The 50787-nt window shown below is 41.5% G+C and carries 32 protein-coding genes (1 of these 32 running past the window's edge); 6 read left to right on the top strand and 26 right to left on the bottom strand.

What is annotated here, in order from left to right; translation table 11 throughout:
* Positions 1 to 61: 61 nt before the first annotated feature.
* Both G603_RS0106280 and G603_RS0106275 read left to right on the top strand, forming a co-directional pair.
* The gene (locus G603_RS0106280; RefSeq protein ID WP_051207548.1) at positions 62 to 763 is read left to right on the top strand and encodes a helix-turn-helix domain-containing protein; all 702 of its coding nucleotides are present in this window, start codon (positions 62 to 64) and stop codon (positions 761 to 763) included.
* Positions 760 to 1725 carry an IS3 family transposase gene (locus G603_RS0106275; RefSeq protein ID WP_026669667.1) on the top strand — a complete coding sequence of 322 codons (966 nt, stop codon included), beginning with the start codon at positions 760 to 762 and terminating at the stop codon, positions 1723 to 1725. The genes G603_RS0106280 and G603_RS0106275 overlap by 4 nt, the downstream gene beginning before the upstream one ends.
* Before the next feature lie 299 nt (positions 1726 to 2024).
* Here the strand turns inward: G603_RS0106275 and G603_RS0106270 are convergent, their stop codons facing one another.
* From G603_RS0106270 to G603_RS0106255, 4 genes are all read right to left on the bottom strand, one after another.
* The gene (locus G603_RS0106270) at positions 2025 to 3236 is read right to left on the bottom strand and encodes a glycosyltransferase 87 family protein (protein WP_026669666.1); all 1212 of its coding nucleotides are present in this window, start codon (positions 3234 to 3236) and stop codon (positions 2025 to 2027) included.
* 18 nt (positions 3237 to 3254) lie between these two features.
* Entirely contained in the window at positions 3255 to 4820 is a 1566-nt protein-coding gene (locus G603_RS0106265; RefSeq protein WP_026669665.1) for a DUF6056 family protein, read from the bottom strand.
* Between the two features lie 8 nt (positions 4821 to 4828).
* Positions 4829 to 5935, bottom strand: coding sequence for a DegT/DnrJ/EryC1/StrS family aminotransferase (locus tag G603_RS0106260; RefSeq protein ID WP_026669664.1), 1107 nt, complete (start codon positions 5933 to 5935; stop codon positions 4829 to 4831).
* Positions 5936 to 6012: 77 nt separating this feature from the next.
* Entirely contained in the window at positions 6013 to 7068 is a 1056-nt protein-coding gene (locus G603_RS0106255; RefSeq protein WP_026524613.1) for an NAD-dependent epimerase/dehydratase family protein, read from the bottom strand.
* A gap of 142 nt (positions 7069 to 7210) precedes the next feature.
* Between G603_RS0106255 and G603_RS0106250 the strand changes: the two genes are divergently transcribed.
* Together G603_RS0106250 and G603_RS0106245 are read left to right on the top strand one after the other, a co-directional pair.
* Complete coding sequence (locus G603_RS0106250) at positions 7211 to 8746, top strand: lipopolysaccharide biosynthesis protein (protein WP_026669663.1); 1536 nt, start codon at positions 7211 to 7213, stop codon at positions 8744 to 8746.
* A 72-nt stretch (positions 8747 to 8818) separates the two neighbouring features.
* Entirely contained in the window at positions 8819 to 9994 is a 1176-nt protein-coding gene (locus G603_RS0106245) for a glycoside hydrolase family 88 protein (RefSeq protein ID WP_026669662.1), read from the top strand.
* 7 nt (positions 9995 to 10001) lie between these two features.
* Here the strand turns inward: G603_RS0106245 and G603_RS0106240 are convergent, their stop codons facing one another.
* The 9 genes from G603_RS0106240 to G603_RS0106195 all read right to left on the bottom strand — a co-directional run bounded on the left by G603_RS0106240 (position 10002) and on the right by G603_RS0106195 (position 25606).
* Entirely contained in the window at positions 10002 to 10868 is an 867-nt protein-coding gene (locus G603_RS0106240; protein ID WP_026524616.1) for a YitT family protein, read from the bottom strand.
* Between the two features lie 145 nt (positions 10869 to 11013).
* Positions 11014 to 12303, bottom strand: a complete 1290-nt coding sequence (locus G603_RS0106235; protein WP_026669661.1) for a leucine-rich repeat domain-containing protein — start codon at positions 12301 to 12303, stop codon at positions 11014 to 11016.
* 625 nt (positions 12304 to 12928) lie between these two features.
* On the bottom strand, positions 12929 to 13819 hold the full coding sequence (locus G603_RS0106225; RefSeq protein WP_026669659.1) for a LysR family transcriptional regulator: 891 nt from the start codon (positions 13817 to 13819) through the stop codon (positions 12929 to 12931).
* Positions 13820 to 14240: 421 nt separating this feature from the next.
* Complete coding sequence (locus G603_RS0106220) at positions 14241 to 19964, bottom strand: cellulase family glycosylhydrolase (protein ID WP_026669658.1); 5724 nt, start codon at positions 19962 to 19964, stop codon at positions 14241 to 14243.
* The gene (locus tag G603_RS0106215; RefSeq protein ID WP_026669657.1) at positions 19951 to 21144 is read right to left on the bottom strand and encodes a glycoside hydrolase family 130 protein; all 1194 of its coding nucleotides are present in this window, start codon (positions 21142 to 21144) and stop codon (positions 19951 to 19953) included. The genes G603_RS0106220 and G603_RS0106215 overlap by 14 nt, the downstream gene beginning before the upstream one ends.
* Entirely contained in the window at positions 21145 to 22332 is a 1188-nt protein-coding gene (locus G603_RS0106210; protein WP_304412466.1) for an AGE family epimerase/isomerase, read from the bottom strand.
* 17 nt (positions 22333 to 22349) lie between these two features.
* Entirely contained in the window at positions 22350 to 23183 is an 834-nt protein-coding gene (locus G603_RS0106205) for a carbohydrate ABC transporter permease (protein ID WP_026669655.1), read from the bottom strand.
* Positions 23180 to 24079, bottom strand: coding sequence for a carbohydrate ABC transporter permease (locus G603_RS19475; RefSeq protein WP_051207546.1), 900 nt, complete (start codon positions 24077 to 24079; stop codon positions 23180 to 23182). Before G603_RS19475 ends, G603_RS0106205 begins: the two co-directional genes overlap by 4 nt.
* A gap of 33 nt (positions 24080 to 24112) precedes the next feature.
* Positions 24113 to 25606: an ABC transporter substrate-binding protein gene (locus tag G603_RS0106195; protein ID WP_026669654.1), complete on the bottom strand. Its 1494-nt coding sequence runs from the start codon at positions 25604 to 25606 to the stop codon at positions 24113 to 24115.
* A gap of 269 nt (positions 25607 to 25875) precedes the next feature.
* Here G603_RS0106195 and G603_RS21380 point away from each other — a divergent pair, with 269 nt between their 5' ends.
* Positions 25876 to 26784, top strand: coding sequence for an AraC family transcriptional regulator (locus tag G603_RS21380; protein WP_026669653.1), 909 nt, complete (start codon positions 25876 to 25878; stop codon positions 26782 to 26784).
* Between the two features lie 4 nt (positions 26785 to 26788).
* Here G603_RS21380 and G603_RS0106185 read toward each other — a convergent pair whose 3' ends face one another.
* From G603_RS0106185 to G603_RS0106145, 9 genes are all read right to left on the bottom strand, one after another.
* The gene (locus G603_RS0106185; RefSeq protein WP_026669652.1) at positions 26789 to 27811 is read right to left on the bottom strand and encodes a LacI family DNA-binding transcriptional regulator; all 1023 of its coding nucleotides are present in this window, start codon (positions 27809 to 27811) and stop codon (positions 26789 to 26791) included.
* A 200-nt stretch (positions 27812 to 28011) separates the two neighbouring features.
* Positions 28012 to 28269, bottom strand: a complete 258-nt coding sequence (locus G603_RS0106180; protein ID WP_026669651.1) for an HPr family phosphocarrier protein — start codon at positions 28267 to 28269, stop codon at positions 28012 to 28014.
* A 75-nt stretch (positions 28270 to 28344) separates the two neighbouring features.
* Complete coding sequence (locus G603_RS0106175; protein ID WP_026669650.1) at positions 28345 to 29607, bottom strand: zinc-binding dehydrogenase; 1263 nt, start codon at positions 29605 to 29607, stop codon at positions 28345 to 28347.
* Positions 29608 to 29632: 25 nt separating this feature from the next.
* Positions 29633 to 30052: a PTS sugar transporter subunit IIA gene (locus G603_RS0106170; protein WP_026524628.1), complete on the bottom strand. Its 420-nt coding sequence runs from the start codon at positions 30050 to 30052 to the stop codon at positions 29633 to 29635.
* A gap of 14 nt (positions 30053 to 30066) precedes the next feature.
* Positions 30067 to 32103 (bottom strand): BglG family transcription antiterminator, encoded by a 2037-nt coding sequence (locus tag G603_RS0106165; RefSeq protein ID WP_026669649.1) that lies wholly within the window; start codon positions 32101 to 32103, stop codon positions 30067 to 30069.
* An 18-nt stretch (positions 32104 to 32121) separates the two neighbouring features.
* Positions 32122 to 33525: a PTS mannitol transporter subunit IICB gene (locus tag G603_RS0106160; RefSeq protein WP_026524630.1), complete on the bottom strand. Its 1404-nt coding sequence runs from the start codon at positions 33523 to 33525 to the stop codon at positions 32122 to 32124.
* A gap of 268 nt (positions 33526 to 33793) precedes the next feature.
* Positions 33794 to 35332 (bottom strand): flotillin family protein, encoded by a 1539-nt coding sequence (locus G603_RS19465; RefSeq protein WP_051197910.1) that lies wholly within the window; start codon positions 35330 to 35332, stop codon positions 33794 to 33796.
* A 109-nt stretch (positions 35333 to 35441) separates the two neighbouring features.
* Positions 35442 to 37619 carry a hypothetical protein gene (locus G603_RS0106150; protein WP_026669648.1) on the bottom strand — a complete coding sequence of 726 codons (2178 nt, stop codon included), beginning with the start codon at positions 37617 to 37619 and terminating at the stop codon, positions 35442 to 35444.
* A 19-nt stretch (positions 37620 to 37638) separates the two neighbouring features.
* Complete coding sequence (locus tag G603_RS0106145) at positions 37639 to 40614, bottom strand: Ig-like domain-containing protein (protein ID WP_026669647.1); 2976 nt, start codon at positions 40612 to 40614, stop codon at positions 37639 to 37641.
* Between the two features lie 169 nt (positions 40615 to 40783).
* On the opposite strand from G603_RS0106145, the gene G603_RS21375 reads away from it, so the two are divergent.
* Positions 40784 to 43768 carry a sulfatase-like hydrolase/transferase gene (locus tag G603_RS21375; RefSeq protein ID WP_051207544.1) on the top strand — a complete coding sequence of 995 codons (2985 nt, stop codon included), beginning with the start codon at positions 40784 to 40786 and terminating at the stop codon, positions 43766 to 43768.
* Positions 43769 to 43818: 50 nt separating this feature from the next.
* On the opposite strand, the gene G603_RS0106135 is transcribed toward G603_RS21375, so the two are convergent.
* The 4 genes in view from G603_RS0106135 to G603_RS0106120 are tightly spaced (at most 45 nt apart) and all read right to left on the bottom strand, a layout consistent with a single transcriptional unit that may run on beyond the window.
* Positions 43819 to 46587, bottom strand: a complete 2769-nt coding sequence (locus G603_RS0106135) for a YfhO family protein (protein ID WP_026669646.1) — start codon at positions 46585 to 46587, stop codon at positions 43819 to 43821.
* 45 nt (positions 46588 to 46632) lie between these two features.
* The gene (locus G603_RS0106130) at positions 46633 to 47940 is read right to left on the bottom strand and encodes a polysaccharide pyruvyl transferase family protein (RefSeq protein WP_026669645.1); all 1308 of its coding nucleotides are present in this window, start codon (positions 47938 to 47940) and stop codon (positions 46633 to 46635) included.
* Positions 47937 to 49145, bottom strand: coding sequence for a Coenzyme F420 hydrogenase/dehydrogenase, beta subunit C-terminal domain (locus tag G603_RS19455; protein ID WP_051197912.1), 1209 nt, complete (start codon positions 49143 to 49145; stop codon positions 47937 to 47939). Before G603_RS19455 ends, G603_RS0106130 begins: the two co-directional genes overlap by 4 nt.
* 24 nt (positions 49146 to 49169) lie before the next feature.
* Positions 49170 to 50787, bottom strand: the final stretch of a protein-coding gene (locus tag G603_RS0106120) for a right-handed parallel beta-helix repeat-containing protein (RefSeq protein WP_026669644.1). The gene runs 1637 nt beyond the window's last position; the window shows 1618 of its 3255 coding nt (coding positions 1638-3255); the start codon falls outside the window, past its right edge; its stop codon occupies positions 49170 to 49172.

The following is a 50787-nucleotide window of genomic DNA, read 5'->3' as shown; positions in this document are numbered from 1 at the left end:
TGATATGATACCTCCAAAGTAGATAGGTTAAATAACCAAAGTCTACTTTGGAGGTATTTTTGTGTTTTCTTATAAATATAGTGCAGCGCAAAAAATCAGAGCTTGTGAAGATTATCTGTCGGGAAAGTATAACTCTTATGATGTATGTGAGCGTAATGGAATTCATTATAATAAAGAAACACGTTCAGATTCAGCACTGAGACAATGGGTTGCGAAGTATAAACTTAGAGGAGCGAGTGCTTTTTCGGATGATCATTCGACGGCGAAATCGTATTCTTCAATTACTAAAATAAATGCAGTTGAGGATTATTTATCAGGAAAAGGATCAATAACAGACATAACTGCTAAATATGATATCTCAAGCACGACGGTTTTAAGACGGTGGATAAAAAAGTATAATGCCAATAGAGAGCTTAAGGATTATGATCCTAAGCGGGAGGTCTATATGGCAGAAGCTAGAAGAAAAACCACTATTGAAGAACGTAAGGAAATCGTTAAGTACTGCATTGATCATGATCGCGATTATAAAGGTACAGCAGCCACCTATGATGTTTCCTATACACAGGTGTACAGCTGGGTGAGGAAGTTTGATGCTAACGGAGAAGACGCCCTCATTGATAAGCGTGGACATCACAAAACAGATGATGAAGTTAATGAACTTGAACGCTTACGCAGAGAAAACCTGCGACTTAAACGACAGCTTCAGGAAAGGGATATGACTGTTGAACTGTTAAAAAAAGTGAGAGAATTGGAAGGGATGTGAGGCTCGGTAAGGTTAGGTTTGAGTGCAAATATATAGCAATACAGTCTTTCTACAATGAAAAGCACTGGAGTATAAACTGGATGTGTAAAACACTGGGTGTATCACACGCAGCTTATTACAAATGGCTTAATCGGGAGATCCCCGAAGAAGAACTAGAGGACCATAAGATTGCTGAACTCATAAGAGAGTATGACGATCGCTTTGGCCATATCCTTGGATACAGACGTATGACACTGTACATAAATCATTTCAATGGTACTGAATACAAGGTCAAACGCATACACAGGATCATGAAGGCTCTTGGGATCCATGCCATTATACGTCAAAAGAGAAAACAGTATACGTATGCTACACCGGAAACAGTTGCAGCAAACAAGCTTAACAGAGATTTCCATGCTGACAAACCTAACGAGAAGTGGGCTACTGACGTTACAGAATTCAAGATTCCAGAGGTCAATAAAAAACTATATCTAAGCGCTATTCTGGACCTCTATGATCGTGTTCCGGTATCATATGTAATCAGTACAAGAAACAATAATGCATTAGTTTTCAAAACATTTGATAAGGCAATAGAGGCATATCCGGATGCCACACCTCTGTTCCATTCAGATCGTGGATTTCAATACACCAGCAAAGTATTCCAAATGAAGCTTCAGAACCAAGGAATGGATCAGTCAATGTCCAGGGTTGGACATTGCATTGATAATGGTCCTACAGAGGGATTCTGGGGAATAATCAAGACAGAAATGTATGCAATGTATGACATAAACGACGAAACATCGCTCAGAGATGCAATAGAAAAATATCTCCACTTCTACACATATGAACGTCCACAGGAAAGATTTAAAGGAAAGGCTCCGGCAGAAGTACGTCAGGAAGCTCTGCTCACAGACACTCCAGAGGATTATCCTATTGCGGAGAACAAGCGCATCCAGAAGTACAAGGCAAAGTGGGCAGCATAATCATCTATCAAAAACGAAGCCAGAGTCTGGCGACTCTGCCCTTGAATAAAGTGCGCTAAAGCGCACAAATATCCTTGATCTGCTTGACTACAGAATAACTGTCAGGAAATATCAGTCAACCCCAACGCCGCTCCGCGGTGCGCTTGGCGCAGGGTTGACAGTTATTTCCTGGCAGTTATAGTAGTCAACAAGCAGACCAAGGATAAATATGATGGATACAACCATCGACAAAGTAAAAAGGTGATCACTGTTTATGTGACCACCTTTTCGTTTGATGTTATTTTGTTTGTTTTGCCTGTCTACTTGACAGACCCCAGATCATTCTTAGTGCGACAGCCCCTATTTTTTGCAAATGCTTTAAATACGTAGAATACAAAATAGCCATAGGCAGCAATCTCTGCCAGAGATATGGGTATCATTGAAATACTGTACTGTCCAAAGAGCACTATCACATATACAAGAAGCGAGCAGATATTCATTACAAGAACTATGGGCCAAAGCTCACGCTTTACGAAGGCACACACAGCTGTCATAAGAAGAACTATGGCATAGTCATATCTCTCATGCATTCCAGGAAGGAACATGGTGCAGGTCCATGCCATCAAAAGTCCGAACATGATGGCATTTTCTTTTTGCTGTAAAAAATCCCTCTTACGATAGGCATATATTACAAGTCCAAGAAGAATTCCCGCTGTAAGCGCTATGGCAGGAAGCTTTAAATACTCATCCAGATTATCCAGCCCAAAGTTGTAGATATTTGGATAGTATGAAACCATGCCGTAGCCTTCTGTTGTGGTCTCCTGAGTCTGTGACATGTAGGCAAAATAGGTGTCCCTTATGCCCTTTTTACAAAGAACTGAGGGAAGACCCATAATCAGATACATAACAGGAATCCATGCAAATTCAAGGATACTAAAGCCCTTCTTTACCAGATAGATCATAAAAAAGAAGGGTACAAATAAAATCGCCTGAAGCTTGAAGCCAAAGGATATGGCAAAAAAGATAAATGCAGCTCTGTACTGATCCTTTAAAAGGTAATATATGGCGATTACGATAAATACCACGTAAATTGCATCGCACTGCTTCCAAAGGGCTCCGTTAAACATAACAAAGGGCAGTAAAAGCGAAAGCGCTGCGGCAAAATTAGCTTTTGTTTCAGCTTCCTCCTGCAAAACTCCTCGCTCGCCCAAAAGAAAGATTACGATTTTCCTGATATGAACTGCGCTTACAATCTCTGCAATAAAGGAAAAGATAGCTAACGGAATGTACGGCTCACAGGGTAAAAGCGAGCAGATAGCGTACATGATATTATAGGGCACATAGTAGTCCCCTATGTTTTTGCCAAGTCCTGTGAGAATGCCATATTCTCTGTAGGCATTAACCCAGGGAAGATAATAGCAATTATAATCCGGGGAAAGCGTAACCTCCGGAATCATGATAAGCCTTGCCACTACTGCTATCAGAAGCATTACGGCAAGAGCTACCCTTTCTAAAGTTCTATTTTTGTTCAAAAGGTATGAACCTCCACGTCAGTTTTTCTTATCAAGAACCACAGAATCTTTGTGATAATACTCAGCTACTGCATTATTAAGCCAGTCAGAAGCATCATCCGTTATATCAGAAAAATAAAGAAGCTCCGGTTTTACGGAATAGGGCTTAAGTTTAACATCTTTAACGGAATCATCCTTAAGAACCTTAAGTCTTTCCTTAAATTCTGCCTTATAGGTTCCTGCTTTCCCTGTTGCCAGATCATAAACAGCGGAAGTTCCTGTGTAAACATGGGGATCAGCCTTAATAGCAAAGCATGAACCAACCACAAAGATAAGAGTAACAAATACATACACGCCCTGGAAATCCTTGAACGAAGATACTTTTACATGAACTCTCACCCATCCGCAAAGATATCCAACCAGCAGTATCAGCAAAAGCATGCCCTGCATATAGTAGATTCCCTGAATTCTGCCTGCGATGATATTGCCTGTGGCATAAAGAGGTGGCGTGATATTGGCAGAAGCAAGAAGAATAGCAAAAGCGCCAAAAAGTACAGGATGCTCAAACTTATAGAACTTCCTGATCTTACCGGCAGCCTTCCACAAAAAAGGCACAAGGAGTGCTAACATAAACATAACAGGGAATGTAAGCCACTCTCCAAACATCCTTTCAAGAGTGTAGTAGATGGATATAAGAACCGTTTTAACAGGACCAAAGAAGGTTTCCTTGGATCTGACTGAATTACCGGGAGCAACCACTGAGCAGATAAATCCTACGATCATGAATATCGAAGGCATAACAAGCTTTCTCACAGAAGAAAGCTTCAGACAGATAGCTGTCAGCTTATAGCGGCTCATATTGAACTTCCTGTCAGCATCAGCCCCGTCAAATACGCTGTAATAGACAGCTATAAATAAAATACAAGCAGATATTATTGCCATGCTGAGGGCTGTCATATAATTTGCGCCTCCAAGCAAAAAGCCAAGAAGCGAAATCAGAAGCTTTGCATAAAGCTTTGTATCGACATCCGTTGCAAGCTTTATCATAAGCCCAAGCCACAGAAGGGACAGTGAAAACATAAACATATAGTTTATAGCTCCGCTATACCAGAAAAAACTCTCGCAGCGGGCATTTACAGGCAGCGTATGGAGAAGGATCGCATAGGTGATACTTGTTATGCATCCTGTTATATCATTGCCAAGACGAAGAGTCTTTGTAAGGAGCTGCCTCATGAAAAACCAGAAACCAAAGGAAAACATAATCAGAATACCGAAGGTTCCAAGGAAATAAAGACTCTCATGAAAAACACTGGGTGCAAGTGCTGTAAGAGCATCTGAAAAGAAATAACCGGTCCAGTTCATGTAGTACCAATATCCCATGTATATGCCCTTAAAAATAGCCGCAAAAACGCTGCCCGACTCCAGGAAAGCCTCATGAACCTCAAAGGCCATACTAAAATCGTCAGCAGCAGGGACATTGAAAAGAGCAATCAAAAAGACAGGGATAACAGCTATTATGTTACCGACAAACAGTGCTATCCTCAGCTTTCTGATGCCTTCCTTCATTTTGAACTTATCATTTTCGATCGAAATTATTTCCCCCATTAAGATTCTTACTCCGCTCTGAATGAATTCAAACGATCAATCACATAATCCATCTCTTCATCCGTCATTCCTGCATAGATAGGAAGTGACAGAACCTCATCGGCGCAGCTCTCGGTTATAGGGAAGTCTCCCCTCTTAAATCCAAGATACTCGTAGGCCTGTGAAAGATGAGGCGGTATCGGATAATGAATAATCGTTGTTATGTTATTATCGGCAAGATAAGCCATAAGCTCATCTCTGTACTGAGGTACTCTTATTACATACTGATGCCATACGCTGGTGGCACCATCTGCAACCTCAGGCTTAATGAAAAGAGGATTGGTAATACCTTCTGCGTAGCGCTTAGCTATCTGGGTACGCTCCTCTGTAATCTCCTGAATATACTTAAGCCTTACTCTTAAAAGTCCTGCCTGCATCTCATCAAGTCTTGAGTTGGCACCCACAACCATGTTATGGTATCTCTTCTCGCTTCCGTAGTTGCGATAGATCTTCATAAGTCTTGCAAGCTCGGGATCATCTGTGGTAATAGCTCCGGCATCACCAAAAGCTCCCATATTCTTGGAAGGATAGAAAGAAAAACATCCGATATCACCAAAGCTGCCTGTCATTTTCCCATTAAAGCATGCTCCGTGGGACTGGGCACAGTCCTCAACAAGTCTGAGATTGTACTTTTTGCAAAGCTCTGTAACCTTGTCCATGCGGGCTGCCTGTCCATAAAGATGAACAACCAGGATTGCCTTTGTCTTATCAGTTATCTTCTCTTCTATTTTATCAACATCTATCTGATAATGCTCATCAGGCTCAACAAAAACCGGTGTGGCATCGTTTATGGTTATACCCATAACACTTGCTATATATGTATTACCCTGAACGATTACCTCATCGCCCTTACCAATTCCAAGAACCCTGAAGGCGAGCCAAAGGGCATCAAGTCCGCTGGCAAGTCCTACGCTGTACTTTGTTCCAACATAAGAAGCAAATTCTTCCTCAAAGCTCTCAACCTCTTTTCCGAGGATGTACCAGCCTGAGCGGAGAACGTCAAGGGCCTTCTGTTCATATTCTTCCTGATGGCGCATGAAACCTCTGTCCATGCGACTCTGCATTATTTTATCCATTGATAACACCTTTAATCTTTACATATAGTGAACTATAGCAGTTCTAAATTGTCCCTATACGGGATAGCTACGCCTTCTTAAGCGTCTCTTCTTTTTACGTATCCTGCATACCAGTCTACGAAGTTGTGAATACCTTCCTTAAGAGGTGTGTCAGGCTTAAAGTCGAAGTCATTCATAAGATCCTCAACATCTGCGAAGGTAGCCTCTACGTCACCTGCCTGCATGGGAAGAAGCTCTCTGTGTGCCTCGAAATCGAAATCCTTGGGAAGAAGATCATGGGCAACAAGCTCCTTCTGAAGAAGATCAACAAAGTCCATAAGATTCTCAGGGCTGTGGTTACCGATATTGTAAACCTTATAGCGATTACCCTTCTCATCTTCATCAGGCTTGTGCTGCATTACATTAACAACACCCGTTACTATATCATCAACATAGGTAAAGTCTCTCTTGCAGTTACCATAGTTAAAGATCTGAATCTTATCGCCTCTAAGAAGCTTATCAGCAAAGAGGAAAAGAGCCATATCAGGTCTTCCCATAGGTCCGTATACTGTGAAGAATCTAAGACCTGTTGTAGCCATTCCATAGAGGTTACTGTAGGAATAAGCAAAAAGCTCGTTAGACTTCTTGGTTGCAGCATAAAGTGAAAGCGGGTGATCAACCTGGTCCTTGGTGCTGAAAGGAAGCTTGGTGTTTCCGCCATATACGGATGAGCTTGAAGCATATACGAGGTGCTCTACCTTGGGCTCTGAATGTCTGCAAGCCTCAAGAATATTGAAAAATCCGATAACGTTAGCTTCGATATAAGCATCGGGGTGCTCGATTGAGTATCTTACACCTGCCTGAGCAGCCAGATTTACTACAACTGCTGGCTTATACTTTGCAAATACCTCATCAACTGCAGCCTTATCAGCAATATCACCCTTAACAAAAGTGAAATCCGGATATTTTGAGAGCTTCTCAAGACGTTCCTCCTTTAGGCGAACGTCGTAGTAATCATTTACGTTATCGTAGCCAATAACCTTTATATCCTTAAACTCCTCAAGAAGTCTTGTGGACAGATGTGAGCCAATGAATCCGGCAGCACCTGTAACAAGTACTGTCTTACCTTCTAAAGAAACGTTTCTTTCTTTCATAATATTAATACTCCTTTGTAGATATGGTATAATCCGTTGTATTATGGTGTAAGAGATTGCTCTTTTTCATAATACAAGTAGTAATCACAGTAACGCAATTCTCCAAACATTATAGTTAAAACTCTTGCGGAGGTCAATTTTCATGGGCAGAGTAAAGCTCGCCGCTAAAAATATAACATTCGGATACATCGGTCAGCTTGCAACAGCCCTGATGTCCTTCATATTAAGATCAATTTTCATATACAAGCTGTCCAAGGATCTCCTTGGTGTTAACGCTCTGTACAGCAACATTCTGTCACTTTTGTCAATGGCAGAGCTTGGTATAGGCACGGCACTTAATTTTTCTCTATATGTCCCCGTTGCCAGAAAAGATACCGAAAAGATCAAGTCCTACATGCAGATGTACAGGAAGGCCTACCACACAATCGCAATTGTTGTGGCTGTTATAGGACTTATCCTTACTCCTTTTTTGAAATATCTTGTAAAGAACCCGGGAAATATCACTCCCAGAGATCTTACCTTTTACTATCTGATTTTCCTTTTTAATACTGTAGGCACATATTTTGTTTCATATAAATACAGTCTGGTAAATGCCGAGCAAAAAAACTACATTCAGACCAACATAAACACTCTGACAAAGATAATCACTGTATTTTTCCAGATAATCGTGCTTCTGGTAATTCCGAACTTTTATATTTATCTGTTAACAGATGCTGCAATCCAGCTTGTACAAAAGCTCTTTGTCAGCAGATACCTTGATAAGCTTTATCCTTACCTTAGAGATAAGGACATTACACCACTGACCAAAGAAGAGCACGACGAAGTCTGGTCCAAGACAAAGGCTCTTGTCCTTCATAAGGTCGGAGATGTGGCAAGACTTCAGACTGACACCCTTATAATTTCCGCCTTCATCGAGGTTGGAATAGCAGGCGTTGTTGATAACTATACGCTTGTTACCGGTACCATTGCGAACTTTGTAAACATCATATTCAACTCGGTTATATCCAGCTTTGGCAACCTTATCGCTACTGAATCCAAGGAAAAGCAATATAAGCTGTTTAAAGTATATCGCTTTTTTGCATCATGGGTATACGGTTTTTCAGCTGCAGGATTTTTCATTCTTTTGCAGCCTCTGATCTATCTGTGGATTGTAAGGCGCCATGGTCCCTCCTGGATGCTCCCCACACTGGCTGTTTACCTGTTCATCACCGACTACTATTTCAAGGGCGACAGAATCGTTTTATCCAACTACAAGACCGCTGCCGGAGTATTCGAACAGGATAAGTATCTGGCACTTATTCAGGGCTTTGTGAACCTTGTGATATCAATCGTTCTTGTTCAAAAGATCGGTCTTGCAGGTATCTATGTAGGAACTGTAGTGTCAGGACTTATAGCAAATATCACAAAGCCTGTCATTATCTATAAGGTTTGCTTTGATAAGAGCTCATCCTCATACTTTTTGGACAGTGCCAAATACATACTTACGGAGGCTGCCATCATTGTGGCCTGCTTCTTCATAAGTAAAGCCGTACTTGTGAATATCACTATCTTTACATTTGTGATAATGGGCATAATAGTTACCGTTATTTTTAATGGTGTGTTCTGGATCATGTTCCATAATACAGACGAATATAATTATCTGCTTGGAATAATCAAAAGTAAGTTATCAAGGAAGTGATTCCTGTTAGACGTTATTATTTCTTGAAACGTTTGTTATTTATACAATATCTATTAATTTAATGGAGATCTTATGACGATCAAAGAACTTGAATCATTTATATCTGTAGCAAGAGAGGATCTTGCAAATATCCATAAGAGGAGTCTCAAGGATTCCATGAAGGACGTTGCCAAAAAGGCCCTTGGTCGCCCCTCTGCCACAAAGGACATGATATTCTGGCCGGCAGGAGTTCTGCTGTTTGGTCTTACGGAAGCCATATCTCCGGTTATCTCTGAATCTCTCAAGACAGAAATAACAACCGACATCAATTCATTTATTAAAAAATGGCAGGATGAAGGTTCCGAAAAGGTATCCTTTGTGGATGACTCTGTTTTTGGTGCTGGTCTTCTTGGAATGTATAAAATAACAGATGATGAGAAGCTTAAGCAAAGCGCTTCAAAGATTTATGATTTTCTGAATAACAGTCCCAAGAACAGGACAGGAAGTATCATCTATAATCCCAAGGCGGGAAATGACTATATCTTCGCAGATGGCGCAGGGCAAAGTGCCATGTTTCTCTCACGCTACGGCGCTGAAATTGATGATAAAGCCTTTGAGCTTGCAGCCACGCAGCTGATAAACTACTACGACCATGGAATGGACTTCAGGTCAGGTCTTCCCTATCACGCCTTTACTATGTCAACAGCTAAAAAGCTGGGACTCCTTGGCTGGGGAAGAGCTATGGGGTGGCTTATTATGGGATACGCGGAATTTTTGACCAGCATATATAAAACATCAGATATTCATAATGATGCAGCAGGTCAAGTCATTCTTCCGGCAGGAATAGATTCGAAAACGCTTGATATTATTAAAGAACAGTTCATTAATCTCGTTAGGACCACGCTCAGCTACCAGCGCCTTGATGGCGGTTTTTCCTGGCAGCTTCAGTCTATAGAAGGAGAACCCGATACCTCAGCTACTGCTATGATTGGATATGCATTAGCCAAGACTCTTGAGTGCGGACTTTTTAGAGAAGAAAGCTTAGAGGCTATTTCTGATATTATAGGCGACTCAGATATAAATGAAGATAAAATAACAAAAGCTCTATTACGAATGCAGGACTTTTTACTCCTTCATACAGATAAGGGTTCTGTCCAAAAGTCCCTTTCTGGCTGTGAGGACATAGGAGTTCACAGACAAGTCTATGGTCATTACCCCTGGGGACAGGGAGCCGCTCTTGCCATGCTGACTCATACAATACAGTTGTAATTTTGCATTATTCCTCGAAAATCCTCTCAGGCATGGACTTTGATCTGTACTGCATATCACTGACCTTATATACAGTTATGAATGCCTGAGGGTCTATTTTATTTATAAAAGTCATAAGTTTCTGAAATTCACTTTTATCTACAATAGTTATAATCTCATTGTGCTCCTGCATGCGGTAAGCACCAATAACCTTGTAAATGCTTGCACCGCTGTGCAGCTCATTAAGTATGTAGTTTCGTATCTCTTTTTCAAAAGGAGAAACGATACAGACTCTTCTTTTAAGTTTCTGGTCAAATATGAAATGATCAAGGATCATGCCATTAAAATATGTTCCAAGAATACTAAGTATAAGTGTCTTTGTGTCATAAACAAGGATTGAGGATACAGCAACGCACAGTCCTGCTGCAGACATCGCCTTTCCAAGGTCAATTTTCAGATATTTGTTAAGAATTTTTGCCACAATATCCAGACCACCTGAAGATGCATTCCTGTTAAACAAGATCGCGATGCCTATACTTACAGTAAATATGTAGCAAAGAACGTCAAGTGTCGCATCTCCTGTAAAAGAAACAAAATCCGGAAAACACCTTTCAAATATTCCAATAACCACCGGCAGCAAAATTGATGTATATACTGTCTTATAACCAAACTCCGCCCCGCAGGTGATAAAACCGATTATCAGCAGAAATACGTTCATTATCATGGTTATCGTTGAAACCTGTAAAGGTATAAAATTTGTCAATACAATTGCTAATCCGGATATACTACTGACCGATGCATGACTTGGCATTAGAAAAAAGAAAACAGCAGCCCCAACAATCGTCGTGGCAATCGTCAAAATGGATATTTCTTTAATCAGTGCAAACTTTTTCATAACTATAAACCCTTTCCCACATATTCATTCCAATTCTGTCCACACATTAGAGTAATACCCCACACGCAAAAAAGCTACAGGCTACTCAAAATTAAGTAACCTGTAGCTCATTTTCTCTAGCGTTATCGCTATTATTTTAAATTATTTAGCTAACCGACCATGTCTTAACATAACCAATCTTCTTGTTCTTGAATACCTTTATTGTAGGTGCTTTAGCTTTCTTTGCTTCAGATTTGGTCATCTTCATTTTAACCTTTGCCTTTTTATTTATCTTACCAAAGGCATTCTTACCAATCTTGCTGGCCTTGGTGAGCTTTGAAGACTTAACTTTGATATTCTTAAGACCGGACTGATAGTATGCTTTTTTGCCAATCTTCTTTACTTTCTTTCCAATTGTAAGCTTTGTCAACTTTTTGCAGCCTTCGTTGGCAGACTCACCGATTTCCTCAACGTTATCAGGAACGTCGCACTTTGTAAGAGCTACGCAGCCCTTAAATGCTTTGGCGCCAATCTTCTTAACGTTCTTTCCGATCTTTATTTCTTTAACATTCTTAAGATCTTCGCAGGCACTCTTACCGATTTGCTCAACGTTATCACCAATAATGATCTTGGCAATATCGTCCTTCTTCTCGAAATTCTTGAATGCACCATCGCCAATTGCTGTTACCTTGTACTCATTGCCGTCCTTAAGGATAACAGAAGCTTTAATTTCTTCTGTGCCTGATGCATTCTCAGCGGGCTTCTCGTATGTTACAGAACGCTTTCCTTCATCTGTTCCTGTTACCTTGTAGGTTGCGGAATCCTTAGATGTTGCGTCTTTTCCTGTAACAGTATCGCCAACCTTAATATCAGTGCCTGTGTTCTCGCCCGTATTTGAGCTTGCCCCACTTGTAGGGTCAATTGCATCATCATCGGATTCTATAGTCATGCCATCTGCTGACAGCTTTCCACCTTTTATTTCTATCAATCCTGCTGTGATGGCATCAGAAACTGATTTACCAGTCATTTCACCGCCATTAAAATCTCCAACATTAAGTTTTGCACCTTTTGTCATTTGAATTATCAATTTAGGAGTTGTTGCTTCCACCATATATGATTCAAAGGTACAATTCCCATTTACTATTAGTGTCTGATTTTCTTTTAGTATTTTAAAATAGCTAGTCACTAAATTATTAATTGTCAAATTTGATCCGGAATAGCTGATAAAATCTGATGGATTACCATCACTTTCGAACCAACAGTCCATAACCATGTCTGATGTAGTAGGAGCAGCTCCCTCAACTTCTTTTACAGTTCCATCAGTATATGCACACACTCTACAATTTGTTACCGCCAAAACCTTCTGCGGCATAAATCCGATACACATCGTCAATGCTAAGGCAAAAGCCAGCATAAAAGATAAAAACCTATTACTACTCTTTTTGTTTACCCTCATAAAAATACCTCCATCATAGTATTTGTGCCATAAATTCATTATGAATCCACCACTTTCGGCAACACATCTACTACAATTGTCCGCCCCTGCAAGGGCTTTTTCAATAAGTGCCGGTGTTATTTTATTCTCTTTTAAGATTGTTTACCCGGTATTTATTTATGGAAAGTATGGCAGATTTTATCACACTGCTGTTTTCCCGCGTTATACATCTAATTTTCAGAAATGGCATAAACTATCTATTCCTAATTCTTTTCGAGCAGAGAAAATACTGATTTTGGACAAAATAGAGGCGCGAGCATAATTATGAAATAGAGACAAATCCTTCCTGCGCAGCGGAAAACACAATTATCGCCAAAATAGAGGCGCGGTATCGCTCTTGAACAGCTTTTGAAAGCTCGAAGCAGAGCTCTCGCGCAGAGAAAATAAAGATTTCATTGAAAATAGAGGCGCGGATTTTTTCTGAAATGCTATAAAGCCGGTTTTTGCGCAGAGAAAATCGAAAATCTCCCTAAAATAGAGGCGTAAAAGCCATTTGAACGACTTTAGCAAGACTCTCTGCATCATGTCTGCGCAGAGAAAATAACCATATCTCTCAAAATAGAGGCGTGACAGATTTTCCACCTCTTTATTTTCCTGAGTCGTACATCTCATTGACCATATCCCAAAATTCCATAGCCACCTTTGAGAGATCACGCTCAGCGCTTTTTACAAGAACATAGCCGGCTGTGACATCGGGTTTTATTATTCGTTTGATTACGACTCCGCCATTAACATATTTGGCAGCGGAAGCAGGGTAAATTGCAATTCCCACTCCCTTGGATGTAAGCTCATAGGCATTTAACATGTGGGCCATTCGGCAGATTATCTTTGGCTGGCACTTTAGCGGCGCAAACCAGTTCTCAATCTCTTTTCTTCTGGATCTTCGGGACGGGATGATGAGTTCATATGGTGCAAGCTTTTTAAGCTCGATGCTATCTCCCTTTTCTTTAGCTAAGGGATGGTCTTCCGGAATGATTGCAACCCAGGGCTCACTATAAATAAGGCGCCCATCCAGACCCTCTTCATCGTAAGGAAGGGTTATGACGCCTACCTCATTAAGTCCTGAGTGGACCCTTTTTATAACATCGTCTGAGTTCCCGTTCCAAACTTCGTACTCTACCAGTGGATATTTCTTCTTGAATTCGCTTATCCAGTTGGCAAAAAGCTCAGGGGCATGACCTTCCACAGTAGCAAGATATAGTCTGCCTGTAAGGCCCTCATTCATTTTACTTATATCTTCTACAGATTGGTCAGCCAGCTGCTTGATACGACGGGCATATTGAAGAAATCTGGTCCCCTCCTCTGTAAGCGCAAGACCTCTTGCCTTGCGTACAAACAGTTTTGAGTTTAATTCTTCCTCAAGATCTCTTATCTGACGGCTTAGGGGAGGCTGAGCAATATTAAGTCTTTCCGCCGCTTTTGTAAAACTACCTTCTTCTGCAACTGTAAGAAAATACCTTATGTGCCTGAGTTCCATACCCGTTCCACCTTTCTGCGCTTTTACTTTGATTGTTTTCACCAAAGATGATAAATAGTTTCCTCGTGACTGTTGTTAAGTCATACCTATTAGGTATAATACATCTACTATTATATGTATTATACAACAGCTTGATTAACTGTTATCATTTAATTATCAAAAAGAAATAAGTAACAGCTGCATAGATACATATAAACAAAGCAAATCTTTAAAAGGAGGCCTTGGCATATGAAAAAACTGTTTAAAATGATTGAAGAAATCTTCGAAGAGATGTACGGAATAGAAGGTAAGGTTGACTAAATAGTCGAACCCCCCAAAAAAACAGGAGGCGGTCAGTTTTTGAACTGACCGTCTCCTTCTTTTTGCTATTATTTATCGCTATAGCATGCTTATTTGCTTCATAGTGTAGTTTAGTGTTCTATTAGTGTTTTAATCTTAAAATGAAATAGGCCGCACCTATCAGAACAGTGATTGTTGCTGCAGCGCTTAAAGGAATCAGCGGGGATGACTTCTGTTCGTTCTCATCAGAGTCAGTTGCCATACTATCTGCCTCTTCTGAATCTGATATAGAGGATGCTTCTTCCGGATTATCTACTGCGCTATCTGCAACCTCAACTTCTGTTTCAGCATCTTCAGTTTCTGCATCAGAAGATGTATCAGACATTTCTGCTGCGTCAGCCATATCCTTATCTGATGCCTTGGCTAAATCAGTCTCGGTGCCTGAATTCTGAGAATCAGTTGCTGCGCCTGCTGTTCTGCCAGATTCTGTTGAAGAACCTGCATTTCTGCCTGCTAAAGCTGGCTCATTTCTACTTGCACCAAGTACGCCACGACCGGCAGTAGAGTCGGTCTGTTTTGCGGTAAGCCCAGATTTGTTCTGACTTCCGACCTGAGTATTCGAGTCTCTATCGGAACCCTGATTTGCACCGGCGCTAACTTCTTCACGGTTCTGAGTTCCTGTGTGCTTTGTCTCAGCGTTATTCTGTGACCTGTCACCACTGCTCTTACTCTCTGTGACAGTTTTAGATTTCTTCGGCGTAATGGTACCTGCTTCTGTCTGCTTTGCATTATCACTTACAGGATTAACCGTCTGTTGAGGAGCTGATGAATCCTCTTTTGCAGCCTCGGTAGGTTCCGAATTCTGAGGTTCTATCTGGCCTGAACCTGGTTCAGACTGACTACCTTCCTGTTCAGTGGATTCTCCTGCTTCAGACTGACCACCTTCCTGCTCGCCAGATTCTGACTGTCCTGCACCACCGGTCTCAGATTGCTCACCTCCGGTTTCTCCTGCTTCGGACTGGCCTCCTTCCTGTTCAGCGGATTCTCCTGCCTCAGCCTGGCCACCTTCGCCGTTTTCTTCTCCGGGCTGTTCTTCACCTGCGTTCTCCTGTTCTGCTGCCTTAGTCATAATGAGCTGAACATTGTCTACCTTCAGACCTTTCCCTGTAAAGTCACCGCTTATGCTAACTGTGGCAACACCATCCACAATCTCAATATCAGTAAGTTCGACAACTCTGGCTTCACCCACAGTTATATCACCATTAACTTCAGCGGAAGAATCATTAACAGCAATCGATATACTGTTATCAAAGCCTTCGTTCAAAAGTTCAATTTCAGCAGAAAGCGTATATGTACCTGCAGGAAGATCATTTATGGTCTGACTGATAGTGAAAGTATAAGGATTTCCTTCATCGGTATAACCAACAAATTTACCGTTCTCACCCTTCACAGGATAGTCAGCACCTTCTGATGAGATTTCCCAATACAGCGGAAGATTTGGCCAATCAGCCTCTACCTCTTCAAAATCCCCATTGAGAATTACATTCACAGGTTCAACCGGAGTTTCTTCCTGCCCTTCTTCACCGGTACCTGATTCTTGACCGGATTCATTTCCACCTTCTCCGGCTTCAGAACCTTCTCCAGACTGACCGCCTTCTCCAGGATCTTCTCCCTGCTCCTGATTATCCTCTATGGTCTCAACCAAATACAGTTTTATATCTCCCACAGCGAAGGTAACTCCATTGGCATCAGCAGGGGCTGATACGTAGTATTTCACTGTTACTGTATTATTTCTTACCGTAAGCTTCTCACCAAGAAGCTGATCCTCCACGATGACATCTGCTGTGTCTATTGGTGATGATGTCACTTCCTCATCGCCGGAGAAAAGAGCCATAACAGCGCTGTTCATGTTACTCTTTACCTTGATATCATTGGACAGAGTGTAAACACCGTTTGGCACGCCTGACACTGTATAGGAAAACACTGCTTCATACCCATCCTGAGACCAGGCAACAAGTCTTCCATCCTCAAGCTTTGGAGTAAATTCTTCTAAGGACCAGCCGTCCATTCCGCTCTCACCAAAGTTCCAGCTCCAGATCACATTGTCATAGTGTTCTTCCTGTGGAGCATTATTACCACTGGCCATGAGCTTTGTAGAGTATTCTACGCTTTCTGCTATAGGCTCTCCATCAGGATAATAGAACCCAGCCCTGATTCTAAGGTCATCTGAGTTCTTAATCCCTGAATCCTCTGTCAGCTTATAATTCCAGCCTCCGTCAGCATTTACAGGCACGTTGAACTTCTTATCGCCTGCAGTGACAGTCACATATTTTACAAACTCAGCTGTTCCCGTAATCACATAGGGGAACTCTGTAATCTCCGTAGGCACTTCATCTATAGATACTCTTGTGTTAGCAGTAAGCTCCTCTACAAAATTTGCACCCTTAAGGTCATCAACATAGAAAGTTCCGCTTGTGACGGTTCCTGTCTGATTGGTATAGATGGACACAGACTTAAGGTTCTGCGCACTGTCTATAGGCTGAGGCGTTCCGGATGTAGCCCAGTCAGGCTGCACAATCTTAGAAAAAGGCATATATAAGGTCATAGGGCCTTTGCCTGTCATATAACCTGTATAAGCATAGGTGGAACTTTCCGTTTCCATCTGAACCTTGATCTCATTGCCGGATCCGTCAGAATCGATATACATGATAAATCCGTCATATCCGCTAAGATTCAGCAGATTCATGGTTTTAGTGGCACCTGCATATCCTTTTCCGTCATAGTCATAATCGATTCTAAGGCCATAGGAGCCTTCTGATTTATTACCGGAATCAAGAGAAAGTCCGAAACTTCCGCCATTTGTATTTCTGGAATAAGCCTGATTCAAAAGCGTATTGGATCCGCTATATCCCTCAAAATCATCAACCTTTGTGGAAGAGCCCGCATAAATACTGTCTATACAGATGCTACTGTCGCCCTCTCCATCAAAAGAATATGAAAGCTTCACTCCGTAATTCCCTGAATAAGCGCTGTTCTCATCAAGAGAAATGGCACCGCCCATACTGCTACTGCCGTCTTTTCCAAGGATTACAAATTCCGCTCCCATGACGCAGCTCCAGTTAAAGTCGCCATCCTTTGTGATAGGGAGTCTCTTCATCTCAGATGCGCCGCCAAGTGTTATCTTTTCACTCTCCCAGATATTTCCTGCATCGTCGCAAAGTCTTATCGCCAGGTCATTACCGCTGCCATCGGGCTTAACCCAGGCAAAAATGCAGTCATAGGCTGAATAATCTTTCCCATCAAGTCCTTTAGAAAACGAAACCTCGCCGCCTGCAACTTTTATCTGATAAAAAGAATTAAGAACTGAATCCTGACCAAAATAAAACTCGCCATCCTCAATGGTATTATCAGGAGAGCCTTCTGTAAGGGGAATCATCTTATTTCCGCTGGATATCTCAACCAGGCTCACAAATACATCTTCAGAACATCCTTCAGGAATGATCACCCTGATTACTCTAACAGCCTCTGACACATTAAGATTTCCGTAAACTTTTCTTGTAACGCCATCAACTGAGGATTCGGTTAATTCCCCGGCGTCCTTAAAACTTACGCCGTCAAAAGAGTACTCAACCCTGACATTTTCGCCATTTAATGAAACTGTGCTAACGCGGTAAGCATTGATGTCATCTCCTGTCTTATAAATGATAGATCCTGACTCTGTACCTTCTGTTGTGAGGCCTCTGATGTCGCCGTTTTGCCTCACCGCAAGGCTCTCATCTTTTGAAACATAGAAGGGCTCAGCATCCACGCCGAAGGTATTATCCTGGATCAGCACGTTGGTCTTTACCCTTGTTCCATTTTCTTCGTTAAAATAAGATAATCCGTCGTTTTTATAAGTAATCTCTATGGCATCCAGCTTGCAGCTGCTTTTCCCCTGAAGATACACTCTGACAAAGTAGTAATTACCTGCGCTGCAGATATCAGAAGCTGTGTAGCTCTTTGATCCGGGGCTATGTGTGACGGCCGCCTCCTCAAAGGTTATGTCATCGGTGGATACCATAACCCTTGGCTCAGAGCCTTCCTTTGCTTCACTCACAGCAGTAATCTCAACCTGGTCTGCAGGAATTTTTGCAAAATATTCAATATAGCCCTCTTCAGAGCTCTTATTGACAACAGAACTTCCTGACTGCTCGATATTAGCAGAGTGATCAGAGCTGTATGTGCGTCTTATCTCCGTGGGATTAGGATCGTTACTTGAAACAGCGATCAGATCAAGGTCGTCCTTAACCACATGATTTACATTTTCCACGGTTACAATGTTTGACCAAAGACCAACACCTGACTCATTGCAGGCTCTTACTCTGTAGGAATAGGTATGGCCATCAACAGCCGTTTCATCATGGTATCCCGCGATACAGTCATGGGCCTTATCCTCCCAGTTGCGGCCGGAATCATAGACATAATCTTCCTCGCCGGCAATCGTAACGAAGGTCTCGGAATCCTGATCCGTAACTGTTCCTTCAGCCCTTTGAATTTCGTACCATGCTCCGCCCACGACGCCTCGCCATTTTATATCGCCCACAGAGCTCCGGGTAAAAGAATTGTCATGACTTACACCATTTTCCGAATAAAGAAGCGGTGCTTCCTCTGTCTCGGGAGCAGGAATCGGGATAGCTGCTGCCTCCTCATAATTTGAAGCCTTACCGTTTGCAATCTGAGCATAGGCATAAATAGAGCGTATTATCTCTGTTTCGCCGTAGTAGTTACCGGCTTCAAATCCCGGCCAGTGATATGATGCCCAGTATCCATCCTCGTTATGAAAATAGAATCCATAGCCATCCTTGTGAGCTCTAAGGCTCCACATCATTATTCCGTTTGTGTCATTCTCTACACCCTTTTGAAAAACATCGATACAGGGCTTAGCTGTAACCTTTGCACCAAACTCGCCAAGGATAAAAGGTTTTCCTGCTTCATGGGCAGATCTTGTATCATCCTCGCATCTCTGGGCATAGTTACCCTCATAGTAGTGGGCTCCAAGAATATCAGCCTTGTTTTCGTCACTAAGTGACTTTGGTGCCATAGACATTCTTCCGTCCAGAACAAGGTGATTGCTGTCGATACTTTTTACATGCTCTACCACTTCATTGGTCCACTTTGCCAGCTCATCATCTCTTTCCACCTGGCTTCTGTTACCAATCTCATTTCCTGTTTCCCAGCAAAGAACCGCCGGGTCATCCTTATATTTTATACCGGTAACAGTATTTGTTCTGTTCAGCAAATGAGTGATCATCTGCTTGAACATATCCATACATTTTTCGCTGCTGTAGAACTTCCATGCCCACTCCTGAAAACCTGACTGGGTGGGCTTTTTGCCCTCAGACTCACCGGCAAGCCACACATAGCTGTCCATGCCGCCGATCCAAAACCAGTGATCCACAAAAGGAACGATAACCCTTATTCCATATTGATTTGCCTTGGCCAGCACATCATCAAGTGCATTTAGCGCATCTTCATTAAAAGTGAGCTGTCCATTTTCATCAACACCCGTAACATAAGCAGTGTCCGCGTTTTCGCCGTTGTAGGCAGGGATGGTGTAGGTTCTTGTAACATTTCCTCCCATGGCCCTGAAGGTCTTCATGGCATTGGCGTGCTCCCAGGGTGTATCGCTTGTTGCCTGGGGGTAATTCAAGGAAACAAATTTGAGCTCCTTATCACCATCCATGAGCTTTGTGCCTGACACTGTAATATAATTCTTAAATCCCACAATATCCTCCGTACTTGCAGCATTTGCTGTTACCGGCATGGCAGATGATACCAAAAGCCCTGCCGATACTATCAAAGACAAAATGCTTTTACTTATTTTCATGATCCCCTCCGGATTTCCTGATAAGCTCCAGGTTCCTGCTTATCATCTCATCTCGCTGCTTAACGCACAGGACTGACCTTCCCGGATCCTGAGGTGTCTCAAAACAGAAATCCAGTAGTTTATCAATTGTGGTTGTAGCAACATGCATCCTTGTATCGGAAGAAGCATAGTAGATGAACACCTCATTGCTTTCGTTGACGATTGCTCCGTTTGTGAAAACAACATTTGAGACGTCTCCTACTCTCTCTTCTCCTCTTGGTCCTATCAAAAGCCCTGAAGGCTCAGCGATGACCTTTGACGGATCCTTTAAATCAGTCACAAAAGCATAGAGCACATATCTAAGCCCTGCAGCTGTATTTCTTACACCGTGGGCGATATGCACCCATCCTCTCTCCGTCTTAATAGGCACAGCGCCTGCGCCGTTTTTAGCTTCTGTGATGGTGTGGTATTTGCGAAGACTTGTCATCTTTTCCTCATCGATAACAGCCTGGGTAATATCACTGCAAAGGCCAAAGCCTATTCCACTTCCGCTGCCTGTCTCAATAAAATCATCCATGGGTCTTGTATAAAAAGCATATCTGCCATCCACAAATTCAGGATGAAGGACCACATTCCTCTGCTGAGGGCTCTTGAGAGTCACCAGATTGGGAAGTCTCTCCCAGTTCTTAAGATCCTTTGTCCTTACTATCCCGGCAGATGCCACAGCCGCTGACAGGTCGCTTACTGAAGTATCTTTACTCTCAGAGCAGAAAACTCCGTAAATGTATCCGTCCTCGTGCTGTGTAAGTCTCATATCATAGACATTGGTCTCTTCTTTACAGGTATCCTCCAGCAAAACAGGATGATTCCAGAATCTGAAGTTATCTATTCCGTTTTCACTCTCCGCCACGCCAAAGAATGACTTTCTGTCATTGCCCTCAATTCTGGCCACCAGATAGTATTTCCCGTTTAAATAAATTGCGCCGGAATTCATGACAGCATTAACTCCAAGCCTCTCCATGAAAAAGGGATTGGTATCCTTATCAAGGTCATATCTCCAGGTAAGCGGTATATGTTCTCTTGTAAGAACAGGATATTTGTACCTGTCATAAAGGCCGTTATAAAAAGGAGCTTTTTCATTCTTTCTTTTCAGATATTCGTTTTGCTTATCCAGCTCCTCATAGTATTTTTCGTGAATCATTTACAGCTCCTTCTTTAGTCTTTCTATAATTTCAAAACACATTCTTCCGTTGTGATACGGGCATTTCCAGGGTTCTACTATAGGCTTTGTTGCAGGATTTCCTTTTTCATCCACCTGCCAGAACCACTCAGAACCCTCCCTTTTATCAATCATGTTTTCTTTGGTATACTCCCAGATTGATATTACCGCAGATAAAAACCGGGACTCCCTTGTCTTAATATATGCATTTGCAAAGCCAACCATGGCTTCCGCCTGTACCCACCAGATTCTGGTAGTATCATTTACGCCATTTTCACACTCATTTATAAAAGAGCCATCAATCAAAGCATGCTCCATGGTATTTCGCGCCATATCAAGCGTCATCTCTCTTATCTGTTTTTCAATACCCTTATCCAGATAGCCTTCGCCCAAAGTATTTAAAGCAAGGTCTATAAGCCAGGATGCCTCTATGTCATGACCATAACTGTAAAGGTCGATAAGACTGTTGTACTCAAGATCAAAGAAAACTTCCTGTCTCTTTTTATCCCTGTCATATATCTTGTTATTTATTGTGACCAAAAGCTCTGAAAGCCTGTTTCCAACCTGCTTTTTTATAGCCGCATCGCCTGTCACTTCAAACAAAAGGGTATAGGCTTCAAGGATGTGCAATGCAGTATTCATGGTTCTGTCGGCAAGAACACCGTTTTCAGACAACTTGTCATTGGGCAACAGCCGGAAGTTCTTATCAAAGGCCTCAAGGTATCCACCATCGTCCCTGCACTTTTCTTCTATTAGATAAAAAAGGTCAAGTGCCTCATCAAGCACTTCTGTTCTGCCGCAGGCCTTGTAGTATTCTGAAAGTGCATAAATGGCAAAAGCCTGATTATAGGTATGCCTTGTGCTGTCCAAAACCTGTCCGTCATAAGTTACTGACCAGCAGATGCCGCACTTTTTATCCAGCATGGAAGTTTTCATAAACTTGTATGCGTGGTCCGCATATTCAAGAAGGGTCTTATCCCCAAGCTCTACAAAGGCTCTTGAGAAAAACCAAAGTATGCGGCTATTTAATATGGCACCCTTGGGTGCCTTTTTATCTAAACTCAGCTCGTAGTCCAAAAGCCCGTAAAACCCGCCATTTTCATCATCCCGAAGGCTTTTCCAGAAAGGAATTATGTGCTCATTAAATTCTTTTTCTATTTCCTGTAACATCAAAATATCCCTCAATATCATCCTTTTACCGCACCCTGCGTGATTCCGCTGTAAATCTGTTTCTGACTAAAGATAAAAACCAGAAATGCCGGCAGTATCGAAATCAGAACTCCCGCACAAATCAGGTTGTACTGACTGCCCATAGGTCCCACAAAGGTATAAAGGGACGTGGACATGGTTCTTATCTCTTTGTCCATAAGGTACAGATTTGCACAGTAATACTCGTTGTAGACTGAAACACCTTTTAAAATGCAGGCAGTTACAATAGCCGGTTTAAGAAGCGGAAGAATTATCTTCCAGTAAACAGTCCAGTATGAGGCCCCGTCTATGATTGCCGACTCATCCACAGAAGTCGAGATATTCTCCATAAACTGAATAAAAATATAAATAGAGATAACATCCGTTCCGCACATCATAATGATGTAGCCGTAGAGGTGATTTACCAGTCCCAGCACTGACATGATCTTGTAGACCGTAACCTGCATTGCAATCGACGGAAGAAGTGATGCGAATAAAAACATATTTCGAATCAGTCTGTTTCCAAAGAAATCAAAGCGGTTCAGGATGTATGCCAGCTGCGTTCCCACTATTACCGACACCGCAAGAACAAAGCCCATTACGATAAGAGAATTCAAAAAGGCCCTTCCCATGTTTGCAGTCTGAAAAGCCTTTATGAAGTTTTCAAAGTTAAGCCAGTCCGTAGGCGGAGTCATTACGCTTGTGGTTTGGTACTCTTCCGTTGTCTTAAACGCAGTGAAAATGCATGACACCACGGGGACCACCGCCGCAAGTGCAAAAAACAGCAATATGGTGTATTTAATGATATTTATAAAAATCTTACTTACTTTCATGTATCCGCCTCTCGAAAAGCATATTTAAAGAACAGCTTCTGCAAAATGGTGCAGATGAATATGATTATCAAAAGAACCACTGCCATTGCGCTGGCAAGGCCCACCTTCTGAGTCACATGAGCTATTTCATTCATGATTACAAAATAGGTTCCGGTGCCGTTTGCTCCGCTTGTTATTACATAGGGCGGCTCAAAGGCGCTTAATGAACCTGTGATTGATAAAATGACATTCAGCGTGACTATAGTTTTTATGCTTGGAAGTATTATGTGGAAAAACTGCTGAAATCTGTTTGCCCCGTCCAGGGCCGCAGCCTCGTAGAGCTCTGCGTCAACAGACATAATCGCTCCGATAAACAAAACCATATTCTGACCAAAATATCTCCACACAGAAGTGGCAACCAGGGACCAGTTGTTTACAGCCTGATCTTTTAGCCAGTAGGGAAGAGCCTCCTGACTCACACCAAAAAGTCCAAGTATTGAATCAAGGACAAATCCTCTGGTATAGAAGAATTTAAAGATAAATCCGATGGCAATTCCGCTTATGAGGTAAGGAAAAAACATCATTCCCTTCAGAATATTTCCTCCTTTTACCCCAAAGCTCAGAATTGTTGCCAGAAACAGTGCCAGAGCCAGCTGGAAAAGAGCGCCAATGCAGTAATAAATACTAAGCTTAAGGGCCTTAAAGCAATCATCTCTTGTGAACACATCAATATAGTTTTTGAGGCCCACAAACACTCTTTTATCCGGCGGTGTAAGATATTTCATTTTGTAAAAGCTGAACTGTACCATCTGCGCAAATGGCAAATAGGTAAAGATCAAAAGAAGAAGTAATGGGACAGTGACAAAGCTGAAAATAATGACAGCCTGTTGTCCCTTTCTACTTTTAAGCCACTTCATTGTCCCATCCTCCCTGGTTCATAGTGTTCGAAATTACTGCGCAGCTACGCCGCATGCTTCCTGCGCAGCTGTCCACTTTTCATTCCACTCGTTCATGATGTCATCAAATTCCATGTCTCCCATTGATGCATGCTCAATGATGAGCTGGATTCTTCTGTCGCCGCCTGCTCTGTAATTGAGCTCAGACTCAGCGTTAAGTTCGTTTAAAAGATCCTCTTCGCCTGTGGCAGCAGGTGCTTCCTGAAGGAAAGTAACATTGTCAAAAGAAAGCTTTGTCTCTGTGCTTCCTGCTTTGATCGGAAGACCGTCTTCGTTGTAAACAAAGCCTGAGAGCTCTGTCATCCACTTAACGAAGATAAGCGCAGCCTGCTTTTCATCATCCGATGCATTTACATTTATTCCATAGCAGTAATCAGGACCTGCAAGTGCATACTGCTTGCCATCAACAGTTATAGGGAAAGGCATATATCCGATATCCTCTGCATTCTCACCTGCGGCTTCCATCTGAGGATATGCCCAGGATCCAAGAACCATGCATCCGATCTCACCTCTGTTGATCATTCCCTTGCAGCCTTCCCAGTCTGTTGTTGAGTAATCATCCTCTGTAAGTCCCTTTGCAACTGCATCATAGAGAATCTTATAAACTGCATAGGGATGAGTCTGATCTCCATAATCTCTGAAGGGATCTTTCTCGTGAAGCAGGGTTCTGTTTGTAAATCCGGCATCACCGGTGGCACTTATTCCTGTGTAGTCATCCCAGCTTCCCATTGTCCAGCCTGCTGCATAATTTGTGTAAAGAGGGATGATGTCATTGTTGTAATCTTTGATCTTCTGTAAAGCATCAATGAATTCCTCCGGGGTCTTGGGAAGCTCTGTAACGCCTGCCTCCTCAAATACTCTCTTGTTGTAAACAATTCCCTGCGCTGTAGCTGTTGAAGGGACACCATATACTTCTCCCTGATATTCCCAGTGATCTGCGTAGTTAATCTGAGTGCTCATCTCATCAAGACTTCCGTATGACTCAAAATAAGAAGAAAGGTCTGCCTTATCAATTGAAGGAATTAGAAGCACTGTCTCATAATCTCCTGACTGAAGGTGAGTCTTTGCATCCTCAGCGTAGTTGGTATCAGTGATCACGTCGACTTTGATATTCGGATAAAGCTCATTAAATGCTTCCATGTACTGTCTCCAGTTAGTTCCGCCATAATCCTCAGAATCAAGGTCTGTTCTGTTGCTGAAAAAAGAAATCTCTGCAGTTAAGTCAGTGAAATCTTCTCCCAGGGTAAGATCAGCGTATGACTTAATGCCATCTGTCTCAGTTGCGGCAGCATCCTCTGTTTCAGCTTCCTGGGACTCCTGTACAGTTTCCTCTGCTTCTTCAGTCTCTTCTGTCACAGCTTCTGCCTGTACTGCTGTATCTTCTTCCGAAGTATCTGCTACAGCTGCTGTAGCCCCATTCCCACAGGCAACTGTTCCTGTTGCCAGCGCCATCATAAGTGTGGCTGATAATACTCTTCTCAATTTCATTTTTGTCCTCCTTTTTGGAACTTCGTTTTATTTGCTTTATGTAGAATACATTTTTAGGTAAATTTAATCATCCATTAAACTTGCGTTTTATACCTCATTCTTGCTTTTATGATCAAATCGCATTAATTTAACTACATTTTAAGAGATATTTAGGCACATTTAAGCCATTTTGTAATTATTTACCTAATTTAATTAGCATTATTTAGCTAATTAACCGATTGAATTTAACCTTTCTTTTAATTAAAATAATCTCACCAAAAGGAGTTTTTATGGTAGAAGCAGTACATAACAGAATAGAAGATCTAAACAGAATATTCCGCTTTCACAGACTTTTCGGAAGTGGTACAGAATTTTCGGATGTTTTGGATACCAAGCGCTTTGTAGCAAGCCCTATTGAGAAACCGGACCCGCTTCTTATTAGCGCAAGATTTGGCGGCGCCATCACTTATGGCATTCCCACCACATTTGAATGTGTCGATAATCCGTATTTTTTATTGCTCTATATTGAGAGAGGAGATGTGCTTATAAAGGCAAAAGAGAGCCTTAAGCTAAAAGAAAAGAATATGATTCTGATCAGTCCCCACGAAAAGTTTCGCTTTGATACCAGCAGCACGCCCTGCTACTTTCACATGTTTTTACTATCAGGGAACAGTCTTGGATTATATATAAATAAAAAATTTGAAATAATAGAATTCGGAGAAAAATATGTGGAATCTCAGCTGGCGTATCTGCAAAGACTGCTCCAACGCCCGGGGCTTGATATTGAATTCATGAGAGCAAAGCTTCTTACTGACATTCTGACAGATGCATATCTTGCAAGAAGTAAAGCTTCTGCTCCGCCAGCGCCCTCCGGAATACCCGGACATGTGCAGGAAATGAAAAATATTCTTGACCGTGAATACAACAGTTCCATTACTCTGGGCAGCTTGGAAAAGCGCCTCTTCGTAAGCAAATACAGGCTTTGCAGAGAGTTTAGCAGCTATTATGGAAGATCTCCTCTCCAATACCTGAACAGCCTGCGGATTCAGAAAGCAAAAGCCCTTCTTGAGCAGACAGATATCAGCATTCATTCCATTGGCTATGATGTTGGCATATCAAATACCAGTCATTTCATAAAGCTGTTCAAAAGAGAAACCTCAAAGACTCCTGCCCAGTACAGAAAAAGTAAAAGCTCTTAGCTGTTTAGCCAAGAGCTTTTACACTGCTTTTTTCTACAAGATGTCCGGTAACTATATGCATTCCGGTTTTTACGCTTTCACCCTTTAGAAGTGCATTCAAATATCCTACTGCATTTTGCACCATTACAGGCATATCTACTTCATAAGTTGTTATTTCCACGTCGCAGGCCCCGGGATAAATATAGTTATCATAGCCCACAACCGAAAAATCTTCAGGAATGCTATATCCTTCTTTTTCAAGCCTTCTTATCAGGACACCTGCCGTAAGGTCACAGTTACAAACAAATGCTGTAGGAAGTTCAAGCGGAAGCGGCAGCTTATCCGGTTCAAAAATAATTCCTGTGGTCTTATTTCTGTCCTCTATCTGCCAGTCAGGTCTTACCTGAACTCCGTGCTCCATCATGGACTTAACATATCCAAGATATCTGTCCGTTATTGAAGTGGTAATAAGCGGAGAACCCACGAAGGCTATGTCCCTGTGACCATGCTCAAACAGATAATTGGTCATATAGTATGAACCATAGAAGCTGTCTGAGATAACAGAAACATCCCGCCCGGATTCATCTGCAAAATCCAGATAAAGGACAGGCAAATCCCCCATGATCTCCTTAATAAAATCACAATACTCCTTTGAAAACTCGCCCTGAAGGATCAGCGCCTGAACCTTGTTTTCTTTAATAACCTTCGGCGCGATCAGATCCTTTTCCATGTCATGGGTGATAATCTCAAGCATGGCGAAATCGCCCTGACTTCCAAGCTCGGAAGAAAGGAGCTGATACATTTGCATATAAAAGGAATTGTATTTGGTGAAATGCTTATCATGAATGATGATGCCAATATTGCGGCCTTTATCCTCGCTCTTAGAAGCTGCTGCAGGCTGAACGTAACCCATCTCATCAGCAAGCTTTATAATCCTGCTGCGCATAGCTTCGCTGACACCCTTTTGACCGGTAAGTGCCTTGGATACTGTAACCACACTTACTCCAACTTCTTTTGCGATGTCTGCCATCTTAACAGTCTTAGCCATTTTCGTCATCCTTAAATAGATTTTTGATTTCTCTTGAATGATACTATATCACTGTTATAAACTCAATTGCTAAAAGCGGAGTGCCTTTTTATTTCACAGAAAACCCTATTGAATAAAAAAAGAAAGCACTGTAGTTTTGGGGATTCAGTGCTTTCGTTCTCAAAAAAGAGAAAAATTTGGAGATATATTATATACAGGTATCACAGATTAACCTGCATATACCGTTGTAATGCTGCTTCTGCTTCGGCCTCATCATCGCCATCACAGGTAATCGTGATGACTTCGCCGCATTTTATTCCAAGGGTCATAACGGCAAAGGGATTCTTTAGATCTACGCTGCCACCGCGCCCCTGCGCTGTTACAGTACAGGAATACTCATTGGCAATTTTTATAAGACCTCCTGCGGTGAGTGCATGAACACCTTCAGGATCTTTAACTGTATGTGTGATTACTCTCATACATCCTCCGCTTTGCATAAGCAGTTTCGAATATTCGGGAGAATTCTTCCGAATTCTCCCAGTTTTAAATCATTATCAGATCTCTACACCGTAGTGTTCAAAGAGGATCTTCTCAGCCTCAGGATTCCAGAGACCGCTGTGAGCCTTGCAGCACTCATCAAGCTTAGCAAAAAGAGGATTGCTCTCGCCAAGTTTTCCAAAGTCATCTATAGCTGTAAGAGGCATCTCGATCTGTGTGTAGATAAGCTTCTTTCCGCCGGGTATATTTGGCAGGTTGCAGGTTGTCTCTGCTGCTGCATCAAGGCCTCCGATATGTGTAACCATAACAGAAGGATTGATCTCACCCTTTGCTGCCAGCTGAAGAGCCTCAAGAAGATCGTCATTATTACCACCTGTAGTACCAAGAATATGTGTACTTGTGTAGTGTGAGTTGTAAAGATTTATCTCTGCCTTAAACTGATTATCTGTAGGGCCCGCAAAGAAGTTCATGCAACCATCAAAAGCAAGAAGTCTGTCGCCCATCTCGGCAACGGCTCTTACAGGCACATATACGAATACGTCATCATAGCCGTGACCTTCAGTGATATCCATAAGCTTCTGTTCAGCATCAGCTCCCGAAGAGTTGAAATAGATAAGCTCTATTCCCTTTGATGCTGCATACTCAGGACTGATAACCTCTGCTGCTCTCTGCAGTTTCGCATCATCAAGATCTGTTACTACGATTCTCTTGGGCTTATTCTCAAATCTAAGGCCATAGCTTACTGCTCCAAGACCCATAGGTCCGCAGCCGCCCATGATAAGGATGTTGCCGCCTTCCTTTGTGCCCATGGCATGATCATAGTTCTGCTTATTTGTATGATAGTTAGCATGGTATCCGCCGATAATGCAGCTCATAGGCTCACCGAGAGAAGCCTGGTAGAAGCTCTCTCCGTCGTAGGGAAGAAGTGCATCCAGCTCCATAACCTCGTGAGGCATGATGCAGTATGTAGCATCTCCACCGCAGAATCTGTAGGAATATCCGGGAGAATCAAGCTTGCCCTGATAGTTAAGAGCAGGCTGAAGTGCCCACTTATCGCCAACCTTATACTTATCCTTCCACTTTTCACCTACTTCAACGATGACACCTGAACACTCATGTCCTGTGATAACAGGATTCACATCGATATCCTGAGGTGCTCTCTTGTGCTTCTTGCCCTGCTTTGCAAGCTTATAGGTGGACATGCAGATACTGTCACTTATTACCTTAACAAGAATCTCATCATCCTTTATCTGCGGAAGCTCGAACTCATCGAGTCTTAAATCCATTTCTCCGTACATTCTGACTGCTTTTGTTTTCATTTATATTACCTCCGAAAATGCAGAATTATCCTTCAAACATTCTGCTGATCTCTTCTTCATTAAGTTTAAGCAGGTCCTCAAGTCCCTGTTTATCTGAGAAAGTCATGGCTATCTTCTGTAAAACCTCAAGATGCTCATCGCCAACAGCGGCTATTCCTATAACCACTCTGACCTTCTCGCTTGCACCCCAGTCCAGTCCCTCGGGGAAAGTCATGAGTACAAGACCTGTTTTCTTTATATACTTCTTAGCTTCCTCAATTCCATGAGGTATTGCTATTTCATTCCCTATATATGTATTAAATACCTTCTCTTTATCCAGCATGGCCTGAGTATAACTCTCGTCCGTGCATCCCTGTGATGAAAAGATTTCGCCTATCCTTCTGATGACATCTTCCTTGCTGCTGCCTTTTTGATTTATAAAGATATTTTTAGTTTCCAGTATCATGTGTTCCTCCTTACCTACAGATCACCAAGCTGCTCACTAAAATAGCTTCTTAGTATTTCCTGCAGTTTTTCCTTAATTCCTTCTTCGTCGCCCTTTTGCAGTATTCGTAAAAATTCTTCGTCTTCGATAATGGCGCTTGAAACCCTTCCAAGCATTTCTGAATTCTGCTGTCTGTGGTCATCAAGTGGCATCGTCATACAAAGTGCTGCCCTGATGCCCTGCAGCTTTTCATCCGCAAAAGGTTCCTCTTTCTGAGGTCCTACCGTTATTATCTGGCAATCCTTTACAGCCTTTGATCTGCAGTGGAAGAGTGCAATTCCTATCTCAGGGAAAAGCTGACTCATCACCTGTTCTCTTGCGAGGATATCAGCTGCCAAAACTGCTGCAGCCCGTGGTGAATCCGTAATATCCGCCGCGATCTGTCTGATCATCGACTCAAGACTTATATCAGTCTGAACTGTCAGATGATGATACCTTCTAATAACACCTTTAACTCTGGTTATTATGTTATTGATCTCATCTAGCTGCCTGGTGAAATCATCGTTTTCCTGCCTTGCAGGCATGGATGCATATTCATCGATCTTTACACTGATCTGAAGTACATCCCTGTTAGTAATCAGTGGATTAACAAGGCAATAATCTACGCCCAGCTCGTCCACATTTATACTTGATATGAAAAAATCAGTTCTCGAAACTGTATGCTGGGTAATCTCGTCTACCCCGTATGCTTTAAGTACTATATCCCAGTCGGAAAACTGGCTTTTCAGCTTTGCCATCATAAGCTGCGCTACACCAAAACCGCTGGCACAAATAACACCTATGGTAACGGTTCGCTTCTTACGCCTTCTGGAATCTATCCTCTCTCTTGCTGCGCCAAAATGCATTGCAAGATATCCGATCTCGGCGTCATTTGGCACGAGAGAAGTTTTCTGTGTAATAACCCTTGCTGCTTTCTCACATCTGGAATATATATCAGGATATTCCTGTTTTATCTGAGACAGCAGAGGATTACTTATGGTCATTTCATTTTTTATTCTGTAAAGCGCAGGCTCTAAGTGAACCATCAGGCCTCTTATAAAGTCGTCATCATACCTTAGCTCTCTGGCAAGTCCCGGATCAAAGACATCTATCATGCCTTCAATTATCACCATGAGTTCATCTGTGTTAATGCCGCTCTCGCCGATAACATCACTGGTGTAATTGAGCTTTGCTCCGTTTATATGAAGCAAAATGTTGTTGACCTCAGATTCCGGTATTTCTATGGAAAATTCCTTCTCCAGCGCCGTTGCAATGTTCTTTGCTATGTCGTAACCCTTATCAAACCTTGCATCATAGCTGTCTTCACTAACAAGCTCGCCCTGAAGGATTCTCTCAACTGCCACAGCCAGGTGTACCAAAAGTCCTATATACGCATCATTTGTAAGAAGATGAAGATAAGGTTCCTCCACTTTTTCAAGGACTGATTCAACCTCTGAGAGGATTTCTTCATTCATCAAAAGATAGATATTATCTCCTGCTGATGTGATTTCCTTGGTCTTCATATTCTCAGTGACAAAGCGCTGCATAGCCATGCGGTAGCTTTTTTCACTGCCGGAAAGCGTTATGCCATAGCCGGGCTTTCTTATGATCTCAAGCTTACATTCCCTTGCCCATTCATCTATAGCTTCTAAGTCGGTACTTATGGTCGCTTCACTGACACCGAACATATTGCTGTAATAAAAGAGCTTCTGGGGTTCCCTATTTCTCAAAAGCTCAAGCTTTAGGAGCTTTCGTCTCTGTTCTTTATCAGAAACCACCTGCTCCTTGCGAGCTTTGAGAATCCCCATGAGCTGCTGCTTAGCCTCGGGATCACCCTCTATCTGGCTGCCTTCGCCCTTTTTTCGAACCAGGGTAAGACCATGGTCCTTTAAGATGCTTCCTATATAGTCGGCTTCCCTTAAAATAGTGCGCTTACTCACACCCAGAGCATCAGCCACCTCCTGATCAGTGGCCGGCTGCTCTGCGCCAAGCAAATATATTAAAATCTGTCTTATGCGTGGTGTAAGTTCCATTTAAATCTCTTTTCTTATTTACGCTCTCAGCTCATTTGCCAGCGCATCATACTCAGGTGCTGACATGAAATTGCTGATAGTGATCACTCTCACGCCGGGAGCACTCTTTTTAGCTCTTGCCGCAAGATCCTGATGTGTTACAACTATCTGAGCATCTTCAGGAATCTCAGAAACAGAAGCATGCTTAACTTCGATATCTGTTCTTCCTACCTCTGATAATTTTTTCCTTAAAACTGTTGCACCCATTGCTGATGAACCCATTCCGGCATCACATGCAAATACGATGTGCTTGATGTCTGAAGGTGCTACATTTACAAGTGCATCAGCTGCTGTAGAAACTGTGCTTGCAGCAACACCCTTTGCCTGAGCCTTCATCTCTCTCATCTTCTCTGTAGAATCCTCAAGACTCTGCTTGGAGTTTGAAAGTCTGATGATAGGAGCAGCGATTGCGAAGGATACGCCTGCAGCAACTACAACTGAGAGAAGAACCATGAAGGTTGTTCCTCTGGGAGCCATACCAAGGTATGCAATGATTGATCCGGGTGACGGAGGTCCTGCAAGGCCAAGGTTGAATGCTGTGTTGAAGATCATAGCTGCTACTGAACCGCCGATTGTTGCAAGTAAAAGAAGCGGGTTCATAAGTACATAAGGGAAGTAAATCTCGTGGATACCGCCAAGGAGGTGTACGATAAGTGCTCCGGGTGCGGAATCCTTTGTAACCTTATCTTTAGCAAATAACCAGTAAGCGAGAAGTACGCCTGTACCTGCACCGGGGTTTGTCTCTATCATGTAGAAGATAGATTTTCCTGCGTTAGCAACCTGCTCTGCTCCAAGAGGAGTAAAGATACCATGGTTGATAGCGTTATTAAGGAAAAGAACCTTAGCAGGCTCAACAAATACTGATACAAGAGGCAGAATGTTGTTTTCAACAAGTACTGCAACACCTGCGTTAAGAACTGCAAGTACGCCGCCCATGAAGGGTCCGATTACGTAGTAACCGAGAATAGCAAGACCCAGGCCAAGGATACCAACTGAGAAGTTGTTAACCAGCATCTCAAATCCTGTAGGGATCTTACCCTCAACTGCCTTGTCAAACTTCTTGATAACAAGTCCTGCAAGAGGTCCTGCGATCATAGCGCCCATGAACATTGTGTACTCTGTTCCGCAGATGACACCGATTGTCATGATTGCACCCATAACTGCTCCGCGGTTTCCGCCAACCATCTTACCGCCCTGGTAAGCAATGAGGATTGGAAGCAGATATGTAAGCATAGGACCGACTATTGTACTAAGCTGTGCGTTTGGAAGCCAGCCGGTGTCAATGAAAAGTGCTGTCAAAAGTCCCCATGCTATAAATGCGCCGATATTCGGCATGACCATTCCACTGAGGAATCGGCCAAAACTTTGAATCTTTTCTTTCATTTGGATTTCCCCTTCCCAACCTGATATACAGGTAAGCTCCGGCACGTCTGCCGGTATTCTGAGTGATTATCCGAATGCATTCGATTTGTTGTAATCTAATTGTATTTTGGCAGGATGTATTTTTCAATTCATACATATTAAACTTTGTCACGATGAGAAAGTGACAAGTACTAAAAAAGAAAAAATACCCCGGATAGAATAAATATCCTATCCGGGGCACCACATATTAGTGGAGCGCCGATTAAAGCGTTTCCTTAGATAAATTTAATTACTTTTCTTCACTGTCAGCCTTGTTGTCTACATTTACGTTCACGCCGCTGCCTGAAAGATTGATGTTCTTGTTAACCTTTGCATCATATGTGCCGGCTCTCATGATCTCTGTAAAGTCTACGCCTGTAGCCTCTGACATTGTATCAAATACCTGCTTCATAACGATGGGAAGGTTACCTGAAATCTGGCTTGTGCCATTTGTGCCATCGCCTGTTCCATAAATGTTGATCTTGTCGATCTGTGAAAGAGGCTTAGCAATTTCAGCTGCCATCTGAGGCATGATCTTGATCATCATCTCAGCCATAGCTGCGCCATTGTACTGCTTGTAGGCTTCTGCCTTCTTCTCCATTGCTTCAGCTTCTGCAAGACCTTTAGCCTTGATAGCTTCAGCTTCCGCACGACCTTTAGCTTCAATACCTGCTGCCTCAGCGTCATACTTAGCCTTGATACCTGCTGCTTCCTGCTCTGCTGCATACTTCTGAGCTTCAGCCTGAGCCTTTCTGGCCTCAGCCTCCTGCTCCTGCTCGTACTTAACAGCCTCAGCCTTTCTCTGTCTCTGAACAAGCTCTGCTTCAGCGATCTTCTCAGCCTTATACTTTTCAGCATCGGCTTTCTTCTCGATGTCAGCTGCAAGTTCCTGCTGCTTTACGATAACTTCCTTCTGCTTCAGTTCAGCTTCACGCTCTGCCTTAGCGATCATAGCGTTAACAGTATTGGTCTGGATGGCCTTTTCCTGTTCCTGTCTCTGAATCTCGTAAGCTGCGTCTGCTTTAGCCTTTGCAGCATCGGTTTCCTGCTTAAGTTCTGCCTGCTTCATAGCCAGGTCGCGCTGCTTCTGAGCGATCTCAAGGTCAGCTGCGATTCTCGCATCGTTTGCTTCCTTGTCAGCCTTTGCCTTCTCAACAGCTACTTCCTTCTCAGCCTGAGCCTTTGCTACAGCTGCGTCCTTCTTGATCTTGGAGGTGTTATCCATACCAAGGTCATTTATAAGGCCGTTCTCATCAGTTACGTTCTGGATGTTACATGAGAGGATCTCAATACCGAGCTTACTCATGTCCTTAGAAGCCTTCTCCATAACCTGATCTGAGAAGCTGTCACGGTCTGTGTTGATAGCCTTAAGTGCAAGAGTACCGATGATCTCACGCATGTTACCCTGTAATGAATCCTGCAGGTCTAACGTTATCTGCTCGGGGTTCTTGTTCAGGAAGTTCTTGGCAGCCAGCTGAATAGCATCAGGTGTTGTGCCAATTCTTACCTTTGCAACTGCGTCCACGTTTACATTGATGAAATCGTTGGTAGGAACTGACTGCTCTGTCTTGATATCGACTGTCATCTGACCAAGATAGAGTTTGTCGACTCTTTCAAAGAATGGAACCTTGATACCTGCGCGACCGATCAAGATGCGAGGAACCTTTCTGATACCGGATATAATAAAAGCCCTGTCCGGAGGAGCCTTCACATATCCTGCTGCAATAATGATTATTGCAATGATGATGATTGCGGCAATCGTAATTGCCATTGTTAATGATGTTGTCATACAACCCTTCCTTTCCTTGGACTTTTGCCAAGATATCTGTTATTTGTTTCTATGACTATATGATATGCGCCATAGCAAACGAAATACAGAACCATTATGGCATATTATTTCATTTTATTCTTCTTTTTTGGAAAATTAATTTCAGATCTATTGAAAATGCCGCAAAGCATGCAAAAAGCAGTATAAAGCAAATAGCCAGAGCAATAGCAAAAGGCACATAACTGCCCCTGCCCGCATACTCCACTTTCATAGAAAGATCATCTACAAATTCTATATCCCCCTTGGTAAGTTCACCAGCGTAGGAATCAATGTAGTAATTATCTCCTGTAAAAAAGGTTAAATTTCCGCTCTCTTCTCCGGTCTTTACTATCTCGAGTACATATTTGCAATTCTTTTTCCCGGGAACAATATCGTCTGTGTTAATACGTATAGTTCCCTTCTTTATATCTCCGGCATTAACGGTTTTGCTGTATAACAATTCTCCTTCTTCATTGTACATGCTTATGAGATAATCATAAGTCTCTTCCCCGGCATCTGCATTTATGGTGATTTTGTTAAAAGTATCCGAACATGCAAATGTCTGTCTTAGTGTCTCATTATTATCCACCTCAATGGAAATATGATCATCACTTCTATCATACGTATTACCGTTTATCCTGTTATGCGTATACTTTACTTCTGTTGTCAGAATTACAAAAAAGGCAATACACATAACAATCGCCAAAATGCCAGCAGCTACACGCACAATGCGATTTTCAGCCACTTTGTCAAAAGTATCCGGCGCATTGCTGATACCCACAGCGGCAATTATTACCATTAAAAACAAAAGAGAATCAGAGTAATCACCCTTAACCTCCCATATCAGATAAAACAGCATCTCGCCAAACAATGTTATGGTAAACAAACTCAGCCTTCTGTCGAAGCCGCTCCATATCCTGCTGCAACAAAGGGTACACAAAAGAATACCAATGACCGTTATCAGTCTGTAAATGTAGGCAAAAAACTCTCCTCCATCCCCTCTTAAGAACTCAAATATCCTGCCTGAATAAGCACCGCTGTAAGTTCTTGAAACTACAGAAGGGAACCCATCGGAAAAAGTGATACGAAGCTTATTGGCCCACAGTTTTGCAAGCCCTTTTATTCCAAGCTTTTTATAATTGTAAATTATTCCTTCGATGTAAATCCCGGACTTTTCTTCCTTACTTTTGCCATATAACCTTGAATAGTCGAATCCATTGTCCTCGTATTCAGTCTTAATACTTCCATCACCCTTAGAACCCACATAAAGCCATCTGGCAGTTGGAAGATTGTATTCCTGATAAGGTCCAAAATTATCCGCAACTCTAATATTTATAGCCTTTATCCCTGCAAAAGCTACTATCATAACTCCCAAAGCAAAAGCCATTCTGATCAGATATTTTTGTTCTCTTCTCTCAGATTTATCCATGGAAAAAAAGTCAAAAATCCTTATCACCAAATATGCAATAACAGGAAAAACAGCAGTCAACCGCACATGGAAGCCCAATATCAAAAGCGCAGCAAGGATCACACATAACAATCCTTTTTTTAATAATCCATCTTCGCGATAAAGCTTAAGCAGCACATAACATATTCCCATCAGCAGAGGCACACTTATGGATGAGCTGTATACCCAAAAAGAAAGATAGTAATATAGCGGATTTAATACCATAAGTGACAAGGCCTTATTCGCCATAGCGTGACCTGCAATTTCTACCACACATAAAAACGAAAGCAGCATACCAGCAAACATATGAAGGTAATTTATCACCCACAGGTATGACATTATATCCGTAATACCCAAATGATCTGCCATGATCGCAAATTGCTTAAAGAGCAATATCAGAAAATAGTTATTGGGATACATCTTTATCCACTTTATGTGGTAATTATTATCATCAATAACATTATTCTTAAGAAACCACCCCAAATCTATATCCGTAAGACTATCTGTATTGGGCCTAAAATCAATGCTTACAAAAAGCCAGACTGAAATTAAAAGCTGGATCAGAAAAAGAACAACAGACACAATTTTCTGCCATTTTTCAGGGAGTGTCTCCACCAAACAAAACCATTTTCTGATAAGCAAACAAAAACAGAGTGTAAAGAAAAGAGCCGCAACAAACACAACGATCTTATACTTCTTATCAGCTATTGTGTTACTGCTCATATTCCAGAAAATACCACATATAATTACTGCCGTCATTGCCGACATCAAAAACAGTATTATTTTTTCAGGAATACTCAGTTTTTTTGCTTGCTTGTTCATTTACACTCCGTGTGATGAATTATTTTACTTTTATAGTTATGACCGTGGATACTCCATTATATGCCTTAACCGTAATAACCGCTGTACCCTTCTTTTTAGCAGTGACAACTCCGGAAGAAGATACCTTTGCAATCTTCTTGTTGCTGCTCTTATATGTATATTTATTGCAGCACGCTCCTTTATTTACCTTAGGAGTTAATTGATATTTCTTTCCCTTTTTTAAGGTCTTTGTTTTCTTTATTGTGACTTTTGTAGGTGCTTTTTTTACATCAGCAGTCAGACTGACATTAACGGTACCATCACCTCTACTCCAGGACGCGGTGATAACAGCTTTACCCTTTTTTACTCCCTTTATTTTTCCTGCTTTTGTAACCTTGGCTATGGATTTCTTACTGCTCTTATAAGTACCTTCTGCCTTGGCCACCAGGTCATTTGTAAAGGGTGAGAAAGAACTTGGACTTGAAGCTACCTTTTCTCCTGCACCAAGCTTTACTTTTGCAATCTCACAGGTTCCGTTGCAGCTTGAGGAATCATCCACATAAACACCAAAGGGACAATCCATTGTCAGCTTATTGGAAGCCATATCGGAAACCGAGCTGTCATCTCTTACGGCAATGCTGGCATCTTTTTCTCCCTGAAATGTATTTGAGCCTAAATATGAAGCACCGCTTCTAACCTGCACCAGCACTCCAAACTGACCATTTTTTAATTCATTTCCGGATATATTACTTTCAACATTGTATGCGGTAGTTATATCTGCATATACAGAATCTGATTCAGTAAATCCCCAATCTTCATAGCCCTTTATGATATTGCCGGAAACTGTATATCCTTTTCCCAAATACACGCCTGTCGGGTGGTTACTGCTTGATTCCCAGCTACTGTAACCGCCAAGTAAAACACCGGTCATACTGCTGCTGATTCTGTCACGATTACCTATATTGATAGTATTTCCGGTGATGCTCACGTTAGAGTAATAAGAAAGAGCATCGGCATTTCTATTTTTCTTTTTAGAAGGATATCCCGTATAAAACGAATAAATAGTAGTATCCACACCTCGTCCTACGTTATTCATTGTATTATTGGATACCGAAGAATCCTTCCACATGGTACACATTACTGCTGTGTTATAAATATTATCAAACGAACAATCATGGATATTGATATTTTTATAATAAAATTCGCCCGCAATTGCTCCATGACTTCCAAAACCTCTGTACAGATTTCGGAAAGTACATCCACTGACCTCAACATTTTCACATGCATAATCGTCGTATACAGGATCCGGGGCATATTCAGAGGAATTCTTATTGGCTACATCCAACTGGAAAGCTTCCACATCGTTACCATTCAGCTTTCCGTCCTGAAACAGACATCCCTCTACCTTGACATCCTTACATGCTGCCAGAGACAACATATGTGCCGCGCCTGATTTTTGAAATGTAACGTTTTTAATGCTAAGCCCTGTCAGATGTGAGAGAAGAATAAAACTGCCACCGGCATTTGACTTTTCTCCATCGAAACATCCCCCTGTAAATGAGATATTCTGATAGTCTCCATAGCCACCTTTTCCATCGTCTATGGTCTTAGTAGTAAAAATATTTTTACCACCCTTTTTCATGATGGTAACACCATTCATCTCAACCGAAGTATTGCTGCCAATCTCGATTGCGACATCCTTGGCTTTTCTGGTATATATTCCTGCCGGGATCACTATCCTAAAATATTTTGACTTATCATTTTGGGTGACTTCCCAGGCTTTATCCGCTGCTCCCTGTACAACATTTCTGAAATCAGAAGCCAATTCATTCGTAAGCCCGGAAAGATCTATAGTGGTAGTATTTCCGGCAGTAACCGCAGGATAAGAGTAATTAAGTACATTTACAATCACAAACTCTGAAAAAGACTCTGTATCAAACTCCAAAGTAATGTCCTGATAGAATTCTGTCTCCATAGGCGCATTCAGAGTCATGGGAGCAAAATCCATGCCCTGTTTCAGCTCACGTGTATTGGGATCAATATTCTCTTCCGGAACTATAACCTCATACTCCATACCGGCAGGCTTTTCAACATCCGAATCACTACGTTCAATCTCCGTATCCATGTCATCTACATCACCGTCATGAATATGGATCATTTTTATCTCTGTAGTTCCTTTTAATCCATCCTGCTCTATCATGGCTTCCCTCGGGAAATCTACACTGATATGAACAGTACCGTTTTTAGGCTCAAATATCTTTCCTTCAGAATCATAAATAGAGATATCAAAAGATTTTGCTAAAAGGATTTCTTTTTCTAATCCCTTTTCTATCTTGTTATAAGTTTTCTGTGAACATTCTTTTCTTTCGACAGATACATATGCATCATTGGGCAAAATATTTTCTTCTGCAGAGAAACTAAAAACATATCCCTCGCATTCTGTCTCATAATAGAATTCATCACTTGTCAGGTCAGAGTCGCCTTCAGAACCTTCTTCTGCAACAGGCTCATCAGTCGTCGAAACAATCGGCTGCTCCGTGTCATCAGCGGCAGTTTCACCGTCTTCTGCATTTTCTTCAGAATTCTCCGCAGGATCATCCGCCTGCTTTTCGGAATCTTCAGATTCTGTAGCTCCTGTTTCAGAAACAGATGAGTCTGCATTAGTGCTATCGTCTGTAGCTCCCTCATTACTTTCATTGTTGCTTTCATTATTATTTGCACTATTCTCGTCGTTTTCCGTCTGCTCTGATTCATTATCAGAAATATTTTCTGATTCCTGAGCGGTTTCACCGGATGAATTATCCGTTTCACCTGTACCATTATCTTCATCGCCTGTACCATTATCTTCATCGCCTATGCCGGTTTCTTCACCTTCCCTTGCAGTATCATCTGTTGATGAAGTCGTTTCATCCCCAACTATAGTGGTCGTATCCGGATTTTCAACTGCGTACACATTCTGTCCGAATAACGATACTATCAATGCCATCTCGATAATGAAACTCGTAACTTTCTTCATATAACTAATACACTCCTAAAAAACTATTTATCTATAGATGCACCAATCCATATTATATCTTAGTTTTTAATATCATGTAAAATTTTTATGTTTTATGCTATGATTCTTTAGTTGAAAAGAACTTATACCTGCCTAAAATACAGGCTTCATATATAGGAGAATAACCATCTTGAAAAACCAGAAACTTACAGTTATTTTTAAATGTCTTGGCTGGATATGCCTTATTTTTCTTACATTAATGGGATTTAGCATGCATTGGATGCTCGTGACCTGGAGCGATCTCACCTTCGAGGAGGTTCTGTTTCAGCTGTCCGCCATTCAGGGTACAGGAAACGGGATGATAACCCAGTATATTGTAAACAACGTTGTGCCTGTTGTTGTCATATTTTCAATAGTTTTCATCTTAAGATTTATAGTTTTCAAAAAAGATACCCGGAAAAAGAGTCTTGTGCGGGCTGTTTCTGTCTTCGGAATCGGTTTGTTTTTATTCTATTTTACTTCCTCTGCTATCAAGCTTGATCTTTTCGCCTACATCAAGGGCCAGCTGTTTCCCGGCACATTCATTGAGGATAACTACGTTGATCCCCAAAGTGTAAACATTGATTTTCCTGAGAAAAAGCGAAACCTTATATATATTTATATGGAATCCGGTGAGACCACCTTCGCAGACAAAGAAAATGGCGGTGCATTTGATGAAAACGTCATTCCCGAGCTCACAGCTCTTGCTCAGGAAAACGAGGATTTCTCCGGTGCCGACAAGACACTAAATGGCGGCTTATCACTCTATGGAACCACATGGACAATGGGTGGTATTTTTGCTGAATCGTCAGGACTGCCTCTTAAAACAGATGTTGGTAAAAACAAGATGAGTACCATGGAAAGCTTTGCACCTGAACTCATAACTATTGGTGATATTTTAGACGATCATGGTTACAATCAGGTCTATATGATCGGTTCTCCTGCCATCTTCGGCGGAAGAGATCTGTTTTTCAAGGATCATGGCAATTTCGAAATAAAAGATTATTATTACATGCAGGATAATGGCATAATTCCTGAAGATTATTATGTATTTTGGGGCTTTGAAGATAAAAAACTGTTTAGCTTTGCCAAAGACGAACTAACTGAATTATCGAAGAAAGATGAACCATTTAATCTTACTCTTCTTACTGTTGATACCCATTTTGAAGATGGTTATGTATGTGATCTTTGCGAAAACAAATTTGATGAGCAGTATTCTAACGTATATGCGTGCTCCAGCAAACAGATCACGGAATTTGTCGACTGGGTTAAACAGCAGGATTTCTATGAAAACACAACTATCGTTATAAGTGGTGATCACCCCACCATGGATCAGAATTACTGCACTAATGTGGATTCCTCTTATAGTAGAAAAGTTTACACCACATTCATAAATGCCGCTGCTACACCGGAGAAAAACGAACGCAGAGAATACTCTACATTTGATGCTTTCCCTACAACCATTGCTGCTATTGGTGCAACAATTGAAGGGAACAGACTGGGATTAGGTACAAATCTGTTTTCATCAGAAGAAACTCTGTTGGAAAAATACGGTGAATCCAGCCTGAATTCATTCCTTAAGCAGCGTTCAGAATTCCTCTCGAAGCTTATGGACACTGATACGGTTGAGTACAAAGATTACACATATCTGCATAATGCTACCGTAGATGTTCAAAAGTCAGATGAAGGGAAGTTTAGTATAACAGTAAGAGATATCCTGGAAATTGGCGAAGGAATTGACAAGATAGACCTTTGCATAACACCTGACGGTTCAGAAAAAGAAACTGTCTATCCTATGGTATATGATGGTTTTACTACCTACGAAGCCTTGGTTGATTCTTTATCCATTCCGGGAAATTATGGACATATCAGAGTTGAAGTAACCGGCCTTTCAGGAGAAAAATACAACGTTTATGAAACAGACACAGACATATATCTCCTGTCTGAAGACTATATAAGCTATCTTAAAAAGTTAAGGGAATATCTTGACGAGGGCAGAGATATTACAATTCTTACTTCTGCCATGAAAGATGCCACATTGAATTTCACTGCTCCCATGGGTAAAGCAATGAATGATCTGGGGTTTGAAACAGACTTCTTGAATCTTAATAAGCAGAGCTATTATGGCATACTTGATCAGGAATCTGTAACTGAGCATTTAAGTCGCGACTACCTGACCTACACAGGTTCTTTTTCCGATGGAACAACCTATAAAGTTAATAGCGGAGGTAAATTCGCGGGAAATACCAGCCATTTGATCATAGGAGACACAGACTACTCCAATCGCACCCCGGGATTTAATTATCTTGTCTATGACAATACAAGCAGCAGGATGATCAGCAATGCATCATATGGTACGTATTATCATCCACTTGATGTGGACCTGAAAATGACTTCTTACGACGCTGTTAACAACCTTATCACTGTGGAAGCTTCGAATGTAAGAGGCATTAGGAAATGGGAGCAGGACAACAAGTCCGTTATTAAATATTTTGATCCCAAGGATCAAAGCACACTTGATTTTTCAGTGCTCGGTCTTAATGATGAAAACAAGACACTGTCTGCTACGTTTGAATATTCAGCCTCTTTGAACGATCAGATACAGCTTCAGCTTAATGTTGCAGGATCAAGAGGTAAGGTGAGAACCACAGAGAGCATTACGTCTCTGGAATTTTTGCAATACTCTGATGTCAATGAATACCTGTCATATATAGGAAAACGTGATGATATTGCAATCTTACTTGCTGTAAATACTTTTGGTGCCCTGTACCCTCATGCCGGAAGTTTTGAAGATTTGAAAACTCTTGGACTTGGTTCACAGGGAGACCTTAATGTAGAAAATCTTAGATGCGGATATGTCGCTGTCATAGATGATGGAAAAATAGTTACCGACAAGCTGCAGAATCAGCAATCAGAAGATTATGCAGAAGATTCCGGAACACTGTCCAATGGAACAGAGTATTCAATAAAAAGCACCGGATACGATATCGGATCCGGCACCAGTATCTGTCTTAACGGGACTGATTACTCCCTGAACAGGGTTGGTCTTAATGTAGTTATTTATGACCTGAATCGTAATGAGGTCGTAGATACGGCTGTCATTAAATGGGTTGACAGCTATATGGTCAGCAGATAACAACTCTTCTATGTTCACGGTTTAGATTGAGGATGACATCTTGAAATATCTCAGGATGTCATCTTTTTTTCGCGTTTTATCAGAAAAGCAAGCACACAGATGGATACTAATGATACAAACCAGCCTATTCCAAAACCTCTTGTATGATATTTCAGTTCCAGAGTATGTGTTCCCGCTTCCATATATACGGATGAAAACATGGTATTAACTCTGTAAATAGGTGCTTTTTTACCATCAATATAGGCTGTCCAGGCTTCTTCATAAGGCATGTTAATAACAAGAAGTTTATCCTTATCAAGGCTTACATTAGCGTCTATGTGGCTTATAGCATATGCTTCATTATTATCATTGAAATTGACTTGTGCAGAAATACCTTCTGTTCTATCACTGACATACTGTGTTATGGCATCCACCGGCTGACACTTTATTGCTATATTCCCTAATCTGTATGTACCGGCATTAACAAATGTTAGTTCAAATCCTTCCAGAGCTGTTTCAGAATATCCGGCATTAACGACAAAATCCTTTATTCCATTTCTCCATCTGAATGTCTTATCACATATATCCATTTTACGTGATGTGTAGACTTCACCACCGGATATTGACCTTACTTGAACAGCTGCTCTCTTGGACTCTAAACGTGACAGATAATATGTAAGAGAATCATCATCTCCCGGAAGAGCATAGGTCACATCATCTGCACACAGATATGTCTCACAACCACTCTTTCCTTCAAAGGCAATATGTGCAACAGCGTTATCAGCTGTTACCACAAACTCTCCTGTGTTCTCATCATAAGTCACATTGTCACCTGTGCTTATTTCATAATCAACATTTTCTGAGGTAAATACAACCTCTTTGGCCGAAAGCATTGTAAATAACTCATCGGCATCACTACTCTCAGAATCTACGATTGCTGTCTGCATCATCATTTCCTGTTTTTCTAAAACAGTATGTTCATCAGCATCCGCTTTTCTGGATACGTTGTCATATCCATAGATAAAGGGAAGTGCATTTGGATTTTCAAAAAGCTTCTCATCCAGTTGCACCGATCCGTACGGAACATCTCTGTCCGATTTGGAAATGAGATATTTAATACCCGTAAGTGAATTTAAAAATGTCCTGCCTTCCAATCCAGAATAGTGGTATGTACTGGGAATAGTTTTTCCAACATACTGTATAAATTCACAAATGTAAGGATTTGACAGGCTAAAATAAAATTTTGTGGATGAAAGGCCATGGAAAAGTGTGGCATTTTCGTCATAACTACCGCTAATTCTATAAGAAGGTTCGTTTTGATAATTCTCCCGAATCTGCTTTATAGGGGAATTGATCAGCTCTGAGACTATATCTACATCCTCATTAACATAAGCCTCTGCGATGTTGTCATACTCCTTCTCAAAAGTATATACACCATGCATTTTTAGCGAGAACAGGGTTAATAGAAGAACAGATATCCCAATGATCATTTTGCACTTATTCTTATAACCTGCTTCGTCAGCCCCCTTTTGATATTTCAGGCATATTACACTTGCAATGGTTCTTATCAAAAGCAGTATCAGCATCAGGCTGACACCAAGTATAATGTCACTTTTGAATCTGACCGGACTATAACGATACAAGCGCCAGAAAATGGCAGTCATTACAATTGTAAGAACCCACTCCTTCCATATAAGACCCAAAGATGGCGTTACAAGGTCCTCCCAGGAATCTACAACAAGAATGCAGATGCAGAAAACAAAAAACCAGTTCCATCTGTTACTAACATAAGACATACCATTCAATATATAACCGCAAACCGGAATAGAATATGTCAGAAGGCAAAGAAATATTGCAACCTTATTTGATGTGTATTTTTTCAGGAACAACAAAGCAAGCAATATACAGGAACCCGCTAAAAATGTTGTTCCGGGAATAGTCCAATACCCTTTAAAATAGCTTGAAATAACACCACCCGGAAGATATCTGTAATATTCCTTACCATATACAGGGATGATCTTGTACTCCATTGATGATCTGGTATCGCCCAGGATCTGAATGATGGTAGGCAAAAGAATCGGAGCCGCTATAGCCACCCCGACAATCCCATCTCTTAGCATCAAAACAAGAGTAAATATCTTATTTTTACTTGATTTGATAACATGAAAAAGTGCATAAAGAACTACAAATATGACTTCCATGTAAAAGAAATAAAAATTGGAAAGACATGAAACGGCAACAGATACTATGAAAAGAATATGTTTCTTTTCCCTAATAATCTTATCTATTCCCAAAAGAAGAAGCGGCAGCCATATCATGGGCACCATGAAATATGGATGCTTTGTTGCAGATCGGAGCACATAAGCACAGAAAACGTACATTACGGATGCAACACCCACTGACAAAAGACTTGCGTCCTTTTTTCTGTAGAAGCAATACCAGGAAAAAGCTGCGCCTGCGCAAAACAATCTCACAACAATGATAAAGCTGTAAAACTTAGCCATTATCGCATCCGGAACCAGGCAGGCAAATATTGTAATCGGATCTCCAATTACGTAATAGCTTAAAGTGGTAATAATACCCCCACCGTAACCTATTCCAAAGTCATAGGTAGGTATTTCAAACCTGTGCTCCACAAAAATACTATGGGCCACTGTTCTGAGCCATCTGCCATAATACAGAAGAGCCTTCAAATGCTGATCTGTAGCATCGCCATCCTTAATAAAGGTCTTATCGTATTTAAAAAATGTATAGTATGCCAGTGCCATGGATGCACAAAACAAGGCAGTATAAAAAAAACTATAAAGCGCAATTCTTTTTTTCTTGTCTGCTGCATTCATGACTACAAATTCTCCATCCTGTAAGTTGTGATACATCCCCAATAATCACTTAACATGAAATACCTTTTTAAGGCACTTCTTAAGCTTGGGAGATTCAATCTTTTTCCAAATTTTCCTGGCACCTGTTTCAAAGGCAGAGGAAACCTGTTTCTTCTTCCAAGCCTGCTTGCTTTTCTCAAGATATGGCTGGGCATCAGCTATGATTGGTCTGTGCTCTCTGCTTTCAACATCTTTAAGTGCATCCAGTATGCACTTTGATGATTCAGCAATTCGTTTTTCCATAACCTCATTAACCGCATCATAGTTAATAGGAGTCATATTCTGTGCACCAACAAAACTCTTGTCACCAAGCCATCTGTCATCAAGTCCAAACTGTTCCAGCAAAAGTTCTATCTTGTCACCACCTCGTGCCCCATTGAAGAACTGCTTTTGGAATATTAGTGAAAAACATGTTCCATGGAATGAATTGGTGAATACCCACTCAGCATGGTCAATATACCAGAGCCATTCCTCAACGCCGATGTCATATAGGAATTTATGTCCATACTTTGCCTGATAAGCTCTATGGCTGACTTCTTCTGACAATTCAATAACCATGAGCTGGTTCTCATCAGCAAACTCTATTACCTTCTGCACAAATTCGTCATCCATAGTCTGGGCAAGGTAAACCAAGACATACTTTTCGGGATGAACTTCAGGTACTATCTCTACACTTCTGTAGAATTCCCTGTCCATAAGGAAAACAGGATCAAGCACATTAGGAGTGTCAATATCAAGAGTCTCCTTCATGTAATCCTTAAGACTATTCTCTCTTACAAAAATATAATCAAAATCACATGCCGCGTTGATAAAGCGCTCTTCCTGACCTTCATTATATTTTCTGGCTCCTTTGCTGGCAGCATATGCTATTTTCTTTTTACCTTTCATCGAATCGCAGGCAAGAAGATAGCCCTTGTCCGGACCTCCGGGAACTGCCTTCCAGATAACATCTGTGGCGCAGATATAGCAATCAAAACCTGCATCCTCCTCATCAAGAAGCGCAGAAGTATAACACTTGTCAGTAGTAATATAATGATTCTTCACAAATCCGAAGAATTTATCATATCTGATCTCTCTCTCGTAAAACAGATCACGCCATTTTATGAGCTGATTCCTGTCAGGCTTCTCGTTTTCAACATAAGAAAACAGAGGATGCTTAACATCAAAATCCTTGTAATATCCGGGTTTGTACTCAATAACCTTAGAATCATAACCATTTTTCTTAAGAAACTGTTGGAAAGCAAAGCTATGAATTATGCATCCAAAATTGAGCGTTGTAGTATGTATGTTTATTGATATGATACCAATCTTCATGAAATGGAGTCCTCTTTTTTCATTTTTCTGTATATGCCTTTAAAGGTTCTGACAATTACCAACGTTCTATATTTACATATAGCCTTGGCTCTGTCAACAAATGCTGGATAAACTGCCTCATATCCGGCCTTGGTAAAGCCTTTTTTTCTATACAGATCGTAAAATGCTTCTCGACTGGCCATGTCTGAAGGAGCAGGTTTTCCTGCGTTATTATTCAGTGTTTCCGGCGCTCCTTCAAGCTTTGCCATATAAAAACTATCTTTCCTTGAATCGAATGCTTTATCAAAAAGCTCTTTGCCATGAGCGTTATTTACATAAACAATTGATGTTCTCTTATGGAATCTTTCCTCAAGGTCTTTGGCAACCTTCCTGTGATTCCAGAAATCTCCCACAGTAAAATCACCCTGTCTCGGAAACTGTGCGAATTTACATCCATAGCAGCTCTTTCTCATATTGAGTTTATTATGAAAAACTAGTTGGAATAGATCCGTTCTGCCACCGAACCTATATGCAATACCATTTTTCAGGAACACACTCATGCATGTTCCCCAGCCTTTCCTGCGTCTCATCTCAACCTTATCTATTTTGGAAAGACCATACTCGTGATCCAGATGCTCCCTTAACTGCACTGCAGAAGGAACACCCTGACAGATCAAATCCATAGTAAATAAATTAGTATCTTCTTTATTCCCCAGATAGCTGTATAATCCTGCTATCTGACATGAGCAGCCTGTGTATAACACTTTTCTGCCCTGCTTCAGATCATCTTTGACCTTGCTATAACAATCCGTCTGATTGCTCTGAGCATATTTGGATTTCTTCAGCTTATCAAGCTCTTGCAGGTTCTCAACCCTTATGTGTTCAACAAAAAAATCCTCCGTAAATGAAGCTCCATAAACAACTCCGCCCTCACTGAGCACATACTCAGCTAGCAGAGTAAATGCGCCGCCTGACGAACATTCATATAAAATATCCTGCGACGCTGTAAGTGCAAGCGCATAAGGCTCCCGGTCGTTACTCAGATCCGGAGCCTTATTTGCTATGCACACTGATTTGCATTTCCCACAGGAGATACAAACATCTTCGTTTATTTTTGGAATAAGAAATCCTTCATCATCCAGCTCCATCTCTATGGCATTAACGGGGCATGCATTTTTGCACGCTCCGCAGCCATAACATTGTGTAATATCTTCCAAAATAACCATGTTTATATCTCCTACTTTAGATTTTTAATTTACTACAACCTTAACCTTACATTTCTTTTTGTTATATGTAGTAATGGTAATTGTTGAAGTGCCCTTTTTCTTTGCAAGAATAGCACCCTGAGGGGTTACATATACACTATTCTTCTTGCTGCTCTTAAATCCATATCTTCCACAGCCTGCCCCGCTATTTACCTGAGGTTGTAACAGATAAACATCGCCCACAGACAGATTTACGGTTGCTTCCGGCACAGAAACTGATTTAGGTGCAGTACCTACAGTTACACTCATCAATCCCTTCATCTTGTTCTGAGTTGCAGTAATAACTGCGTTACCTTTTTTCTTACCTTTAATCTCTGACTTGGAAGCAGCAGCTATTTTCTTCTTACTGCTCTTAACACTTACCTTTCCTTTTTCACTTGTAAGCAGATAGGGTTCAAACTTCTCTCCCTTACCGAGAGTTATTTTACCATCTGAATAAAAAGCAGCCTTACTGGTCTTATCAATGTAAACGCTTCTCTTACCTTTAAACTTGGAATTAACTGAAGCGCACAGATTATTAGATGTCTTTTTAACAGTACATTTTGTCTGAACCTGAACTGCCATCTTTCTGGCACCATAAATGCAGTTATCAGCTATCAGTTTTACTGTGCTGTTCTTTTTTACAAACAAGCCGACAACGCCACCGATTAGCGTATTGCCGCTTATCTCATCAATAGAGCATGAATCTGTAACAGATAAAATATTACCTGTATCACGACCCTTAATTGTATTGCCGGTAATTACCTGACCTGATACTGTTCCCAGATACAAGCCAACGCAGTTAGAGCCTTTCATTCCCTCGATAGTATTATCACTTACTGTGGCACTAGAGCAATACATCGCAGAAATACCACGCTCCATGGTACCATGTATATTGTTTGAAGTAATTGTGAAACCACCTATGTTAATTTCACCTTTAGGAAGATTATTAGTACCCTTCTTAACTTCAAATCCACCATAACGGATGCCGGTCTTGATATCACTATTTGTTTCTACAAGGCCTATATCATTTCCGCTTATCACGCAGTTACATGAATATTCCAATGCGCCTTTGCTGACGCTGCTTGAGCCATTTTTCAGATACAACGAGCCTTCTGTCTGCCTGAAATCAATACCTGTACCTACATTTACCAAAGTATTGTTCTGAATCTGGCTATCCTTGAAATTTCTGGCTACGATCGCTGTTCCTTTAATGTTTGTAAAGGTATTATCGTGAATGTTCACGTTAGAATAATAATTTCCAACTACGGAATGATGGCTTCCCAAACCTCTTATAAGATTTTCGAATGTACATCCTGTTATTTCAACATTTTCACAGGCAAGATCATCATAAACTCCGTTTTTCCAAATAAAATTTTCTGCACTGTGTGAAACATCCAGCTGAATTGCTTCCAATGAGCTTCCTTTATCAGTATAGTCCCTGAATGTACAGTCCTTAACAAGGAAATTTCTTGTTGCTGCAACCTCAACATGGTGACTATCGTATGCATCCTTGAAGGTAACACCATCAAAGGTCAGGCCATCTACATGCGCAAATCGAATCATACATGTTCCGCTTCCCGATTTGTTTCTTCCGCAGCCATCCCATGTGCCACCCTTAATC

Origin of the sequence: Butyrivibrio sp. AE3006 (assembly GCF_000424165.1) — a bacterium.
In the GTDB taxonomy this organism is placed as follows: Bacteria; Bacillota; Clostridia; order Lachnospirales; family Lachnospiraceae; genus Butyrivibrio.
Note: the sequence above shows the minus strand (reverse complement) of the source record. Positions and strands in the feature narration are given on the sequence as shown.

What these genes read in the sequence shown, in the direction of transcription:
- G603_RS0106250 (WP_026669663.1), top strand. Translation starts at nt 7,211, where the DNA reads ATGGGCAGAGTAAAGCTCGCCGCTAAAAATATAACATTCGGATACATC.
- G603_RS0106265 (WP_026669665.1), bottom strand. Translation starts at nt 4,820, where the DNA reads ATGGGGGAAATAATTTCGATCGAAAATGATAAGTTCAAAATGAAGGAA.
- G603_RS0106195 (WP_026669654.1), bottom strand. Translation starts at nt 25,606, where the DNA reads ATGAAATTGAGAAGAGTATTATCAGCCACACTTATGATGGCGCTGGCA.
- G603_RS21380 (WP_026669653.1), top strand. Translation starts at nt 25,876, where the DNA reads ATGGTAGAAGCAGTACATAACAGAATAGAAGATCTAAACAGAATATTC.
- G603_RS19475 (WP_051207546.1), bottom strand. Translation starts at nt 24,079, where the DNA reads ATGAAGTGGCTTAAAAGTAGAAAGGGACAACAGGCTGTCATTATTTTC.
- G603_RS0106135 (WP_026669646.1), bottom strand. Translation starts at nt 46,587, where the DNA reads ATGAATGCAGCAGACAAGAAAAAAAGAATTGCGCTTTATAGTTTTTTT.
- G603_RS0106165 (WP_026669649.1), bottom strand. Translation starts at nt 32,103, where the DNA reads ATGGAACTTACACCACGCATAAGACAGATTTTAATATATTTGCTTGGC.
- G603_RS19465 (WP_051197910.1), bottom strand. Translation starts at nt 35,332, where the DNA reads ATGACAACATCATTAACAATGGCAATTACGATTGCCGCAATCATCATC.
- G603_RS0106150 (WP_026669648.1), bottom strand. Translation starts at nt 37,619, where the DNA reads ATGAACAAGCAAGCAAAAAAACTGAGTATTCCTGAAAAAATAATACTG.
- G603_RS0106130 (WP_026669645.1), bottom strand. Translation starts at nt 47,940, where the DNA reads ATGAAGATTGGTATCATATCAATAAACATACATACTACAACGCTCAAT.
- G603_RS0106160 (WP_026524630.1), bottom strand. Translation starts at nt 33,525, where the DNA reads ATGAAAGAAAAGATTCAAAGTTTTGGCCGATTCCTCAGTGGAATGGTC.
- G603_RS0106215 (WP_026669657.1), bottom strand. Translation starts at nt 21,144, where the DNA reads ATGATTCACGAAAAATACTATGAGGAGCTGGATAAGCAAAACGAATAT.
- G603_RS0106260 (WP_026669664.1), bottom strand. Translation starts at nt 5,935, where the DNA reads ATGGATAAAATAATGCAGAGTCGCATGGACAGAGGTTTCATGCGCCAT.
- G603_RS0106185 (WP_026669652.1), bottom strand. Translation starts at nt 27,811, where the DNA reads ATGGCTAAGACTGTTAAGATGGCAGACATCGCAAAAGAAGTTGGAGTA.
- G603_RS0106180 (WP_026669651.1), bottom strand. Translation starts at nt 28,269, where the DNA reads ATGAGAGTAATCACACATACAGTTAAAGATCCTGAAGGTGTTCATGCA.
- G603_RS19455 (WP_051197912.1), bottom strand. Translation starts at nt 49,145, where the DNA reads ATGGTTATTTTGGAAGATATTACACAATGTTATGGCTGCGGAGCGTGC.
- G603_RS0106210 (WP_304412466.1), bottom strand. Translation starts at nt 22,332, where the DNA reads ATGTTACAGGAAATAGAAAAAGAATTTAATGAGCACATAATTCCTTTC.
- G603_RS0106205 (WP_026669655.1), bottom strand. Translation starts at nt 23,183, where the DNA reads ATGAAAGTAAGTAAGATTTTTATAAATATCATTAAATACACCATATTG.
- G603_RS0106235 (WP_026669661.1), bottom strand. Translation starts at nt 12,303, where the DNA reads ATGAGGGTAAACAAAAAGAGTAGTAATAGGTTTTTATCTTTTATGCTG.
- G603_RS0106240 (WP_026524616.1), bottom strand. Translation starts at nt 10,868, where the DNA reads ATGAAAAAGTTTGCACTGATTAAAGAAATATCCATTTTGACGATTGCC.
- G603_RS0106145 (WP_026669647.1), bottom strand. Translation starts at nt 40,614, where the DNA reads ATGAAGAAAGTTACGAGTTTCATTATCGAGATGGCATTGATAGTATCG.
- G603_RS0106170 (WP_026524628.1), bottom strand. Translation starts at nt 30,052, where the DNA reads ATGATACTGGAAACTAAAAATATCTTTATAAATCAAAAAGGCAGCAGC.
- G603_RS0106255 (WP_026524613.1), bottom strand. Translation starts at nt 7,068, where the DNA reads ATGAAAGAAAGAAACGTTTCTTTAGAAGGTAAGACAGTACTTGTTACA.
- G603_RS0106175 (WP_026669650.1), bottom strand. Translation starts at nt 29,607, where the DNA reads ATGAAAACAAAAGCAGTCAGAATGTACGGAGAAATGGATTTAAGACTC.
- G603_RS0106245 (WP_026669662.1), top strand. Translation starts at nt 8,819, where the DNA reads ATGACGATCAAAGAACTTGAATCATTTATATCTGTAGCAAGAGAGGAT.
- G603_RS0106220 (WP_026669658.1), bottom strand. Translation starts at nt 19,964, where the DNA reads ATGAAAATAAGTAAAAGCATTTTGTCTTTGATAGTATCGGCAGGGCTT.
- G603_RS0106225 (WP_026669659.1), bottom strand. Translation starts at nt 13,819, where the DNA reads ATGGAACTCAGGCACATAAGGTATTTTCTTACAGTTGCAGAAGAAGGT.